Raw genomic sequence first — 57,671 nt, forward strand, 5'->3', positions numbered from 1 at the left:
AACACCCAGGTGTACCTCCTCGACAGGCACCTGCAGCCGGTGCCCGCGGGCGTCCCTGGCGAGCTCTTCATCTCCGGTGACGGTCTGGCCCGCGGCTACCTGGGCAGCTCCTCCCTCACCGCTGAGCGCTTCCTTCCCAATCCCTTCAGCGCCGCCCCCGGTGCGCGCATGTACCGCACCGGCGACCTCGCCCGTCACCGCCACGACGGCGTGCTCGAGTTCCTCGGCCGCATCGACAACCAGGTGAAGGTGCGTGGCTTCCGCATTGAACTGGCCGAGGTGGAGTCCGCCCTCCTCAGCCACGCTTCCGTGCGCGAGGCCGTGGTGGTGGCCCGTGAGGACTCCCCGGGCCTCAAGCGGCTGGTGGCCTACGTCACCGGTGACGCGCAGGCCCTGGGCACCGAGGCCCTGCGCGCCTTCCTCAAGCAGCGCCTGCCCGAGTACATGGTGCCCTCGGCCTTCGTGCACCTGGAGGCCCTGCCCCTCACCAGCCACGGCAAGGTGGACCGCAAGGCCCTGCCCGTCCCGGACTCCCGTCCCGAGCTGGCCCAGGCCTTCGTCGCGCCTCGCAATGACGTCGAGCAGAAGCTCGCCGCCGTCTGGGCCCGGGTGCTCCGCCTCGAGCGCGTGGGCGTCCACGACAACTTCTTCGAGCTAGGCGGCGACTCCATCTCCAGCCTGCAGGTCATCTCGCGCGCTCGTCAGGAGGGCCTGCACCTCTCGCCCCGGCAGCTCTTCCAGCACCAGACCATCGCCGAGCTGGCGCCCCGCCTCACCTCCTCCCAGGCCTCCCTCGCGGAGCAGGGGCTGGTCACCGGCCCCGTGCCGCTGACGCCCATCCAGCGTGCCTTCTTCGAGGAGAACCTGCCCCGGGCGCACCACTTCAACCAGTCGGTGCTGCTCGAGACGCGCGAGCCGCTCGACGCCGCGCTGCTCGAGCGCGCCCTCCAGAAGCTGGTGGAGCACCACGACGCGCTCCGCATGCACTTCGTCCAGGGGAACGGCGCCTGGCAGCAGCTCAACTCCGGGCTGGAACAGTCCGTCTCCCTGCTCCGGGTGGATCTCTCCTCCGTGCCGGAATCCGAGCAGGCCGCCGCGCTCGAGGCCGAGGCCTCCAAGCTCCAGGCTGGCTTCGAGCTCTCCAGCGGGCTCCTGTTGCGCGCGGCCCTCTTCCACCGCGGTCCCCAGCGCACCGGGCGGTTGTTCCTCGCCCTCCACCACCTCGTCGTGGACGCCGTCTCCTGGCGCACGCTGCTGGAGGACCTGGAGTCGTCCTACCTCGCGCTGCGCAAGGGCTCGGAGCCCGCGCTGCCTCCGAAGACGACGTCCTTCAAGGCCTGGGCGGAGCGGCTCGAGGCGCACGCGAGGTCCGGAGCCTTCCAACCGGAGCTGCCCTTCTGGCTCGCCGAGGGCCGCCCCGCGCCCGCGCCGCTACCCGTGGATGCCCGGGGTGAGAACACCCTCGCCTCGGCGCGCACCCTCCCGGTGTCGCTCGACGCCGAGGAGACGCGCCTGCTCCTGCAGGAAGTCCCCGCCGCATACCGCGCGCGCATCGACGACGTGCTGCTGGCCGCGCTGGCCGACAGCCTCTCTCGTTGGACGCACACGCCCCGCCTCCGTGTCGAGCTGGAGGGCCACGGGCGCGAGGACCTCTTCGACGACGTGGACCTGTCCCGCACCGTGGGCTGGTTCACCTCGGCCTATCCCGTGGACCTCGAGGTGCCCGCGAAGGCGAGCCCCGGCGACCTGCTGCGGGCCGTGCGCGATGGACTGCGCCAGCTTCCGGGCCACGGACTCGGCTACGGACTGCTGCGCCACCTCGGCGGTGACGCGGCCGAAGCCCTGCGCGCCCTCCCCGCCCCGCAGGTGTCCTTCAACTACCTGGGCCAGTTCGACTCCCTCGCGGCCGGCTCGACCCTCTTCGCCCTCGCCCACGAGCCGAGCGGCGCCACGCGCGCACAGGAGGCCCACCGCCGCCACGTCCTGGAGGTGAGCGGGCTCGTCATCGGCGGGCGCCTGGAGCTGAGCTTCACGTACAGCGAGAACCTCCACCACCGGGCCACCATCGAGGCGCTCGCGCGGGACTACGTCTCGGCGCTGCGCACGCTGATCTCCCGGAGGAGCTCCGAGGACGCGGCGCGCCGCACCCCGGCCGACTTCCCGCTCGCCAAGCTGGAGCAGACGGCGCTCGACAAGCTGCTGCGGCTCGTCCCGGCCGCCGAGGACATGTACCCGCTGTCCCCGATGCAGCAGGGCATGCTCTTCCACGTGCTGCTCACGCCCAGGTCGGGCGAGTACTTCGAGCAGATCACCTGGGCCATCCACTCGCGGCTCGACGTCCCGGCCTTCCGGCGTGCCTGGGAAGCGATGGTGGCGCGCCACCCCGCGCTGAGGACGTCCTTCCACTGGGAGGGGCTCGCCGAGCCGCTCCAGGTGGTGCACCCCCGGACGGAGCTGCCGTGGCGGGAGCTGGACTGGCGGGGGCTCTCGTCCGCCGAGCAGGAGGCGAAGCTGGAGGCCCTGCTGCGCGAGGATCGCGACACGGGTTTCGAGCTGACGCGCGCTCCGTTGATGCGCTTCTCCGTCATGCGGCTGGACGGGGGCGTGCACCGGATCGCCTGGAGCTTCCACCACCTCCTGCTCGACGGCTGGAGCCTGGGCGTGCTGCTCGAGGAGCTGTTCACCGCCTACGCGTCGCTCACCCGGGGCCAGACGCCCCGCCTGGACGCGGGCCCGGCCTACCGCGAGTACATCGCGTGGCTGCGGCGGCAGGATCTCTCGCGCGCCGAGGCGCACTGGCGGGAGGCGCTCGCGGGCATCTCCGCGCCGACGCCGCTGCCCGGTGAGCGGAAGTCCGGACAGCCGGGAGGCGTGCAGGACAAGGTCGAGCGGACGTGGGTCTTCCCGGCCTCGCTCACGGCGCGGCTGCAGGAGTTCGCACGGCGGCACCAGCTCACGCCCAACACGCTCATCCAGGCCGCCTGGGCCCTGCTGCTGAGCCGCTACAGTGGCGAGCGGGACGTCGTCTTCGGCACCACCGTGGCCGGCCGCCCGACGGAGCTGCCCGGCGCCGAGTCCACCATCGGCCTGTTCATCAACACGTTGCCCATCCGCGTGCGGCTCGCGCCCGAGGCGCTCGTGGTGCCCTGGCTCCAGGAGTTGCAGGCGCGGCAGGCCGAGCTGCGCCAGTACGAGCACAGCCCGCTGGTGCGCATCCAGGGCTGGAGCGACGTGCCCCGGGGCTCGCCGCTCTTCGAGAGCCTGCTCGTCTTCGAGAACTGGCTGGATGCCGCCGTGCGCGAGCGCACCGCGGGCCTGGACATCCGCGACCCCCGCGGCCTGGAGCAGACCACCTACCCGCTCAACGTGAACGTGCTGCCCGGGGAGGAGCTGGCCCTGCGGCTCTCGTACGACGCGCGGCGCTTCGACGGAGCCACCCTGGAGCGGGTGCTCGCGCAGTGGCAGACGGTGCTGACGTCCTTCGTGGAGCGGCCCGGCGCGCGGCTCTCCGAGGTCTCACTGCTCTCCTCCGAGGAGCAGCGCCAGCTCCTTACCGAGTGGAACGACACGAAGGCCGAGTTCCCGCGCGAGGCGTGCGCCCAGGAGCTCTTCGAGGCCCGGGCGGCGCGGACTCCCGACGCGCTCGCGGTCGCCTCCGGTGGCGAGCGGCTGACGTTCGGAGAGCTGAATGCACGGGCCAACCGGCTCGCCTGGCACCTGCGCGCGCGAGGAGTGGGGCCCGACGTGCGCGTGGGCTTGTGCCTGGAGCGCTCGCCGGAGCTCGTCGTGGGCCTGCTGGGCATCCTCAAGGCCGGCGGCGCCTACGTGCCGTTGGATCCCGAGTACCCGCACGAGCGGCTCACCTTCATGCTCGCGGACTCGCAGGTGCCGGTGCTCGTCACCCGCGAGGAGCTGGCGGATCGGCTCCCGGCCACGGGCACGCAGGTGCTCTGCCTGGACTCGGACGCGGCGGCGGTGGCCGCGGAGAGCGCGGAGAATCCCCCGCGCGTGACGTTGGCCGACAACCTCGCCTACGTCCTCTACACCTCCGGCTCCACGGGCAGGCCCAAGGGCGTGATGCTCGAGCACCGGGGGCTGGTGAACTACCTCGCGTGGTGCGCCAGGGCCTACGGGATGGCGGAGGGCGCGGGCGCGCCGGTGCACTCGCCGCTCGCCTTCGACCTCACCGTCACCAGTCTGCTGCTGCCACTCACCACGGGCCGTCCGGTCACGCTCGTTCCCGAGAGCGACGGTGTGGAGGGCCTGGGCGCGGCGCTGCGCTCGGGCTCGGACTTCAGCCTCGTCAAGCTGACGCCCACCCACCTCTCGCTCCTCTCCCAGCAGCTCTCCTCCGAGCAGGCCGCCGGCAGGACGCGCGCCTTCGTCATCGGTGGCGAGGCCCTCTCCTACGAGGCCCTCTCCTTCTGGCGCACCCACGCTCCGGCCACGCGCCTGCTCAACGAGTACGGCCCCACCGAGACCGTGGTCGGCTGCTGCGTCCACGAGGTGAGCGTGGCGGAGGCCTCCTCGGGCGCCGTGCCCATTGGCCGGCCCATCGCCAACGTCGAGCTGCACGTGCTCGACTCCGCGTTGCGGCTCGTCCCGGTGGGCGTCTCCGGCGAGCTCTACATCGGCGGCGTTCCCCTGGCGCGTGGCTACCTCGGCCGCCCGGACCTCACGGCCGAGAAGTTCGTTCCCCACCCCTTCAGCTCCACTCCTGGCGCCCGGCTCTACCGCACTGGCGACCTCGCCCGGCGCCGTGCCGATGGCGTGCTGGAGTTCCTCGGCCGAGCCGACGAGCAGGTGAAGGTCCGCGGCTTCCGCATCGAGCTGGGTGAAATCGAATCCGTGCTCGCCAGCCACCCCGCCGTGCGCGAAGCCGCCGTCGTGGTGCGCGAGGACGTCCCCGGCGACAAGCGCCTGGTGGCCTACGTGACGGGTGAAGCGAAGGACCTCGGCACACCGGAGCTGCGCCGCGTCCTCGAGTCCAAGCTGCCCGCGTACATGGTGCCCTCGGCCTTCGTCGTGCTCGAGGCCCTGCCCCTCACTCCCAACGGCAAGGTGGACCGCAAGGCCCTTCCCGCTCCGGATGGCCTGCCCTCGGAGACGCGGGACTTCGTCGCGCCCCGAGACGTCCTGGAGCTCCAGCTCGCCCAGGTCTTCGAGGAGGTGCTGGGAGCGGGCCCCGTCGGCGCGAAGAGCGACTTCTTCGAGCTGGGCGGGCACTCGCTGCTCGCGGTGCAGTTGCTGCGGCGCATCGAGCAGGCCACCGGCCAGTCCCTGCCCATGTCGGCGCTATTCGAGGGCGCCACGGTGGAGCACCTCGCGCACCTGCTGCGGCAGGAGCCGAGGCCCTGGACGCCACTGGTGCCCATGGGCCGCGAGGAAGGGGGACGTCCCTTCTTCTGCGTGCACCCGGTGGGCGGCAACATCCTGTGCTACGCGGAGCTGGCTCGCGCCCTGGGGCCGGAGCTGCGCTTCTACGGACTACAGGCACCGGGGCTCGAGGGAGAGCAGGCGCCGCTCGAGACATTCGAGGCCCTGGCGGCAACCTATGTGGCGGCGGTGCGCACCGTGCAGCCCCACGGGCCGTACCTGCTGGGAGGCTGGTCCATGGGAGGCGGGCTCGCCCTCGAAATGGCGCAGCAGCTCCAGCGGCAGGGCGAGCAGGTGGAGTTGCTCGCGGTCATCGACGGCTACGCCGGTGCTCCCGAGGGGCTGCTTCCGCCCGAGGACGCCGCCGCCGTCATGACGGCGCTCTTCGCCCAGCACCTCGCGGCCGTCACGGGCGAGGGCACGATGATGCCGGACGAGGCGCTCGCCGGAATGGAGCCGGAACAGATGCTCCAGCACCTGCTCGAGGAGGGGCGCAAGAGCGCGGCCGTGACGCCGGACACGGAGCTGCCCAGGCTGCGTGCCCTGCGTCAGGTCTTCGCGAGCAACCAGCGCGCGAGCGCGGCCTGGCGCCCGGGGCCCTACGCGGGCTCCATCGAGCTGTTCCGCACCACGGATCCGGGCAAGGACGTGGCGGACCAGGAGCGGAGCTGGAAGCAGCTGGCGCGGGACGGGGTGGTGGTCCATGACCTCCCGGGCGATCACTACTCGGTGCTGCGCGCGCCGCACGTCCAGCTGCTGGCCCGGCTGCTGAAGGAGAGCCTGGCGCGGATCCGGACTGGGGAAGAGGAGCAGGCGAAGCAGCGCGCGTAGCCGCGGCCGCATCGCTCGAAGGAACACGGGTATGGCAGACTTCCAGGTGTATCAATGACAGAGCCACGCGAAACGACCTCGGGCCCGAGCGACGACCAGGAGCTCGACCTCATCCTCGAACGAGACCCCCTCGGGGCGTACACCGCGATGGACGCGGCCACGCGAGAGCTGTACCGGCGGGCCTGCCACGAGCTGGCGTCCTGGTCGCGGAAGGACGCACTCACGGTCGCGCGCGAGGCGCTCCGCCTGAGCGAGGAGCGCGAGGCCAGTGATGAGCGCGGGCGTCACGTGGGAACGCAGCTCCTGGCCGAGGGACGGGCCGGGCTCGAGCTCCGCCTGGGCTGTCACGTCCCGCGAGCGGAGCGCACCACGCGGCTCCTGCGCCGGCACGCCCAGCGGGCCTATGTCGGCACACTGCTCGGGCTCCTGGCGCTGGCGCTGCTCGGGGTGGAGCGGGTCCTCGCGGCGCGGGGAATCGATGCGCCGCACCGCCTCCTCATGGTGGCCCTGCTCTCGGTCTCGTTCATCGACCTCATCCAGGACAGGGTCAACGCGGTGCTCTCGCGCCTGGTGGCTCCCCTGAAGACGTTGCCGAGGCTGGAGCCCCAGCGGGTGTTCACGCGAGACACCCGGACCATGGTCGTGACGCCGCTGCTCGTCACGAACGCGGAGGACCTCGAGACGCAGTTGCGGATGCTCGAGGTCAACTACCTGGGCAATGTCGAGCCCGAGCTGTACTTCGCGCTGCTGACCGACTTCCGCGATGCACCGGTGAAGGAGCAACCCGGTGAGAGGGAGCTGCTCGAGCGGCTGGAGCGAGGCATCCGGGAGCTCAACGAGCGGCATGGATACCGCGAGCAGCCGCGCTTCTTCTTCCTTCACCGCGAGAGGCGGTGGAACCCCGTCGCGGGCCGTTGGATGGGCTGGGAGCGCAAGCGTGGGAAGCTGGACGAGTTCAACCGGCTGGTGCTGGGAGCCCGGGACACGAGCTACACGGGCCCCGTGCCCGAGGTCGTCCACGGCGTGCGCTATGTCATCACGCTGGACGCGGACACGCACCTGCTGCCCGGGAGCGCGGCCCGGATGGTCGCGACGCTCCACCACCCGTTGAACCGGGCGCGGTTCGAGGCGACGGGCCAGCGGGTCGTCGCTGGCTATTCACTGCTCCAGCCGAGCTCCGAGGGCGAACCGACCCGGGAGCAGTGGCTGGCGTCGGGGGGCTGGCCCTTGTCGCTGATGCGGGAGAAGAAGGGGCCCCAGCCCGACATGCCGTGGGTCTTGCAGCAGCGCATGTTCGGGGTCGGTGACTTCCTCGGCAAGGGGCTCTACGACGTGGCCGCCTTCGCGCGCAGCCTCGAGGGGCGCTTCCCCGAGAACATCATCCTGAGTCACGACAAGATCGAGGGGATGTTCGCGCGCGTCGCGTTCGTCAACGACATCAAGCTGTTCGAGAGCACGCCGAGGAGCTACGCGGTCTTCGCGCGCATCTGGCACCGCTGGGTACGCGGCGACTGGCAGTTGCTGCCGTGGCTGTTTCCGCGAGTGCCGGCCCAGGAGGGCCGCCGCGTCGCGAACACCCTCCCCCTCATTGGCATCTGGAGGCTGCTGACGGATCTCCTGCGGAGCCTGCACTATCCCTGCTCGCTCCTGGTGCTCATGTATGGCTGGCTGTGGCTGCCCAACGGCGGCGGATGGGCGTGGACGCTCGGGGCCACGCTGTGGATGTGCCGCCATTCGTTCATCTTCGCCGTGGGACACATGCTGCGCACGCTCTGGAGCGCCCCGTCCTTCATGGCCCGCGTGCGCGCGGTGGTCGCGGTGGTTCCGGGCATCGTCATCAGCACCGTCATCAACATGGCGGCCGCCCTTCCCTCCGCGGGTCTCGTGCTCGACGCCATCCTCCGAGCCCTGTACCGGCTCGCGTTCGACCGGAGCCGGATGCTGGATTGGACGACGCACGCGCAGACGAACCGCGGGGCACGAGGCCTCTCCCTGCTCAAGCTTCCCGAAGTGTGGGGAGGCGCGTTCCTGGCGCTCGGCCTGGCGGGAGCCCTCGCGGCGTTCAACCCGTCGGCGCTGCCCTGGGCCTGTCCGCAGCTCCTCGCGTGGATTCCCTTCGTGGTGCTCAGCCTGAGGGAGCGCCCCACCCCCGTGGCGGTCCCCGTGCCTCCGCCCGCCCTGGACCGGCTGCGCGCCCTCGCGCGGGACTCCTGGGAGCGCTACGAGCAAGGAGCGCCCACCGGCGAGGCGCTCTCCCGGGGCGCGCCTGCCGCCGACGGTGCGAGCGGCGGCGAGTGGGAGGTTTCACCGACGGACCTGGCCCTGGGGCTCGTGGCCCCGGTGAGCGCGTACCACCTGGACTGCCTGAAGCTCGAGGAGCTCGTCTTCCGGCTCGAGGCCTCCCTGGCCGTCATCGAGGGCCTCGAGCGCCATCGTGGGCAGCTCCTGGATCGCTATGACCTGCGCGAGCGGCGGCCGGTGGGCCCGCGGCACCTCTCCACGTCGGAGGGTGGCGTGCTATCGGCGGCGCTCGTGATCGTCGAGAGTGGACTGAGGGCCGCGCGCGGGGCCGCCTCGGGCGAGGAGCAGAGGGCACGGCTCGAGCGAGTGGAAGCCCGGGCACGGACGCTGCGTGAGGAGATGGACTTCGCGTTCCTCTACGACGGCACGGCCCAACTGCTCCACGTCGGTTACGACGTCGAGTCAGGAAGGCTCGATGAAGCGCACCATGGGCTGCTCACCTCGGGGGCGATGCTGGCCGGCTTCATGGCGATCGCGCGCAAGCAGGTTCCGCTCCAACACTGGCTGGCCCTGGCCACGTCGGACCAGCGGCTGCGCGCGGCGGGAGCCCTCGCGACCGGGCGGAACGCGCTCGCCGAGCATCTGCTGCCGACCCTGTTCCTCTGGTGTCCCCCGAAGACGCTGCTCGCGCAGGCGGCGCGCGCCACGGTCGACGCCGGCCCCGTCCCACCGAACCACTCCGTGCTGGCACTGCGATTCCAGCCTCCTCCGGCGCTCGCGGCGAACCTCCAACGCGTGGCGGAGCTGGGTGTCCCGGCAGCCACCGGCGAGGCGGCCGCGCCGCGTGCACTCTCGAGCCGGGACCAGGCCATGACGCTCGCGGCCGTGACCAACCTGGTGTGTGACGACATCCTGATCCAGCACTTCCACCAGCACTGGCAGAACGCCTGGGTGGAAGCGCTGGTCTACGAAACGAAGGACGCATCATGACGAAGCCAGGCGCGACACCCGGAGCCGGCAACGAGTCCCTGCCTCGAGGCCGGTTGGCTTCGCTCAAGAACATCCTGCCCGTGCTGCACAGGGTCTGGGAGTCGGGTCCCGGAACGGTGATGGCCAACCTCGTGCTACGAGCGCTCGCGGCGTTGGTGCCCGTGGCGGTGCTGGTGGTGGCCCGGTGGATCATCGACGACGTGGTGAGCACGGTGGCGGCCCGGCAGGGGATGTCCAACCACCTCTGGGGGCTGCTCGCGCTGGAGCTCGCCCTCGCCGCGGCGGGCGCGATCCTCGGCCGCGCCATCATGTACTTCAACGTCATCCTCTCCGAGCGCTACACGCGGCACGTGAGCCTCCAGGTGATGGAGCATGCGTCGCGGCTGGATCTGGCGACCTACGAGGACCCCACCTTCCATGACCGGCTGGAGCGGGCGCGCGTCCAGGCCACCGACCGGATCGTCATGGTCGAGGCGATAGCCCGCTTCCTGCAGCAGACCCTCACCACGGTGAGCCTCTGCGTCGGCATCCTGGTGTTCTCTCCCTGGCTGCTGGTGCTCATCGTCGTCTGCCTGGTGCCGGCGGCCCTGGCGGAGGGCCGCTTCGGGTCGCAGTTCTACGCGCTGAGGTTCCGGCATACGCCGAAGCGGCGTGAGCTCGACTACCTGCGCCAGCTCGGTGCGAGCCGGGAGAGCGCGAAGGAGCTCAAGATCTTCGGGCTGAGCCCGTACCTGATGGACCGCTACTCACAGCTCTCGGGCGAGATCCTCGACGACATGGTGGCGCACTTCGGGCGCGCGTTCCGGAGCATGTCGCTGCTGTCGATCATCGGCACCCTGGGCTACTACGGCGCATATGCGCTCGCCGTGTACAAGGCGGCGCGAGGCGAGCTGAGCGTGGGCGAGCTGACGTTCCTGGCGGGCGCGATCGCGAACGCGAACCGGACCCTCCAGGAGATGTTCTCGACGGCGGTGGGGATCGCCGATCAGTCGCTGTACATCCACGACATGCTCGCGTTCTTCGCGGTGCAGCCCAGCCTGCGCTCGGGCCCGAGGGCGCTCAAGGTCCCCCGTCCCATCCGCCAGGGCTTCGAGTTCCGCGACGTCACCTTCACCTACCCGGGCCGGACGGAGCCGGTCCTCCAGAAGGCCACCTTCCGGCTGATCCCGGGCGAGCGGATCGCGCTCATCGGGGAGAACGGTCAGGGCAAGACGACGATCGTGAAGCTCCTGATGCGGCTCTACGATCCGACCGAGGGGCAGATCCTGCTCGATGGGGTGGATCTGCGCGAGTACGACCTCGAGGATCTCTGGCACGAGGTCGGGGTCATCTTCCAGGACTTCGCCCGCTACGAGATGACGGCGGCCCAGAACATCGCCGTGGGGCGCATCGAGCGGCGCGACAACCGGGCCATCATCGAGGAGGCCTCGCACAAGAGCCTGGCCAACACGGTGATTGATCGGCTGCCGGAGAGATACGAGCAGATGCTGGGCCGCCGCTTCGATGGAGGCGTCGATCTGTCGGGCGGGGAATGGCAGAAGATCGCGCTCGCGCGCGCGTACATGCGTGACGCGCAACTCCTCGTCCTGGACGAGCCCACGGCCGCGCTCGATGCCCGCGCCGAGCTCGACGTGTTCAACCGCTTCGGCGAGCTGGCGAGCGGCAAGATGGCGGTGCTCATCTCGCATCGCTTCTCGACCGTGCGCATGGCCGATCGCATCCTCGTCCTCAAGGGCGGGAAGATCATCGAGGAAGGACACCACGAGCAGCTCGTCGCGCTCGGTGGGAGCTACGCGACGATGTACGAGTTGCAGGCGTCGAGGTACCGCTGAGCCGCGCTCAGGCCGCCTTCCTGCGCTCGGCGGTCTCGCGCGCCAGCCGCTCGAGGGCCTCGAGGTCCAGGGCCTGGGAGCACAGCTGCTGGAGCTCCGCGGACACCTGCTTCACCATCCGTCTGGAAGAACTCGGCATGCCGGGCCTGGCGCGGAGGCAGGCCGAGCGCCGCTCGTGCCCGTTTCAGCGGCAGCAGCACGTCCATCACGCGGTGCACCAGCCCTGGCATGGACCCGCTCCCGGCGCAGGATGGGCTCCAGCTCCTCGGTGAAGTCCATGGCGCTCTCGACCACGTCGCGCCGGAAGAACCAGCCCACGTAGAGCATCTGGGGAATGCGGAGCAGCCGGGAGCGCCTGAGCCACCGCGGCATGGACTCGAAGGAGGCGTGCATCCGCGCCCCCAGCTCACGGTAGCGCTGGTGGGGCACCATCTCCGCTCCGGAGGCCTCCACGTCGGCTCTCGCCGAAGCCTCCGTGTACACCAGCACCCGGTGCCCCCGGGCCACGAGCCAGATCGAGCACACTCAGCAGGTGGCTCTTGGTCATGCCCTGCTCGTACGGCGAGATCATCAGAAAGGTCGACTGCATGCAGCACGGCTCCTGGGTGCCCCGGGCAGAGAAATCCTACCCGCAGCCCCACCACGAACCACGGCCGAGCAGTGACAGGGCCACGGTGCGGCCGGAAGCTGGGGAGAAACCCCGAAGGGCTCAGGAACCGGTACGACGCAGCTCCCGGCTGGACTCCTGCGTCTTGCGCATCAGCTCCTGCTCCACGGACTCGTAGAGCGCGCGCACGTTGGCCGCGCCGAAGCCCGACGCTTCCTTGCGCTGGATGACCTCGAAGAAGAGCGTGCGCCGGTCGTGCTGCGAGCGGGTGAAGACCTGGAGCAGGTAGCCATCGCCCTCGCGGTCCACGAGCACATTGCCCGCGCGGAGCACCTCCACGTCCTCGGCCAGCGTACCCACGCGGCCCGGCAGCGCCTCGTAGTAGCCGGGGGGGGTGTCCAGGAAGGGCACCTGGTGCTGGCTCATCGCGCGGATGGACTCGAGGATGTCGTCGCACAGGAAGGCGAGGTGCTGCGCGCCCGGGCCTCGGTGGTTGCCCAGGAACTTGTCGATCTGCCCCGGGAGCTTGCCGGCCATCGGCTCCATCATGGGGAAGCAGACGCGGCCGGAGGCGTCCTGCACCACCTTGGAGTTCATGCCGCCATGGGCCGTCTCCACGTTCTCCTCGTGGGTCTCGCGGAGGCCGAAAATCTGGGAGTAGGCGCGCACCGTGTCATCGAGCGAGCCCGGCAGCAGGCACAGGGCCACGTGGTCGAGCGTCGCCAGGATCTCGCGCTCGGGGGCCGCGGACACCACCGGCTGGAAGCGGCCCGGCCAGAAGTCCGTCTCGGGCGCGTCGCGCTGGATGAAGGAGTGCACCACGTCGCCCACCGGCGAGGCCACCGTCGCCTGGATCAGGCGTCCGTGGGGGCCCTCGAACACTCGGGGCTGACGCACCGGCTGAGCGCCCCGCCGCACGGCCTCCTGGAAGGCGGCCGCCGCATCCGGGACGGCCAGCGCGATGTCCTTCACCCCGTCGCCGTGCACCGCGACGTAGTCGGCGACCTCGTCCCCCTCCACCAGCGTCTGGGTGAGCACCAGACGGATGCGGCCCTGCTGGAGCAGGAGGCTGCGGCGGCCCGGCCGCCCGGTCTCTGGCCCGGCCCGGCCCGTCACCCGGAAACCGAAACCGGAGCAGAAGGGTCTGGCCGCTTCCTCCAGGTTGCCCACGTACAGCTCGAGATGATCGATTCCTTTGAAGTCCAAGGGCCGCTCTCTTCCGCAGCGTCACCAGGCTACGAACCAGACCGTCTGGCGGGTGCACTGCGCGTGCGCAACTTGGACTGTACTTTTACACACCCAGAGACAAATGGGAATACCGATAAGCCAAGTAAATCATGGAGGAGCGGTTCTCCCCCTAGTAGCAGGAGGTCCCACCAAGGCCCCCTGAGCTCTCGGCCCCTTCGGGTGCCCATCGCCCGGAGGCCTCGCCAGGAGACGTTCCACCTCCAGGAGGGGGTGCTCGAGCGTGCTTCGTGCGTGGGTTTCCACCTCTCGCGTCGGGAGCTGGAGCCGGTCTCTCGACTGCTGGACGACGTCGACGCACATGGGCATCCCGTCAAGGCCGCCGCTGTTATATAGCGACCGCCATGCTTGAAACCGTCGCCAAGGGCTTCAGAGCCGCCAAGAACCGCCTCGCGGGCAAGAGTGAAATCACCCCGGAGATGGTGGACGAGTCACTCCGCGACATCCGCGTCTCCCTGCTCGAGGCGGATGTCGCCTTCGATGTGGTGAAGAAGTTCGTCGCGCGGGTGCGCGAGAAGGCCGTGGGCGAGGTCGTGCAGACGACCCTCACCGACAAGGCCGGCCGCAAGCACCGCGTCTCGGCGGGCGACCACTTCGTGAAGATCTGCCACGACGAGCTCGAGGCCTTGATGGGGCCGGTGGACACGAGCCTCCAGCTCAAGCCCAAGGACCAGGTCAGCGGCATCATGATGGTGGGCCTGCAGGGCTCGGGTAAGACGACGACCACGGGCAAGCTCGCCAGCAAGCTGCTCAAGGAGGGCCGCAAGCCCCTGCTGGTGGCGGCGGACATCTACCGCCCGGCGGCCGTGGATCAGCTGAAGGTGTTGGGCGAGCGGCTGAAGGTGCCGGTGTACTTCGAGCCCAACGTGCCGCCGCCGGAGCTGGCCAAGCGCGGGTATGCCGCGGCGCGCGAGCAGAAGTGCGACGTGGTGCTCATCGACACCGCGGGCCGTCTGGCCATCGACGAGGCGTTGATGACCGAGCTGGAGGCCATCAAGGGCACCGTCCGGCCGGACAACATCCTGCTGGTGTGCGACGCGATGATCGGCCAGGACGCGGTGCGCACGGCGGCCGAGTTCGATCGGCGGCTGAGCCTGGACGGCTTCATCCTCACCAAGCTGGACGGTGACGCGCGTGGTGGCGCGGCGTTGTCCATCAAGGAGGTGACGGGCAAGCCCATCAAGTTCCTGGGCATGGGCGAGTCGATGGACAAGCTCGAGGAGTTCCGCCCGGACGGACTGGCGAGCCGGATTCTGGGCTTCGGCGACATCGTCGGCCTGATGAAGGACTTCGAGGGCGTCGTCGACGAGAAGAAGGCGGCCGAGGACGCGCAGAAGCTCCTGTCGGGCAACTTCTCGATGAAGGACTTCGTCGAGCAGATCCGCATGGTGCGGAAGATGGGTCCGCTGAAGGACCTGCTCGACAAGTTCCCGCTCTTCGGCGAGATGACCGAGCAGCTCAATCCGGACGAGACGGAGCTGACGAAGATCGAGGCGATGTACGACTCGATGACGGAGCAGGAGCGCCTGCGTCCGCAGCTCATCAACGAGAACCGGGTGAAGCGCATCGCGAAGGGGAGCGGGCGCAAGACGGAGGACGTGCGCGAGCTGCTGCAGAAGTTCGGGATGATGCAGCAGGTGATGGGGACGATTGGCCAGAACCCGGGCCTGCTGGGCCGCATCCCGGGCTTCAAGCAGATGGGTCAGCTGGCACAGATGAAGAACATGGACCTGTCGAGCGTCTTCGGGAAGGACCCGAAGATGATGGAGAAGGCCATGGCGGGGATGGGGATGGGCGGGATGCCGATGCAGCTGCCGCAGATCGCCCCGGGCTACACGCCGCCGATGGGCCAGGCGGCCATGGCGAAGGCGCGCATGATGGGCTACGCGCCGCCGTCGGCCGCGGGCAAGGCGGAGAACAAGGACGCCATCCGCGAGCGCCGCAAGCGCGAGAAGGAAAACAAGAAGAAGAACCGGAAGAAGAAGTAGCCGCCGCTCCGAAGAGGAGCGACACGAACGCGCCGCTCAGGAGCCCTCCGTGGGGTCTCCTGGAGCGGCGCGGGTGTTTCGAGGACCTACTTCTGCGCGGTCGGAGCGGTGGCCTGGGTATCGGCGGCCTTGGGATTGGCCGCCTTCGAGGTCTTGGCGCGCTTCTCGGCCATCTTGCGCGCGGCCGTGGCCTCGGCCTGCTCGTGCGTCTGCCCCTTGGCGAGGGCGTCGAGCTTCGCCTTCACGTGCTCCGAGCAGGCCAGCGCCGCGGAAGGAGCGGTCAGGGAGAGGGCCAGGGAAACAAGGAGCGCGCGCGTCATGGAGCACCTTTCTGTGCGAGTAGGTTGCTGACTCTGACGGCGGGCGCTCGGGTTTATTCAGCCCTGGCGCTTGGGCACTACGAGCCCCCGGGAGAGCCGGCGCAGCACGCGCCGCTTCTGCCGGCGCTTGTAGAGCTTGTGCGCGTTCTCCCCTTCCTCGTTCTGCCGGGAGGTCTCCTCGTCCATGATCTGGAACTCCACGAGGGTGAAGACCGTCCGGTTCTTGCGCTCGCGAAGGTCCTCCTCTGGGGGCGGCAGGAAGGCATCCATCCGCAGCGGCACATCCACGACGAAGTTCAGTGCCCGATAGGTGCTGCCCGAGAACAGGTTGCGAGCGCGATCCTCACGGTCCTCGTAATCGAGGTCCAGGTGCAGCTGCTGGGTGTGCTGCTGCAGGTGGGGGTTCTCCTCGAGCACGGACTTGAACGAGATGAGGGTGTTCTCCGTCTGCCCGGGAACGACGAAGTTGAATGGGAACAGGTGCTGGGTGAGGAAGTGCACGATCGGAAGAATCTCCGGGCGTGTCTTCGTGATGATGCGGAAGCGGGTCCGGTCGTAGATTTGTGCAGCGACCGTCTCCTTCTTGGCCAGCAGCTTGGTGATGAGGGACTCTCGCGTCTTGATCGAGTGGGCGAACTCGACGACGGGGATCCCCTTGTCGCGAAGCAACTGCGCCACGCCCAGCACCTTGGTCGTCGCCAGCTCGGACAGGTCCGCCTCCGAGACCGGCAGGCGGTGGAGGAGATCCCGGCCCTCGATGTGCTGGATGACGTGCATCACCTTGAGCACGATGCAGGCGATGCGGCGGTGCCTGGGCAATCCCTTGACGCCCGAGGAGAAGAGGAAGAGGTCGTGGATCTCCTCCGGGTTCGCCACCGCATCCGCGACCCGGTAGTCGAACGTACGCCGCAGGTACTCGACCGCGTCGCCCAGCACCGTGCGAGCCCAGGCCTCATCGTGAGGCCGGCTGGTGTCGATCTGGCAGAGCCGAAGGAAACGGTCGACCTCGTCGCGGGTCTGGAAGTGCATCCGCCGCCAGTCGATGACCGACCCCCCCCGGAGAATGAGCCTGATGCGCTCAAGTTCACGGAGGCCCATGTCCGCTACCGTGCAAACGGGGAGATCAGGGAGTTCGGATTGCGGGGGCTTGGACGTCACGACCGACTTCATACCGAAAGCGAACACCTTCGGCTTGGGGAAAAAGAGTTTACGACGCGGTGCACCAAGTCCCTGTGACTGCTCGCTCCGTCCGGCACCACTCGGGCACCCGGACGAATACTCCAGCCCAAAAAGGGAAGCTCCCTCCCGGGAAAACCCGGGAAGGAGCTTCTTTGCAACGGCAGCAGGTTGCTTGCGGAGACTACCAGCTCACGCAGACGACGTTGCTGGTCGCACCCGTCTCATCGGCGATGTAGATGGCGCCCGTGGCCGTGGCGGGGCCACAGAAGCCAATCACCATCGAGCCCTGAGTCGCGTTCGCGGGAGGATCACGATCCGAGAAGCTCGGGCCAATGAAAGAGGCGCTCGCATTGAGCTTGCCCTTCACGTGGTTCTGCAGGTCCGTGAAAGCCGTGTGGCTCGTGAGCTTGTTCGGAGCATAGAAGGTGATCGTGATACGCCCGGCGGGCCCGCCATCACCACACTGGGTCGTCTTGCTGGTGGTGGTCAGCTTCTCAGCGACCGCCGAAACGATGACCGGGGCCTTCGCCGTCGTCTTGTCCCAAGTCGGCGCGCCAGTGGCCTGGGAGCAGGTCCCCACAGCAGCCGCCTCGCACTTGTTGGTGGAGGACGAGCAGACATTCCCGTAGCTGCAGGTGTCCGGCTGATTGGCCGGGTTGCAACTGGTCTCCACCGGCGTGGTGCCCTTCGGCACGCAGATCTTCGCGGTGGGCGAGCACTCCAGGTTCGATGCATCCGACACGCGCTCGTCGCTCGCGCAGAACGTCGTGTCCGGGGTGCACTTGCAGATCTTCGTGGTGTTGGTGGCGCTCACCGCCTCGCAGGTCTTCGCCGAGCTGGGGCAGTCCGAGCCATTGCCGCTCGGACAGGTCTGCGCGCACACCTTGGCATCCGGGTGACAGATCTCGTTCTCGAGGCAGTCCGCGTCGGTGGAGCACGTCAGGCTCTCACGACCATCACCACCGCACGCCGTCAGCATCATGCCCATCGCGCCCAGCGCAGCGAGCATCAACGTCATCTTCCGAAGCTGCATGTTTCGACTTCCTCCTGAATGGATTACGTCGCACGAGGCGGGCCGCCGACCACTCACTCAGGCCCCCTCTGTCCTGCAGCGCGCGGCTTAGTCCCGGCACTCCAGGGGTGTCAACGAATGTCGACACGTCCTGCGACGCATCCTGTCAGGAGGGAATTCTGCAGCCGTGAAGCGGACAGTCGTACGAGTCAATTGACACAAACGTGACTGTCCACTTCCCGGATGATTAGAACGTGAACGGGAAATCGATGGGGTCGCCCTGCACCCGGTGCTTCGGGAAGTTCCAGCCCTTGATCAACCCGGAGATGCAGCTCGCCATGTAGGTCGAGCGGAACTCCGACGTCTGGCACGACACGTTCTTCGTCTTGCCGTTCGTCTGGATCGTCCAGCGCATCACCAGCTTCCCGCTCAGGCCCGGATCCTTCTTCTTCTGCTCGTTCACGCACTTGATGATCGCCGGCTTGTTCGCCAGCACCACCTGCATGATGTCCGACTGCCCGAGCTTCTCGAGCGCCGCCCCACCACCGCCAGGCTCCGGCGGAATGTAGGCCGTACGGCCGTTCGCCGAGGCCGTGTCGGGCTTGGTGCCACCGCTCGGCTTCTTCGCCCCGAAGAGCTCGTCGAACTCGTCATCCGCGCTCCCACCACTCTTGCCCGAGGGCGGCGGCTTGCTGGTGGGACGCGGCGCCGGCTCCTCGTCGTCCTTGCTCGCCGTGCTGTGCGACACCGGACGGGTGGTCGTGGTGGGGGTCCGCTTGGTGCTCGGCACCTCGGCGCGAGCGACCTGCTGCGGCTCCGTCTTGGCCGACTCGGCGGGCTTCACCGGCTCGGAGGGCGGAGGCGTCGGATTCGCCGCGGGTGCGGTCCCCGGGGTGCCCGCGGCCGCAACCGCCGGAGCGGTCGTGGGCGCGGTCGCCGGCGCCGTGGCCGGCTGGGCCGTGGTGCCCGCCGCGGGCGGGGTGTTCTGCGCCGTGGCCGCGGGAGGCGGCGGCATAGGCGGTAGCTCCGCCGGCTTCGACGGAGCCTGAGCCACCTGCTGCGGCTGCGTCACCACGGGCTGCACGGGCTGCGCGGCGGGACGGGTCGCGAAGAAAATGCCCACGCCACCCACGAGCAACACCACGCCCACCGCGATGCCGATGATCATCCCCATCTTGCCGCCCTGCTTGGGCGCGGGAGCCGCCGGCGGATAACCGGGGTACGCCTGTGGATGCGGCTGCGCATACTGCTGGGGAGGCGGATACGGCTGGGCCATGGGCTGCGCGTACGCCTGCGGATGCGGCTGCGCATACGCGGGCGCCGGCTGCATGTACGGCGCGGGCGGCTCGGCCATCAACGGGCTCTGCGCCGCCACGGGCGCGGGCTCCGGCGGAGGCACGTCGAGCAGCCCCGAGGCCGCGGGCTTCGCCCTCTCCTCCACCACCGGCGAGGCCTTGGGCGCCGGCTTCGACAGCGCCTCGTTCTCCTCCTTCACCAGCGAGGCCAGCACGCTCGCGGCCGAGGGCTTCCAGCCCGAATCCTGCGCGGACGGGGCCACGGGCGCCGGAGTGTCGGCCTTGGGCGACTTCGAGAAGCCACCGCCCGCGCTGAAGGCGGACTCCACCGGACCGGACGCCACCGGCGAGGACGACACCACCGGCGCCGGCTCCACGATGACGGGCCGGGTCGGGCGCGGCGCCAGCACCGACGCCAGCTCGCTGGCCTCCGACAGGGGAATCCAGTCGCTGAAGCCCGCGCGCCAGCACAGGCTGTCCGGACCGACCTCGCCCCGCTCCCAGTAGTCCTTCACCTTCTCGAGCGAGAGCGGACCCACCTGCTTCTCGTCGATGGCGACGAACCACTCGTGCGCGGCCGCGGGCTTGATGCTGCCCGTCTCGGCCTCGGCCAGCTTGCGCACCGTCTCGCCCGCGTCCGACAGGGCGGAGGCGTCCAGCGGGGCGGGGCCGTCACCGACCTTCTCGCCCGCGGGAATCCGGTGGGAGCCCGAGTTGAGCACCTGGTCGAACACAGCCCCGAGCTCGTCATCCTCGACGCCACTGAAGATGCCGCCCTCGGGAGGCGTGCCCAGGGACGCGGGCAGCCCGAAGCCGTCGCTGTTCGATTGGCCCTGGGACGCAGCCGCACCGCCAGCGGCCTCACCGCTCGTCCCCTCCTCCTTCGCCGGCGCGGAGCCGGCGGGGCGGACCACGATGTTGTAGCCGCACTTCTTGCAACGAACCTTGACGCCCTTCGCGCCGACCTTGTCGTCGCTAATCATGTACTGCGCGCGGCAGCTATCGCAGACGAAACGCATCGTTCCCCGCAACTGTCAGAAATGACGGGAGAAAACCCGCCGGAATCGTAGAGGTGGTACCCGGGGGGGTCAAGGATGCCATCCAGGCCCGCCCGGTTGCCGGTTCAACGTGTGAGCACCCGCTTCGGGTCTCACGCTCTTTCGAGCCGCTCATTCTACTTCCTTACCTGTACCTCCACGTCCGTACCCACCGCGACACGCAGCTCGCGGTGCTCCTCGGACGTGGCGAACAGCAGCAGCTCCTTCAACTTCACCTTCGGGGAGACGCGGAAGGACGAACCGGTCTCCTCCTGCACCATGCGCTTGACGGGCTCGCACTCGCCCGCGGCGAAGAGGCCCGCGCGTGCCGCCGTCAGCTCCACGCCCTCGAGGTACTGGCGGACATCCGCGGGCGTGGCCGTGGGCAGGTAGACGCGCGCCACCTTGGCCAGCGCCGCACGGGCCTGATCACTGACGCTCTTCTCCAGCACCCGGCGCTCGGCGTCCACCAGCCGCGGATCCACCGTGAAGCGCAGGTTGGGCACCACCAGGCTGAGCGCGGCCTGCACCACGGCCTCGAGCCGCTCCGGGGCCAGGCGCTGGCTGAAGGCCAGCTCCGGGCGCACCAGCGCGAACGTGCGGCCCAGCATGTAGTACGCCTCCTTCTGCCCCTGCTCGGCGAAGAAGCGCCCACCCGCACGCACGCAGACCGGATGCGTTTGCAGCACCTCCACGTTGAGGCGCGGATCCGGCGTCGACTCGTTGGAGCGCTTGGCCAGGTTGTCGCGGCGGACCACCAGGTGCGGCGAGTACAGCTCCACCGCGTCCATGCCGAAGAGGCGCGCCACGTAGCGGTAGTGCTGCACGTGGTACTCCTGGGCGCTCGGCAGGTCGATGCGGTGCTTCTTCGGGACGATCTGGTAGTTCTGGAAGGGCACCGCGTACAGGTGACCCACCTGCTCGAAGAGCAGCCCCATCAGCTCGGTGAAGGGCCCGCGCAGCTTCGGGTGCAGCAGGTGCGTCTGCCACATCCGGTCCGGCAGCGACCGCTGGGCCACTTCCTTGCGCTTCGCGTAGGGCCCCAGCTTGGTGAGGATCTCCTTCTCGTCGTCCCCCGCCTCGCCGAGCAGCCCCGACACGGCCTGCGCGGCCATCCACGCGCCATCGTAGTCCTTGCGCATCGCGGACAGGCGCACCAACTGCGAGACGACCTTGCGCGGATCGCCCGTGTTCGGCAGGGCGCGGCGGAGCGCGGCGAGGGCCTCGTCCTCCTTGCCCGGAGAGGCCGCGGCCAGCTCGGCGTAGGTCTCCTGCACCTGCGCGTCGTCCGGTAGGCCCTTGGCGACGACGCCGTAGGCCGCCAAAGCGCCTTCCTGGCTCTTGAGCACCTGGCGGTAGAGGTCACCCAGCGCGCGCCACAGGGCCATGCGCGCCCCGTGCGTGTCGGGCGTCTTCGGCATGCGCCCGATCATCTTCGCGTAGTTCTCCTCCAGCGCCTTCCACTGGCCCGCGCCACCGAGCATCGCCTCGAGCGCACTGAAGGCCTCGACGAAGCGGTGGTCCAGATCCAGCGCCGTGTTGAAGGCCACGGCCGCGCCGTCCACATCGCGCAGCTCGTCCCGGCGCAGCTCGCCGAGCGCGAACCACACCCGCTTCGCCTTGTTCGGCTCCGAGGTCAGCGCGGGCAGCCGGAGCATGCGATCCAGCATGTCCGCGGCCTTCTGGCCCTGGCGCGTCTCACGCAGCAGCACGTAGAGCGCGTCCAGCACCTCGAGCGACTCCGGCAGCAGCTTGAGCGCGCCGGTATAAGCGTCGATCGCCTGGTACGGATCCTTCAGCTTCTCGCGAGCGAGCTGGCCCAGCTCCAGGAAGATGTGCGCCTTGGCCTCGCCCTCCAGCACATTGGCGAGCTGCTGGCGGAGCTCGCCGGCCCGCTCCCACCTGGCTGACTGGTCCATCAGCGCCACCAGGGCCCTCAGGGACGCCTCGTGACTCGGGTCGACGGCCAGCGCCTTCTCGAAGTGGTTCTGCGCCCGGTCCAGCTGGTTCAGCTTCGCGTGGATGTCGCCGAGCTGCCAGTAGACCTCCACCACCTCCATGTCCGTGAGCTCTTCACGGTGGTGGATGAGAATCGTCTGGAAGATGCGCAGCGCGTCCTCGTAACGCTTCGCGTGCTGCACGAGCAGGTGGCCGTAGCCCTCGAGCACCGGCAGGTACGTGGCATCGAGATCGTAGGCCTTCTTGTACGAGTCGAGTGCCTTGTCGCGCTTGCCCAGCTTGTCCGCCACGTAGCCCAGCCGGTACAGCTGCCGGCAGAGGTCCGCGGCCACCGCCGAGTCCTTCTCCGCGATGGCCTTCTCCGCCATCTTGCGCACGACGATGTCGAGCATGCGCTCGGCGGACACCCAGTCCTCACGGGCACTGTAGACGTCCGAGAGCGGACGCGCCGCCTCCAGGCTGTCCGGGGCGTACTTGAGGGTCTCCTCGTACCAGGCCGTGGCTGTCTCGGAATCGCCCTTGGTCTCGGCGTTGTAGCGCGCCACCTCGAGCAGCGCGCGCGCCTTGGCCTCGGGACTCTCGGTCTGCTGCGCCTCCTGGAGCAGCGTCTGCTCGTAGCCGTCCCAGTCCTTCTCCTGCTCTTGAATCCCCTTGAGGGCGCGGATGCTGGGCAGGTGGCCCGGGTCGATGACGAGGGCCTGCTGGTAGGCGGACCGGGCGCTGCCCATGTCCATCAGCATGTCCTCGTTCATCTTGCCCATGCGGTAGTACAGCTCCACCGCGTCGGGAGCATGGCCCGCGATCTGGGCCTCCTGCTGCAACATCTCCAGGGCGTAGGGCCAGTTGCCGCTGCGCTCGTACAGCTTGCCGAGCGCGTGCAGCGCGGGCCGGCTCGCCGGATCCACCGCCTGCGCCTGGTGGTACGTGGTCACCGCCCGGTCCACCTGCTTGAGTTGCTGGTGGTAGACGTTGCCGATCTCCACGTACAGGTCCGCCTGCTCCTGCGGCGACGTGGCCAGCTGCAGCTGCCGCTCGTAGGCTACGATCAGATCCTCCCAACGGCCCTGCGTGCGCCGCAGGCGGATGAGCGCCTTGATGGCCTGCAGGTTCTGCGGATCGATGGCGAGCACACCCTCGATGAAGGCGTCCGCGTTGGCCGGGTTCTGGTACTTGTCCTCCCAGATGCTCGCGCAGCGGAACATCACCCGCACCCGCTCGCGGTAGTCGGAGACGACCTCGAGCATGCGCTCGTAGATGGCGAGCAGGTCCGCCGGCTGGTCCAGCTTCGTGTGCAGCCGCTCCAGCGACTCCAGCGATGGGAGGTTGTACGGCTCGAACTCGAGCGCCTGACGGAACGCGGCCACCGCGGCCTCGTCGTCGCCGATGTCGCGCTCGTAGACGTTCGCCACCTCCACCTGGATGCGGGCCCGCTCCTCCACCGTGGACGCCAGGTCACGCGTCCGCAGCAGCGTGGAGGCCACGTCCTTCCAGGCCTTCTGGCGGCGGTAGAGCTCGGTGAGCACGCCCAGCGTCTCGGCGTCCGGCTCCAGGTCCAACGCCCGCAGCAGCGCGCTCGCGGCCTCGTCCGGGTCACCCTGCTCGTCCCAGACGCGGGAGATCTCCCGGAGGATGCCCTTGCGCGCCTCGATGGAGCCGGCGGCCTCGAGCTTCTGCTCCAGGGCCACCACGTACTCGCGCTCGCGGCCGCGGCGCTGGAACATCCCCGCCAGCCCGTCGAGCGCCGTGCCGTTCGTCGGGTCGAACTCGAGGATCTTCCGCAGCGCCCCTTCCGCCGCCTGCGCGTCGTCCAGCTTCAGGTCGTGGACGCGCGCCAGCGTGGCGTACATGCGCTCGGCGAGAGGACCGCGCGGCAGTGCGTCCGCCACCTCCTCGTAGACGGCGGCGAGCTCCTCGTGAGAGCCCGTCTCATCGGCGAGCCGCTCGACTTCCTCGCGCAGGTGGTCATCGGATGCGTCGAGCTGCAGCGCGCGGCAGAGCGCCAGGAAGGCCACGTCCTTCTGGCCGAGCCGCTCCTCCTGCACCCGCGCCAGCTCCTTGAGCGTGGCCAGCTTCTCCTCGTCGGTAACGAGGTGCGGCAGGTAGCGATCCACCACCTGCGCGTAGGCCCGCCAGTCGTTATGGCCGCGGTACAGCTCGCAGGCGCGCTCGTAAGCCGTGTGGTTGGCCGGATCGAGCTCCAGCACCTTCTCCAGCGCACCGGCGGCCAGCTCGGGCTTGCCACCCTCGCCGGTCCACAGGTCCGCCACCGCGAACCACGTGGCCACCGCCTGGTCCCGCTCCTCGGCCTGCTGGTGCACGTGCACCTTCAGCTCGAGCGCGCGCACCGCGTCGTTGTAGGCCCGCAGCGAGACGAAGAGCGCGTAGACGCGATCCAGGTCCGCCACCGTGTGGGGCTCCACCTCCAGCGCACGGCGGGCCGCGTCCAGCGCCTCCTCGCGCCGGCCCATGCCCGCGAGCACCTCGGCCAGCCGCAGGCGCAGCGCCTTCACGCCCTCGGCCGCCTCCTGCAGCGGAACGAGCCGCCGCAGGATGCCCACCAGCTCCTCCGCCGGGCCCGTCTCCTCGTACAGCTCGCGCAGCGTGTCCAGCACGCCCCGGTGACGCGCGTCGCGCTCCAGCGCGGCCTTGAGGTAGCTCACCGCCGCCGCGGGCTGCTTCAGCAGCCGGTACAGCACCCGGCCCAGCCGCTCGTTGAGCCGCACCACCTCGCGTGGATCCAACGTCTGCGCCAGCCGGTCCGCCAGCAACGTGCGCAGCTCCTCGTGCCGGCCCGCCCGCTCATAGAGGCCCTCCAACGCCGTGAAGGCCTGCTCGTTGCGCGCGTTCTTCGCCAGCAACTCGCGGTACAGCTCGATGGAGCGGTCCAGGTCGTCCAGGCCCTCGGCGGACACCTGCGCCATACGCGTGAGGACGCGCTCGCGCTCGGGACCGGTGACGCGCTCGGACTGCAGCTCGAGGATGTTGTACAGCTTGTCGTGCGCGCCGGCCGAGTCGTAGATGCCCTCCAGCAACCGCGCCGAGGCGAGGTGGCCGGGCTCCAGCGCCAGCACCTGCTCGAACGCGGAGGCCGCGCGGTCCATGCCGTCCAGCTTCTCCTGGACGAGCTGCCCCAGGCGGAAGAGGAAGCCCACCTTGTCGGCCGTCTCCTCCGCCGACGAGGCGAGCGCCTCGAGCACGTTGGCCAGCTCCGGCCACGCCTCCAGCGAGACGTACAGCCTGTCGAGCGCGACCAGCGACTTCTGCTGCTCGGACGGGTTCAGCGTGCGCGCGCGCTCGAAGTAGACGACGGCGCGCTCGGGCTCCTGCAGCCGCGACTCGAAGAGCTGGCCCAGCTTGAGGCACATCTCCGCCGCGTCACGGGCCTCGGCCACGCGCGGCAGGGCCTCCTCGTAGGCGACCACCAGCTCGTCGTACGAGCCCGCGGAGTCCGTGGCGTTCTCCAACCGCCGGCGCAGCTCGCCGTCGTTCGGGTCCTCCTTGAAGGCGCGGAAGAGCGCCAGGAACGTGAGCTCCGGCTCGCCCTGGGCCTCGCGCAGCGTGGCCAGCTCGCCCAGCAGCGTCTTGCGCTCGCGCGCGTCCGGGGACACGCCCACGCGCGTCTCGATGGCCGCCGCGAGCCGCGCCACGTCTCCGCTCGCGCGGAAGGCGTTGAGCAACGTCTCCACCGCGAGCAGGTTCTGCGGCTCGCGGCCCACCAGCGCCTCCAGCCGGCCCACCGCTCCGGCATGGTTGGTCTGCAGCGAGAGCACGTCGCCGTAGAGCGCCAGCGCGCCCGCCTTGTCCAGCAGCTTCGTCTCGCGCACCACCGCGAGGCGGAACTTCTGCTCCAGCCCCTCCTCGGGCGTGACGAGCGCGATGCGGCGGGCCAGCACGTCCGCCAGCTCCGGCCAGCGCTCCAGCTTCTGGCACAGGCCGTCCATGCGCGTGAGCGCGGAGGTGTCGTCCGGCTTCACGTCCAGCAGGCGCCGCAGGGTGGCCAGTGCGCCCAGCCCGTCCTGCAACTTCTCCTCCTGGAGCACGGCGATCTGCAGCAGCACCGAGGCCCGGCGCGCCGGCTCCTCCGCGCTCGCGAGCTGGCGGCGCAGCACCTCCAGCAGCTCCTGCGGCGTTCCCGTGTCGGCCACCAGCCGCACCACGCTGTCGAGCGCGTCCGTGTCCGTGGGCCGCAGCGTCAGCACCTTGCGCCACGAGGCCAGCGCCTCGTCGTCCTCGCCCAGGCGCGCCTGCAGCCGGGCCAGCGCCCGGTACAGCTCGGCGCGCGAGGCATCTCCCGCCCTCGGAGCGATCTCCGAGAGGACGGCCGCGAACTCCTCGAGGGCTCCCGCCTTCTCCACCAGCGAGAGGCACAGCTCGAGCGTGCGCGCGTCGTCCGGCAGGTCGCGCAGCGCGCGCATGGCGGACAGGAAGGCCATCTCCACGTTGTCCAGCGAGCCCGCGTACGTCTCCGCGATGCGGCGCAGCAGCGCGGCGCGCTCCTGGGGCACCGGCTCGGCGGAGACGCGCGACTCCAGCATCTGCACCTGCTTGAGGTGGTCACCCACCGCCGTGAACACCGGCTCGAGCGCCAGCGCGGCCTGCCCACGCAGCGGGCTATCCGAGCGCGCCATCTCCTCCAGCGCCCCCACCGCACCGGCGTGTCCGGCCCGGCGGCGCAGCACCTCCTGGTACAGCTCCAGCGACCCGCGCGGATCATCCAGGCGGCTGAACTTCAGGCGGCCCAGGCGCACGCGCAGCTCACTGCCCTCCTCCAGCGCATTGCGCGAGTCGGCGAGCTGAATCTCCCGCTGGATGTGCTGCGCCAGCTCCGGCCAGCGCTCCATCTGCGTCAGCACGCGGCCCAGCAGCTTGAGCGCGTTGGCGTCCTCGGGCCGGCGCTCGAGAATGTCGCGGTACGTCTGCGCCGCGAGCGCCTTGTCGGACAACGTCTCCTCGGCGAGGTGGGCCAGCTCGAAGAGCACGTTCACCTGCGCGGGCACGGACTCCTCGGCGCTCACCTGCCGGCGCATCACGAGTCCCAGCTCGCGGTGCGCACCGGTACGGCGGTGCACGCGGGCGATGGACTCCAGCACCTGCTTGTTGCGCGGGTCGCGCCGGCTGACCTCCTCCAGCGCGCGCACGGCGAGGTCGTAGCGCTTGAGGCGCCCGTCGTAGATGCCCGCGAGCCGCCGCCACAGGTCGCCCGCCAGGGGCTCGGTGGCGCCGCGCTCGAGCTGATCCTCGTACGCCGCCGCCACTTCCTCGAAGGAGCCCGAGTCAGCCGCGAGCCGCTCCACGTCATCGCGCACACCGTCGTCCTGCGGGGCCTCGTTGAAGGCGCGCAGACGCGCGGCGAAGGCGAGCGACGTCTGGCCGAGCGCCTCGCGCAGGGTGGCGATCTCCTGGATGCGCTCCAGCCGCTGCGCGGGCTGCGTGCCCGGCAGGAGGATCTCCAGCACCTCCACCAGCTTCCGGGTGTCGTTGAGGCCGCGGTAGACGGGCTCCAGCAGCCGCGCCGCCTCCGCCCGCTGCGCCTCGAGCTGGAGCATGCGCTCCAGGCCCGCGACGGCCTGCGGATCCGCCGGGGCCAGCGCCATCAGGTCGCGATACGCGCTCAGCGCCTCGGCGTGGCTGCCCTCCTTCTCCAGCAGCTGCGCCCGGCGCAGGATGAAGCCGCGGCGGGACTCGTTGTCCGTGGCCAGCTCGGCGAGCTGATCCAACACGTCCGCCTGCTCCACGAAGCGCCGCGTCTTGGCGAACAGCTTGTCCAGCGCGAGCAGGCCGTCGGCCGCCTTGCGGATGGCCAGCGCTGAGCGCCAGGTCTCGATGGCCTTCGCGTCATCACCCGCGGCGGCATGGGCCTCGCCGGCCTTCACCAGCAGGGCGCGCCGGCCCTCGGGGTCCTTGGCCAGCGCCGACTGGGCGGCATAGACCTCGGAGAGGCTCTTGGCGTTCTGCCCCCGCTCGTACAGGCGCGAGAGGGCCTCGAGCGCCTGACGATCCTGCGGCGCGTCCTCGAGGATCTTCTTCCAGACGCTGGCGGCCTCCTCCGTCTGCCCGAGCTGCTCGCGCAGCTCCGCGCAACGGCGCAGCAGCCCGAGGCCGGACGGATCGCCCGAGGGCAGATCCGAGGCGGCCTCCTCGTACAGCTCGGCCAGCATCTCGTGCGAGCCCGTCTCGCGCGCGAGCCGCTCCAGCTCCGTCTGCAGGCCCTCGCGATCCACGCCCTGCGAGAAGGCCTTCACCGCCGCCATGAAGGCGAGCGACGGCTGGTGCATGTCCTGCTCGTAGATGCGGCGGATGTCCGTGGCGAGCTGCGACTTCTCCACGCTGAGCGCCGACTCCATGCGCGTCTCGCGCAACGCCACGCGCCGGGCATGGTCTCCCAGCCGGGCGAGCACCGGATCCAACACGTCCAGCGCGCCCGCGCTCATCGGCACGGCCGCCTTCACCCACTCCTCGAGTGCCGCACGGGAACCGGGATGGCCGGGGTCCTCGGCGAGGATGCCCTGGTAGAGCTGGAGCGCGGCGTTGGCGTCATCCAGCTGCGTACGCAACAGCTCGGCGAGGCGGAAGGAGACCTCGCGGCCCTGCGGGCTCTGTCCCTCCTGGGTCCTTCGCAGACCGAGCGCCCACGCCAGATCCTTCGGGCGGTCGAGCTCGGCGTAGAGCCGGTCCAGGGCGACGGCGGCCTCGCGCTGGAGCGGATCCCGCTCGGCGATGGCACGCCACGCGTTGGCGGCGCTCTCGTTGTCGGCCAGCTTCGACTCGTGCAGCAGGGCGGCCTCGCGCAGGTACGCGAGCTGCTCGGCCAATTCAGGCGCGGCGGCGGCGAGCTTCTCCAGCACCTCGGCGAGCGCGGCCCACTCCTCGCCCGCGCGGTGCAGGCGCTGCAGGGCGCGCAGGCAGTCGAGGTTGCCCGGCTCCAGCGCCAGCAGGGACCGGAGCGACGTCACCGCGGCGTTGCGATCGTCGAGCTTCTTCTCCTGGACCTCGGCGAGCTCGCGCAGCAGCCCCGCCCGGGCGGGACCGACGCTCCCCTCCTCCGTCATCTCGATGAGGATTTCGGCGTAGGCGTCCAGCGAGTCCGCGTCCTCGGCGGCCTGGCGCGCGGCGGCACGCAGGGGCATGTCCCCCGGAGCCAGGCGCAGGGCGCGGGCGAGCGAGGCGAAGGCCAGCTCGGGCTGCCGCAGGTGCGACAGGTGCACCTGCGCGGCCTGACGGAGCGCCAGCACCCGGGCGGCGTCGTCACGCGCCACCTCGGCGAGCACGTCCAGCGCGGCCACCAGCTTGCGGTGATCCTTGGTGGACTCGTAGGCGGGAATGAGCGCCCGGGCGGCCTCCTCGCGCGCGGTGCCGGAGGAGAGCATGCCCTCGAGCGCGGCACGGGCGTCCGCGTCGGAGGGACGCTGGCGGAGGATGTCCGCGAAGCTGCGCACCACGTCGGTACGGTCCCCGGACGAGTCCTGCAGCACCTGCGAGCGCTTGAGCGTCAGGCGCGCCACACGGTCCAGGTCACCCGCGTCCTCCGCGAGCGCGATCTGCCGCGCGAGCACCTCGCCCAGCTCCGTCTTGCGGCCGGCCTTCTCGTACAGCTCGGCCAGGCGAGGCAGGTGACGCACCTCGTCCGCGCCCGCCTGGATGGCGGCCTGCAGCGCCTCGGCGGCCTGCAGCGGCCGGCCCAGCCCGGCGTTGAGCTCCACGAGCTGCATCTGCAGCTCGACCTTCTCCGCCTTCGGGGCCGTCAGGAGGCGCTTGCGCAACAGCGCGTCCGCGTCCGCCGCGCGCCCCGCCTTGCTGTACAGCTGGATGAGCTGGCCGAGCACCTCGGGCGACTCGGGCACCCGCTGCAGCGCTGTCTCCAGCGAGGCGATGGCCTCGGGGAGCGCCCCGGACTCCTCGGCCAGCTCCGCCGCGTCGGAGAGCAGCTGCACCGCGAGCTGCGGCGCCTCCGCCTCGGTGGCCAGCGCCCGAAGCACGCGCACCAGCTCGGCGTGGGCCGACAGGTCGTGCGCCAGACGCGCCGCCTCGGCCCGGTTGGCCTCGTCCGAGGGAGCCTCGCGCAGGGCCTTCACGCGCAGGTCGAAAGCGGCCCGGCCGTCGGCCAGCTGCTTCTCGTGGAGGTCGGCGATCTGCCCGTACAGGCGCTGACGCACCGCCGCGTCCTTCGTGCCCTCGAGCTGCTGCAGCATCGCGGACACCTGGCGCTGGTGGTCGCCGCTGCGGCCGTAGTGGCCGGCGAGCGCCTCGGCGATCTCCACCGTGCGCACACCGGCCGCCGCGAGCCGCTCGAGCCCGCCCAGCACCACGCCGGTGGCCACGTTCTCCGCGAGCAGCTGGAGGAAGAGGCCCACCGCCTCCTGCGGACGGTTGAGGCGCTCGGCGTACAGACGGGCCTGGCGCGCCGCCCAGTCGCTGCGCTCCACCTGCGTCTCGGCCAGCTTCGCCAGCTTCCCGGCCAGCGACGCGGCCTCCTCGAACTTCGACAGCGCCACGCACAGCGCCTGCAGGCGCCGCACGGGAGAGGGCTCCTCGGGGGCGAGCTTCACCAGCTCGCGCACCATGGGCTCCAGCTCGGCCGGGGCGGTCCCCGCCGCCTCGCGCCGGGTGATCTCCCCTTCCAGGCGCGTCTTCGGATCATCCGCGAGCCCGGCGGCCGAGCGCAGCGACTTCACCGCCTCCTGGGCAGCGCTGTCGCCCGGAGCGCGCGCGAGCACTTCCTTCCACGCCGCCTCGGCGCCCGCGGGATCCGACAGCGTCCCCTGGAGCAGCTGGGCGAGGTGACGCCAGAGCGGGAGGGCCGCCTCGGGAGGCGCGACCAGGGCCGCGCGACGCAGCGCCACGGCGAGCTCGGGCTGCGCCTGGGCCTTGTTCGCGTGCTCCACCACCGTGTCCAGCAGCATGGGCCGGCCGGGCTCCAGCGCCAGGGCGCGAGCGAGCACCTCGAAGGCGCCCTTCGCGTTGTCCGCCTCCTCGTAGAGAAGCGCGAGTCCCTCGCAGAAGGCCACGCGCTCGGAGCGCGGGCGCGGGGCGAGCAGCGCCAGGTCCAGCAACGGCTCCAGCGCCTCGAAGTCCTCCTCCTCCGCCAGGAGGCGGGCGAGCTGGAAGGCCGCGAGCGCGTTGGCCGGGTCCAGCTTGAGCGTGGCCTCGAGGTGCACCAGCGCCGCGTCTCCGTCCTTCTGCTGCAGGCAGAGGTCCACCATCCGCAGCCGCAGGGCCACCTGCGTCACGCGGTCCTTCACCGTGCCGAGGTAGCGCTCCAGCATGGCGAGCGCATCGGCCGTGCGGCCCTGCTCCAGCAGCAGCTCGGCGCCGAGGCTCGCCACCTCCGCGCGCGACGGATCCACACTGGCGGCCTTCTCGAAGGCGGCGAGCGCCCCGGCCGCGTCGTTGAGCCGGGTGAGGCGCAGCGTGCCCAGCCGCAGCCACACGTCCACCTGGGTATTGCGCTCGCGCGCCTCGCCCGCCAGCACCTCGTACCAGGCCTGCGCCGGCGCGAAGTCACCATTGCGCTCGGCGACGCGCTCGATGAGGGCGAGGGCCTCGGGCATGCCGGGCCACAGCAGGAAGCAGCGCTCCAGCGCCTCCTTCACCTTGTCCGTGGCGGCCGGCTCGTACCAGGCGTGCAGCTTGGCCACCAGCAGGGACAGCCGCGCCGCGCTCTTGCGATCGCGCTCCTCCAGGGACATGCCGCGCAGCATGCGCGCGCGCTCACGCCACGACTGCTCGAAGCGCTGCAGCGTCTGCGTGGCCTTCTCCACGCGGGCATTCTGCGGCTCCAGCTCGCGCACTACGTCCAGCGCCTGCTGGGCGAGCACGTGCTCGGTCGGGTCTTCCACCAGCCGCTCGGCGAAGGCGGCGTACTCCTCCACCATGCCCTCGCCCCCGAGCGTGGCGCGCTCGCGCTCCAGCGACTCGAAGACGGGCTGGAAGCGCTCCTCGGACAGCAGCAGCTGGCGCGCGCGCTTGAAGGTGGTGCGGTCCGGCTTCACGCGCGTGGCCCGCTGCAGGCACAGCACCGCGCGATCGCGCCGGAACAGCTTCTGCTCGTAGAGGCTCGCCGCCTTCAGGTAGCACGTGGCGGCCTCCTCGCCCTGGCTCAGCGAGCCGAGCCGCTCCAGCACGTCCACCAGCGCGGCCATGTCCTGGCGCGCCTCGTAGACGGTCCGCAGTCCACGCAGCACGGGACGCGGGTCCTCGGCGATCAGCAGCGCGCGCCGCAGGAGCTCCTCGGAACGAGCCGGATTGCGCAACCGCTCGTAGGCGAGCTGGCCGGCGCGGACCAACACCCGCACCGCCTCGGCGGTGGGCGTCTCACGCGCGCGTCCCTCGTAGAGACGGATGAGGTCCTCGACGCGGCCTGCCTTCTCGAGTGCGGCCTCGACCTCGGCGAAAGGCCGGTCGGAGACGACACGCTCGGCGGGTCGACGGAGGTTCGGCTGATCCATGTAGGGCGGGCCTCGCGAAAAGAAAGGGGCGGGAGCGGCACTCTATCGCCCGCTCACCGCCCCCAGCAATCCCGCAAATCCCGCCAACTGTCGAGATTTATTGGCTTTCTTGCTCGTTTGCAGCGGGAGCGGACGAGCTCTCCTCGGAGCCCTTCGCGCCCTCGGCCCCAGTCTCTTCAGCCTCTTCCGCGGCCGCGGCGGCATCCGCGGGCCTCTTGGGCGGAGGGGTGGCAGGCAGGGACTGGGCACGCTGCACGCCCGCGTTGTCGCCAAGCTTCGTATACAGGTCAATCGCCCTGTCACGCAGCTGAAGCTCCTCGGCGAGGGCCGCGGCCTTCGGCAGGTGGCCGATCTGCTCGTAGAGGCCCATGGCCTTCTCCTTGCGGCCGATCTCCTCGTAGAGCGCCGCCGCGGTGGCGGACTCCCCGAGCAGCTCCAGCCACCGGGCGCGGCCAGCGGGCTTGCTCTCCGCCTCGGCGCGGGCGAGCTCCTTCTGCGCGAGCGTCTTGGCCTCCTCCTCCAGCTTCAGCCGCTGGAGGAAGTGGAAGGCCTTGGGCGGCGGCAGGGTGCCGAGCACGTCCACCGCCTCCTGGCGGCGGCCGGCGTTCACCAGCAGGGTGGCCGCGCCGAGCCGGTCACCGCGCTCCACCAGGGCCTTCACCTCCAGGTCCCGGATGCGGTTGGCCGCGGCGAAGTCGCGGGTGCGCTCGTACGCCTTGCGCGCCAGTGCCAGCTTCCCGGCGCGCTCGTAGGCGAGGGCCGCCTGATCGAACTGACGGGCGCGCTCGTACAGCCGGGCGACGTTCTCGAAGTCCCCCTTGCCGATGTAGTGCTCCATCAACAGCTCGTAGGCGCCGGCCTTCTCGAGCACCTGGCCGAGCTGCTCGGCGGGCACCGTCGCCATGAGGCGGCGGGCGGTGTCGTTCTCCTTGCCGGCCAGCGCCACACGCAGCGCGCTGCGGATGTCTCCACCGGCCTCGAAGAGCCGGGCGGCATCGGCGAAGGAGTTGTTGCGCTCGTGCATGCGCGCCGCGTCCCGCGTGCGGCCCATGCCCTCGAGCTGCGTCACCTGCTCCTTCCAGTCGCCCGTCAGCTCGGGCAGCGGCTGCCGGCGCTCGCGGTCACCCCGCTCACCCTGGCGCTCGCCCTCGGGGCGCTCCCGGCGCTCGCCACGCTCCCGGCGCTCGCCACGCTCACCCTCGCGGCCCTCACGACGCTCGCCGCGCTCACCACGGCCCTCGCGACGCTCACCGCGCTCGCCCTCACGACGCTCCGGACGGGCGGCGGCGGGCTCCTCGCGCTCGGGCTGCGGCTCGCGCCCGCTCAGCGCGAAGGCGGCCGAGGCACGCTCCGGGTCCCCGGCGGCGCGCCAGGCGCGGCCCACCAGGTACATGACGTCCACGTAGGCGTTGAACTTCTCCTTCACCGGATCGCCCGCCGGAGCCGCCGGAGTGGCAGCGCCCTCGGCGGGAGCGGCGGAACCCTCCGCGCCCTCGGCGGGAGCGGCGGTGGAAGCCTCGCCCGCCTCCGGGGCCGGCTGCTCCGCGGGCGGCGTGGCCGGGGCCTCGTCCGTGGCGGCCGGAGCGGCGCCCGCCTCGCCCGTGCCCTCGGGCATGGGGGGCTTCGTCTGGCGCTGCACGCGCAGCAGCGTGGTGATGAGCCGGCCACGCACGTTGAGATCCAGCTCCTCGAGCGACTTCACCCGCATGGAGCGCAGCGAGCGGACGATCGTCTCGAGCGGCGACTTCTGGGCGGCGAAGTCGGACTTACCCAGCGCCTTCTCCAGGGTGCTCAGCTCGGCGATGACGCGCTGGCCCGGACCAACAGGGCCCGCGTCGCGATCGCGGCCCCGGCCCCCACGTCCACCAGGGCCATCACCGCGGCCACGACCGCCGTCGCGACCACCAAAACCACCCGGACCGTCACGGCGCGGACCCTGACCAGGCGCACCGCCCTCCCGGCCCCGACCACCACCGCGCGGCCCACCACCGCTTCCATTCTCCTGAGGCACGTGTTTCTCCTGCTAGAACGCGTAGCGAAGGTTCGGCGTCACCGCGAACCCGAATGACTGTGACTGGATGTAGAAGCTCCCCGTCACCTCGACACCCACCGAGAAGTGTCGAAGGCGCGTGTAGTACTCCACTCCCGGTCCGGCGAACACCAGAATGTCGGAGTCCGGGAGGAGCTGCTTCGGTCTGAACACGGCGTAGCCGGCACCGCCGCGGACGTAGATCCACGTGCGCTGGACGTCCTGGGCATCCGCGAGGCCCACCAGGTGGAAGCGCGCCACGGCGCCGGGCACCAGGGTGGAGAAGTCACCGGAGGCAGCGCCCCCCGAGTTCCCCACGTACTCCGAGCCCGCGCGGTTGGAGGCGCCCATCACGAAGACGCCCAGCGACAGGCGCTCGCCGATGTCCACGCCCAGCTCCACCTCGACCGCCAACCCGGGCGAGAAGGGCCGCGGGCCCGAGGAGGCCGGTGGGTTGACGATGAATGAGGGGCCACCGAGCACGGAGAAGTAGATGCCGCGCTCGATCTCCTCGAAGGTCTCTGCGGGCCTGTCCCCGGCGGCCTGCGCATTCGCGAGCGCGGGGAGGGCCAGGGCGGCGCAAACGACGAAGGGACGGAAGGCTTTCATGCGGGGGCGGACGTTAGCCCAGGCGGGCGGAGACACCAGCGCCAAAAAAGCAAGATGGGCGGCCCCGCCACGGCGGAACCGCCCACCTGAAGCTTTTCACTCAGCGGGAGCGACTACTCGCCGGCCGCCTTGAAGATGAACGGATAGGTGACGACCACCGAGCCACCGCCCTTGGGCTTGGGGAACGCCCAGGTGCGGACGCGGCCGGCCACGCACTGCTCGAGCTCGGGGTTGCCCGCGGTGGACTGGGCCACGCTGGAGGTCACCACGTTGCCCTCGGAGGCGATGGTGAAGCGGATGGACACCTTGCCGCCCAGCTTCGGGAAGCGGTTGAGCAGGCTCTCGTAGCAGAAGCGGATCTGGTTCTTGTTGCGCTGGATGACCTGGCGGATGAGCTCCTTGTCGAGCGAGCCGGTCACCGTGGCGTCCTCGGCCGCGATGCCCACGTCCACGCTCTGCTTACCGCTCAGGCCACCCACGCCCGAGCCGTAACCACCCATGCCACCGCCACGGCCCTTGGTGCCGACGGCGCCGATGCCGATCGTCTCACCCCCGCCGCCGCCACCGCCGCCACCGCCGCGCAGACCCAGGCCGCCGAAGCCACCCGCGGCGCCGCCCTTGGCGCCGAACATGTTGCCCATGGCGCTCTTCAGGTCACCCCCGAGGCCGCCACCGCCGAAGAGGCTCGCGGCGCCGCCCTTCCCGCCGAAGATCTTCGCGGCCATGTTCTTGGCCACTTCCTTCTTGTCGGTCTTGCCGGCCGACGTGGAGTGAGCGGGCTGCTTGGGGGCTTCCTTCTGCCCCATCTTGCCCTCTTCCTTCTTCGCCTTGGCGGCCTTCTCGGCCTGCTTCTCCGCCTTCTGCTGGTTGAGCTTCTCGAGGAACTTGTTCTTCTGGTTCTCGGGCGGCTTGACGATCAACTTGGCGATGCGCGAGTCGCTGCCGGCCAGCTCGTCCGCGTACCCCTCACCCGCCGCGGCGCTGTTGGCCGCGCTGATGACGAACAGCGACGCGAGGAAGAACATCACCAGGAAGATGTTGATGACGGAGAAGTCCACCGACTCGCCCAGCGGCGCGATGGCGCGCTTGGGCACGGACTCGAAGAGGGCCTCCAGCGTCACGCCGCCCAGGTCCACCGTGAGGAGATCATCCTCCTTGAGGGTGAGCGTATAGGCGTCGCCCTCGTGGTTGGCCTTGCCGGACTCGATGATGGCCTTGAGGTCCGAGCTGTCGCCCTTGCGGGTGAGCTCGCCCTTCATCTTGCCGGTGAAGCGCACGGTGAAGGACTGGCCGTCCGTGCGCACCACCTCGAAGCTCTCGGTGCCCAGCTTCGAGTCACCCATGATGAAGTCGACGCCCTTGGCGCTGCCGACCTTGAAGGCGCGAGCCTTGCCCGGCGCGAGGAAGAACTCGCCCACGCGCTGGTCGCCCCACATGAAGTGCAGGCCCAGGCCACGCGGACCGCTGCCCTTGCGCGCCACGCGGCGCACGCGCGGAGCGGCCTCGGCGGCGGGAGCCTCCACCACGGGAGCGGCCACCGGCTGGGCGGCGGCCCTCTGCACCGGAGCGGCCACCGGCTGCTGCACCACCGCCACGGGAGCGGGGGTGGCGGCCGGAGCCGACGCCGTCTGGGCCAGGCCCGCGACCAGCGTGGTCTCCACGGGAGCCACGGGCACCGGCGTCGGCGCCGCGCTCGCGGCGGCCGAGGCGAGATTCACCGCGGCCACGGCGGCCGGGTTGTCCAGGCGGATGGTGGTGCCACCCACCTTGATCTCGTCGCCGAAGGCCAGCTGGCCCTTGTTGACCCGCTTGCCGTTGACGTAGGTGCCCTCGACGCTGCCCATGTCGATGATGGACAGGCTGCCGTCGGCGGCCACCTCGATGACGGAGTGGATGCGGCTGACCTTCTCGTCATCCAGGCACAGGTGCGCCGAGGCGAGACGGCCAATCTTGATGATGTCGCGCTCGAAGTCCTTGGCGGTGACGAGCGTCTCACCCTTGAAGACCTTGAGTGTCAGAGGGACGGGCATGGAAATTCCCCAGTTGGGTTGCGGCGATCTCTAGGACAACGCGGGCGTCGGTGGGTTCCCAAGCAATTTCAAAGCTCGCCCACCGACTGCATGACCTTGTCCTCGAAGTCCTCGCGGATGCGGATGAGGTTGGAGTGCTGGACCTTCTTGCGCGCCTCGACGTACTCGCCGTCGGGCTTGGTGAGGTCGCCCTCGATGGTGTCGTCCTCGAAGTCGATCGTCTGCGGGCCAGCCTTCCCGCCCTTCCCACCACCCCCGCCAGCCTCCTTGCGCACCGGCGGCGGGCTGTCGTCATCCTGCGCGAACGCAGGGGCCGCGACCATGACCACGCACAACATCAGGAGCTTCCGCATGACTGCCTCCGAGCGGCTCCCCCCACGGGGGTTCCGCATCACGTCCGCCGGAGCCGGATTCCGGCCCCAGCGGACGAAGGTTCGCATCAATCCCGCCACCCTCGCCACTGCCTCCAACTAGAAGATGTCGTCCGACGGCTCGTTGGCGTCCGTCTTGGCTGGATTCTTCTGCTGGGGCGCCTTGGCCGGCGGCTTCGACTGAGCGTCGGCGGGCGGCGGGGTGTTGGCGGCAGGCGGGGTGCCTCCCGCGGGCTCGGTCGGCGCCGGGGCGTTGGTGCCCGAGGCGGGGGCGACGGTGCCGCCCTGCCTGGCCTCCTCGGCCTTGAGCTGCTCCTGCTGCTGCTTCTGGAGCTCCTCGAGCTTCTTGGCCTGCTCCTCCTGGGCCGCGGCCTCCTTCTGGGCCTGGACGATGGACTCCGCCTCGCGCAGCAGCCCGAAGATGGGGTGCTCGGCGTTGAGGGCCACCTCGCCACCGGAGAGGGCGATGTACTTGCGGTACAGCTCGACGGCCCGCTCCGGAGCGCCCTTGTTGCGGTGCAGCAGCACGCCGCGGTTGAAGTAGATGGCGGCCAGCTTCGGATCCAGCTTCTCCGCCTCGTCGTACTCCTGCATGGCCTTGTCGAACTGGCCCTGGCCCTTGTAGGCGATGCCCAGGTCCAGGTGCGCGGCGGCGTTCTTGCTGTCGGACTGCAGCACGCGGCGCAGGTGCTCCTCGGCGGAGGGGTAGTTCTCCACGTCGAGCGCCAGCTGGGCCAGCATCACGTGAGAGGGCACGTAGTCGGCACGGGCCTCGATGGCGCGCTTGAACTCGGAGCGCGCATCTTCCTTCTTCTCCTCCTGCAAGAGGATGAGGCCGATGGTGTGGTGCAGCTCGGGATCGTTCTGGTCGATCTTCAGCGCGCGCAGGGCCACCAGCTTGGCCATGGCCAGCTGCTTGCGCTCCAGGTAGCTGCGCATCATCACCTTGTAGGCGGTGACGGACTGGGGCTCGCGCATGAGGGCGGCGCGCGAGAACTCCATGGCCTTCTCGTGGTCTCCCGTCTGCCGGTAGATCTCCGCCAGGCGGGCGCGGCTGCTGGCGTCGTCCGGGAAGACCTTGAGGATGCTCTGGTAGAGCGACACGGCGCCGGCGATGTCGCCCGAGTTCTGGGCGATCACCGCCAGGTTCTCCGTGGCCTGGCGCAGGGTGGGCTTCTTCTTGAGGGCGGCCTGGTAGAAGCCGATAGCCTCCTGCTGCTTGCCCTGACGCTCGGCGATGACACCGAGGTTGTACTCGGCCTCGGCGACGTCCTGGTCCGCGTCCAGCGCGGCCTTGAACTTGCGCTCGAGCGACGGGTAGTCGTAGGCGCCCGCCTTCTTCTGGGCCTCGAAGGCGCTGATGGCGTCCTCGAAGAGCAGCTTGGCGCGGTTGGAGATGGGCGGCGGCTCATTGGCCTTGGTGCCCGTGCCCGTCTTGCCACCGGTGGTGGTGGTTCCGGTGCCGGTACCGGCGGCCTTGGTGCCCGCGCAGCCCGCGGCGAACATCGCCGCGAGCGCGGCCAGGAGGAGTGAGCGCATGATGGGAGTGCGATTCATTAGAGGAAGTCCTCCGGTTCCTGCTCATTTGTCCCGGCCTTCTTGGGCGTACCCTCCTTGGTGGGAGCGGACGGGCCATCGACCTGGGTGGCCGTCTGCTGCTGCAGGCGCTTGGCGAGATCCGTCACGTCCTCGACCACTTCCTGGGTCTTGCCCTGGTCGGACGAGGCCGTCTCGACGACGGGCGGCGGCACGTCCTGGATGGCGGCGAGCACGTCCCCGCCAAGGGCCAGGTCCTTGCCCTTGGAGAGGGCCAGCTTCTCCTCGAACATCGTCGGGTACTGCTCCGGACGGTAGGTGTCGCGCAGCATCTTGAGGCTCTCGGCCGCGCAGTTGTTGAAGACGCTCAGCTCGCGGCTCTTGGCCACCGCGTTGGAGAAGGCCTCCGCGGCGCTGTCCTTGAGGGGCTGGGCCTGGTTGCTGAACTCGTCGCGCAGCGCGTTCTCCGTCTCCTCGTCGATGCCCGGGGGCATGGGCGCGTTGGAGATCTTGTCCGCGAAGTTGTCGTAGATCTGGCCGATCCGGTTGAGGGCGCAGATGGCCGGCTCGGCGGCGCCGATCTGCACCGTCTGGATGTACTTCTTCTCCACGACGGCGCGCGAGTCGTTCTTCTCCTTGATGGAGGCCTTGAGCTTGTCGGGGCTGGGCGGGCGGCCCCAGGAGAGCTTCAGGCGCGAGTAGAACTGGAAGTCCTGCTCCACGCCGCGGTACTGGGCGCGGCCCACGGCCTCGAGCGCCGGCTTCTCCAGCGACTGCTGGATACGGCGCGGCAGCTTCTCGTAGTAGTCGAGGATGCGGTTGTAGAGGCGCTCGGTGTCCTTGGGCTTGTGGACCTTGTTCTCGTAGATGTCGACGATGCGGCCCTCGGCCATGAGGAACTTGCTCGGGCTGCGCATGTACTGGCGCTCGTACTCCTCGAGCTGGGCGATGGCCTTGTAGAAGTTCCCCTGCTTCTCGTGCAGCGAGATGATGGAGAGCAGGATGTCCTCGGCGTCCTTCGCCTTGGGCCAGAGCACCAGGTAGCGCTCGCGCAGGGCCAGGGCCTGCTTGTACTGGGCGAGACCCTCGCGGTAGGTGGCCGCGTTGAAGAGCGCCACCTGGGCCTTGGACTCCTCCCACTTCTGCGGCTGGCCGGGCTTGTCGGAGACCACCGGAGCGGCGGCCGCCTTGCCCTTGGCGCCCTTGCCCTTCTTGGCGGCGGGGCGCGCTTGCACACGGGCCGCGGCCTTGCCGGTGAGGCTGGCCTCGTAGCCGCTCACGTACTGCTCGTACACGTCCGCGGACTCCTGGAAGTCACCGATGGCCTCCAGCGCCTCCGCGTTGTTGTAGATGCACTCGGGCACGAAGCGCGAGGACGGGTACTGCTCGATGATGCGCTGGCGGACCTGGATGGCCTTATCCAGCATCTTCGCCTTGTAGTAGTCCACCGAGGCGTTGAAGAGCGCCACGTCGGCGATCTCCGTCTGGGGGAAGTCCGCCACGAAGGACAGGTAGGCCTCGGCCGCCTTGCTGAACTGGTTCTTCGCCTCGAGCTGGCTCACCAGCTTGAACGCGGACTGCTCGATGACCTTGGACAGGTCGTCGCGGAACTTGCCGGTGGCGAGCTTCTCGTTGTTGTAGAAGCGCCGCGCCCACTCGTTCACCTTCTGCCAGTCCTCGAGCAGGTTGTACGAGTCGAGGATGAGGTTGGCGGCGATCTCACCCGCGCGCTCGCCGGTCTCGAACTTGTAGTCCGGGTGGCCCAGGGCGATCTCGCTGAAGCGCAGCACGGCCTCGTCGAAGTGGTTGTGGCGGTAGTAGATGTTGGCCGCCTTGAAGGCGATCTCCACCTGCTTGTCGCCCTTGGGCACGTACTTGAGGTAGCGCTCGCAGGCCTCCAGCAGGTCCTTCTTGCCCTGGGGGATGGCGGCCTTCTTGCGGATGTCCTTGGTGTCGACGTCCTTGAAGAGCCCCTTGGCCTCGGCGTCCTTCACCATCTCGTCATAGGCGAGGATGGAGTTGTAGGCGGCGTTGTTGAGCCACTTGCCCGGCTTGCCCGGCTTGGGGTTGCCCTTGTCGTCCTTGGCCTCGAGCTGCTTCACGTCCTGCAGCACCACCAGCGTGTAGTTGGCGGCGGCCTTGTCGTACTTCTGCAGGTTGTCGTTGAGCAGCTCCGCCCAGAAGAAGCGAAGATCGTACGCCTTGTTGCTGTCCGGGAAGAGCGTGAGGTAGTCCGAGTAGATCATGTCGGCGTAGCCGAACGTGGCCTCCTCGCGCGTCTTCTTCGCCTCGTTGTGCCAGGTGACGGCCAGGTTGGACAGCGTGCGCTCGGCGAGGTCCTTCGCGTCCGCGAGCGCCCTCTTGTCCTTGTCCTCCTTGATGACGCCGGAGGACTCGACCTCCTTCATGATCTTCACGAGCCGGCGCACCTGCGTGACGGTGCGCTCCTTGTTGCCCATGCGCAGGACGATGTCGACGATGCGGCCCTGGAAGCCCGGAGCCTCGGGCGACAGGGGCTTCTCCTTGATGAGGGAGTTGTAGGTGATGGCCGCCTCGCGGTCCTTGCCATCGCCGTAGTACATGTTCGCCAGCGTCCGCATCATCGCGAAGCGATCATCCGGATTGGTGGCGACCTTGGAGAAGTCCTCGCGGGCGAGCATCACGTCGCCCTCGCGCGCGTAGGCGCGGACGTAGTCGGTACGGGCCTCGCGCACCAGCGAGCTGCCCTTCTTGCCCTTCCCGCCGTCCTTCTCCACCGCCTGGGCGCCCGCCAGCTCGCCGTAGAGGACCACCGACTTCCACTTGTCCTTGGCGTTCGCGTAGTCGGCGAGGTTGAAGTAGCACCAGCCCTGCTTGTACAGGGCGAAGGCGTACACCTGGCTCTCGGGGTACTCGGCGGCCTTCTTGTAGGCGGCGAGCGCCCGCTCCAGGTCCGCGTGCTTACCCTTCGAGTTGTTGAAGTAGTACTCGCCGAAGGCCAGCCACGCGTCCGGCATGTACCTGGACTTGGGGTGCTTCTCCACCAGGCGCTTGAAGACCACCAGCGCCTTGCGGTCCTGGCCCTCCTCCATCAGGTTGGTGCCGAGGAAGAAGAGCACCTCGTCCGAGCGCTCGAAGTCCGGGTACTCCTGGACGATCTTCGTGTACTGGTCCAGCGCGAGCCGGCTGTACTGCTTCTGGCGCGTGAGGAGCTCGGCCTTGGAGGCCTTCGCGCGGCTCTGGCCCGCGGAGTCCCCGCGGTTCATCGCCTCGAGGAGCTCGTCGTCCTTGCGGTTCGCCTCGAAGAAGTAGAACTTGGACTCCTCCCAGTACAGCTCGCCCAGGCGGAAGAGCAGCGAGGGCTGCTCCTTGGGATCGGCCGACAGGGAGATGATCTTCTTGAGCGACTCGATCTGCTCGCGGCGCTTGGTGGCGACCTGCCCCTCCACACCGAGGCGGAACTGGTCGTATTGGAGCGCGGGCGCGTTGTCCTGCTTCTCCTTCTTACGGCTGATGTCGCCAGCGAGCGACTTGTCCACCACGGCAGTGGAGGCCTTCTTGCCGAGGTTGGCGTCGCGCGGCGCTTTCTTGTCCTGCGCATGAGTGGCCGAAGCCAGGAGCAGGAGGCTGAGGAGGAGCGTACGGCGCATGGGTTTCCTCTGCTGGGGTCTGCCGGCCGGACTCCTTGCCTGCTCGGCAAGTGTCCGGGACTCTTCGGGAATTTCCATCTGGAAGGCGCGCACTATGCGTGGTGCGTCAGAGCCGGTCAACAGGCCCTTGGGGGCATGGCGGCTCGCTAGGAACCTGCCGGAAAGTTTCCAGGACGGCTGTGCGAAAAGCGTCGGATGGGTTGCGCTGTCAGCCCCTGCTGGTAAGGGGGAACCTTGCGCCCGGCCCTCCGGCTGCCCACCAGGGAGATGTAGCACTTCATGAGCCTCCTGCCCGAGAGCGCCAGCTTCGAAGAGCTGGTGCAGGACTACTTCCTCGCGATGCGCGGCAGCGGATTGATGCTGTCCGCGCTGGACGCGGAGCTTTTGACGTCCTGGTCCGAGCAGGGAGTTCCCTTCGAGGTGGTGGCGCGCGGCATCGCCCGCTCGGCGGAGAAGGCCCTGTGGGACGCCCGGCCCGGAGAGCCCGTGCTGCGCAGCCTCCGGGCCTGCCGCCGGCAGGTGGAGGCGGAGATCAAGAAGTACCGCGAGCGCTCGGCGGGCAAGGGCAGCGAGGAAGGCCGGCGCACGGCCCGGACGCGCTCGTGGGAGGAGCTGCGCCACGCCCAGATCCAGGCCTCGCTGGAGCGGCTGGCCGAGCGTGAGCCGGCGCTGGCGCCTCGCATCCACCGGCTGATGGAGACGGTGCTGCAAGAGGTGCCCGGCGAGTTCGCGCGCATGGAGGCCCAGGAGAACCTGGTGGGGCTGGCGCTGCTGCGCGCCCTCCCCTTCCCCGAGCGGCGCGAGCTGTGGCGGACGGTACGGGGGGAGGACTCGGACCAGCAGTACATGTCCTTCCGCGCGCGGCGTCTGGCCCGGCGCTTCCGGCTGCTCGCGGCGGTGCGGCGGCGGCTGGGACTGATGGATTCCTAGAGGGTGGGCGGCTGAACGTGCGTGTAGCAGGCTGACGAGCGTCAGGGCGCTCTGCTATGGCCTGCCGACATGGTCACCAAGGCGATCGGCGAGGTGTGTGGCGAGTGCGGGGGGCGGACGTACGTCATCGAGCGGCGCGGAGACAGGGCGCACGCGCGCGTGTGCAAGTGCTCGGTCCAGTGCTCCATGTGTGAGGGGCGCGGGTTCTCGTACGAGGTGCGCGAGGAGACCTTCAGCGCCAAGGTCGGCCCCAAGCGCTACGAAGTCCTGGTGCCGTGCGTCTGCCAGCACCGGGCCAAGCGGCTCGAGCACTTCAACGAGGTGGGGCTGCCCGGGGTGATGGCGCACGCCACCTTCGAGGGCTACCGCGCCTTCAACGAGGCCCAGGACCGGGCGCGTAACCTGGCCATGCACTTCGCCCACCACTACGACAAGGTCGGGGTGAACAAGGGCTTCATCCTCAGCGGCCCGGTGGGCACGGGCAAGACGCACCTGCTGTCGGCCACGCTCAAGCACCTGGTGCTCGAGGTGGGGCTCGAGGCCCGGTACGTGGAGATCTCCCTGCTCTACGCCACCATCCGGCGCGGCTTCCAGGAGGGCAAGAGCGGCGGAGAAATCATCGGCCCGCTCTCGGACGTGCAGGTGCTGGCCATCGACGAGATGGGCAAGGGGCGCGGCAGCCAGTTCGAGATGGAGACGCTCGATGAGCTCATCGCCCGGCGCTACAACGCGGGGCGCACCACCCTCTTCGCGACGAACTATTCGTTGGATTGGGAGCGCAAGGGCGTCAGGGCCGCGGCTCCGAGCGGCTACCGCTCCACCGAGGACGCGAAGAACGCCGCGCGCGACGTGGAGCTGCTGCGCGAGCGCGTGGGCGAACGCATCTACAGCCGACTGTGCGAGATGTGCGGCTTCGTGGAGCTGCCCAAGGAGACGCCGGATCAGCGCCGCATGCGCCAGGAGCTCGACGTGCGGCCCGGCCCCAGCGGGACGCGCGGTCCGGGCCGCTGAAAAGCAATCCGGAAATTCCAGGAATCATTTAAAATCCCGAGCGCCCCCTCCCACCCCCCCCAGGAGATCGCATGCGCTCGCTTCCTCTCGTCGTGGCCTGTGCCGGCATGGGCCTGCTCGCCGCCTGTGGCGATGACGCCCCCACCTCGGTTCCGGATGACCTCGCGGCCATCGGCCAGCCCCTCGACGCGGCCGACAACTGGAACTACCCCAACGACAACTACTTCCGCTGCGTGTCGCTGAAGAACGCCTCCGCCCCGCTGCGCCACGAGGACTTCAGCCCGATCAGCGCCACGGGCGGCTACCGCGTCTACAACTCCTGGAGCTACGACGGGGCCTACAACCTCGAGACGGGCTTCTGCCAGCCCGGACAGGTGCGGCTCGACGCACACGAGTTGCTCCAGACAACCCAGGGCCGCGTCTATCTCCACAAGGGCGGCCAGGGCTACGCGCAGGGCCGCGTACCCTACGGCCACCTGTGGATCGGCGACCTCCAGGCCGGCGTGACGCCCCAGCGCCCCGAGAGCGAGCCCCCGGAGAACGGCATCCCGAGCGCCATCCCCGGAACGAGCTCGTGGGACTCGACCCGCCGCAACGGCCGGGGCTGCACCCCCACGGGCACGTACAACTACCGCATGCACATCACCGCGCAGGGTACTCCCGAGGAGCTTCCCTCGACGTGGCAGTACAAGCCGTACCAGACGAGCTCCCGCTACAACAAATACGCAGACGCTGGCGCCGAGCAGGCCGAGGGCACCGAGCACTACGCGTACCTGCTCTGGAGCTGGCTCCACAAGGGCGACGGCGTGACCACCAGCCCCGGCGGCGGCATGGTGCGCGCCCTCATCAAGGAGGGTCAGCCCTTCTACCGCTGCGGCGTGGAGAGCATCGACAGCATCGCCTACGCGCCCGACTCCAACACGGAGATCGGTCGCGTCACCGCCATCTACGGCAAGACCCGGGCCTCCGACGGAGGCCCCTGGGTCTACGGCTGGACCATCCACTCGCACCGCGCGAAGCGGGCCGATGGAACCTACGACCCGCGCGTCTTCCACCTCACCACGTGCCCGAGCACCGGCTGCTGAAATGCAAGCGCATCAGGACTGCTCGGGCCCGAGCAGTCCTTCTTGTCCAGCGTACTTCCGCGTCGTCATCAACTCTTCGATGAGCTCAGGGGCGTCCGGAAACATCTTCTCCGCCAACGCCCCCAGTTGGAGCGCCTTCTCGAGCGTCTCCTTCGTCCGCTCGGCATTCCAGTACCGGAGCAGTCCCCACCACGCGTCCTTGAGCGTTGCCGATGCCTTGGTGGCTGCTTCCTCGTAGAGCTTCGCTGCCTCGTGAGCGGAGTCGCGATAGGTATCCAGGAAGAAGCCGAGCTCGACCAATGCTGGCGCGCTCCGGTACGAGCCCAGGACCGCCTGCTCCAATAGCCGCTGGATTTCCTTGAAGGCCCCCTCGGATTCTCCACCACCGTCCCCCGCGGTCCAGAGCCGTCGCTGCATCAGCCATGCGAGAAAGAGGGCGTTCTGCGTGAACGCGGGGCAGGTCTCGAACAATTCACGGTGTAACCGGAGTTGCTCTTCGCTCGGCTTGCCGATGTCGCCTGAATGCCGGGCAGCTTGAAACCTCGCGACCAGCTCCTCGAGCCCAGGGTGCGCCATGAGTCACCTCACTGGCCCAGAATCACCAAGGCCACACCCGCGATTGTACGCCAAGCGTGGGGCAGCCCCGATCAATCCGCGGAGGAAGGGTGGGCTCAGCTCACGGCGAGATGGCACGCAGCAACGCGTTGCCCGAGTCCGCCACGTACAGCCTCCCGTCCGGCCCCAGCGCGAGCCCCGCAGGCAGCACCAGGTCCGCGTCGTCTCCCGCGCCATCGCGCGCCCCGAAGTGGCCCGTGCCCGCGAGCGTCGTCACCTCGCCGCTCGCGGAGATGCGCCGCACCCGGTAGTTGCCCGGATCCGATACCGCCAGGCTCCCATCCGGCAGCACCGCGAGCCCGAGGTACGGCAGCATCCGCGCGGCCTCGCCGTTGCCTTCCGCGAAGCCTCCCGGCGCCGAGCCCGCCACCACGCTCACCGTGCCGTTGCGCAGCGCCACCACGCGCGACATGCCCGTCTCCACCACGTACACCGTCCCGTCCGCCCCCGCCGCCACCGCCGAGGGCCGGTACAGCCACAGGTTCGACGGCAGCGTCGTCACCGGATTGCCCGGCGTGAGCAGATCAATCCGCCGGATGACGCCATTGCCCAGGTCCGCCACCAGCAGCTCGCCCTGCGGCGTCATCGCCAGCCCCGCCGGCTGGTTGAAGCGCGCCTGCGCCGCGGGCCCATCCACCATGCCCGGCTCCATCACCGCGCCGGAGAACACCGTCGTCGTCCCGTCCGGCGCGATGCGGCGGATGCAGTAGTTGTCCGAGTCCGCCACGTACACGTTGCCCTGTGCGTCCGCGGCGATCCCCATCGGGCCGTTGAGCCGCACCGGAGAGAGCGTCGAGATGGTCCCGTCCGGCGCCACCCGCTTCACCTTGTTGGCCAGCGCGTCCGCCACCGCCCAGCCTCCACCGGGCAGCACCGCCACCGCCACCGGCGCCGCCAGCAGGCCCTGCTCCGGCCCTCCATCCTGGTCGCCCCGCTTCCCCGGCTGCCCCGCCACCGTCCGCACCTCGGCGGCGAAGGGGCCTCGGGACTTCGGCAACGGCGTCGCCGGCAGCACCACCAGATCCTTCGGCACCGCCCGGTCCAGCGCCCGGTACAGCACGTTGGCCACCAGGCGCGCCGCGCGCGGATCCCCCGAGTCGCTCGTCCCCAGCGTGTGCACGAAGTCCACTCCGCCCGCCGAGAACACCCACGCATTCCCCTTGCGGAGCACCACCATCTGCCCGAACCCGAAGGCCCCCTGCAGTGACAACGCCGGAGACTCGGCCAGCACGTCCAGGTCCGCGGGCGACTGGCCGTTGGCCACCACCTGATCCTGCTCGTAGCCGTTGGCCCTCCACAGCGTGTCCCCGTTGCGCAGCCCCGTCCCCTCGAAGGCCCAGTGGTCCGCCTTCGTGATGACCGTCGGGAACGCGAACTGGTGCCACCGGCTGGAGAACATCACCCCCAACAGCGCGTTCTCCGGCCTCGGCGTCGCCAGGTCCCGGAACTTCGTCGTCCGATCCGGGCTCCTCGTCCCCGCCGGATCCTTCGCGTCTCCCTTGTAGCAGGTGACGATGCGCCTCGGCCGGCCGTCCGCCGACGCCTCCAGCCGCACCTGCCAGTAGGCCTGGTTCGCTCCGAGGTTGATGAGCGACCGGCCCTCGGCCAGCGCCTTGTCGGCCCGGTCCCGCAGCGTGCGCGTCCAGTACTCGTCGTGCCCCGAGAGCATCAGCACCCGCGCCTCGCGCAGCGCGTCCCCGCTCCGGTCCAGCTCCTCGGTGGGCACGTACGCCACGTCCAGCCCCTGCGCCTCCAGCCACATGATGAGCCCCTGCTCGTCATCCAGCAGGTGCCCCGAGCCATGGCCCCGGTAGTACGGCCGATCGAACGAAGACTGGAACGCGCGCCCCAGCCCCGTCATCCGGAACTTGTCGTCGTAGAGGCTCGTGCCGCCCCACGTGTTGTAGGCCGCCCACGTCGCCGTCGGGATGATCACCGTCACCTCCGAGCGCGGCAGCGGATCCCTCACGAAGAACGGCACGTAGCGCTGGTAGCCGTCATCGCGCACCAGCTTCACCACGTACACCCCGCGCACCCAGCTCGCGTTCGTCTCGAGCTCCAGCGTCGGCGTCCAGTTGCAGGCGATCAGCCCCGTGGGCTTCTGCGGAGGACACGGCGCCTGCGGCACCGCCTGCAGCGGGCCTCCTCGCGCCACCTCGCGCCCTCCCAGGCCCCCGTAGTAGCCCAGCCGGTACACCTCCCAGGTGAACTTGCGCGGGCTCCCCGTCACCGACACCGCGATCGGCACCCGCTCGCCCTGCGTCACCGTGGAGACGAGCGCGTAGCCTTCAATCTCGTTGTTGTTCGCTCCCCGGGTGATGCGCCACGCCTTCGTCCCCTGGCGCGCGTTCTCCTTGCGGATGGCCTGGGTGTCATGAGGAGGCGGGGCCGGGTCCGTCCCGCCATCCTCTGGCGTCTGGGCCGGACCTCCATCCGGAAGGTCTGGCTGCCCACCGTCCGGACCCTGGAGCGGCGGGTTGTCGCGTCCCCCGCCCCCGGAAGCCCCCGTCGCCATGCCTGTTTCCTCGCAACCGCCCGCGAGGCCCACGAGGCACAGTACGGCAGCCAACAGCCCGATGATCCGACCACCCTTTCCCATGCCCGCCTCCACTCCCCCTGGGGCTGCCAGGGTAAGCACGAGACACAGCATGGGAAGTGTCATGCCACGGCCAGGGCGGCATCGCGGACAGACTCAGGTGCCCAGGAACTCGCGGTGCAGTCTCGCCGTCAGCGGTTTCAGGTACTGCTTGTCCACCAGCAACGTCAGTTGCAGCGGCGATGTGTGCACCGCATGCACCTTCGCGCCCAGCTCCTCCGCCACACCGAGCGCCCGGCGCAGGTAGCTCCAGTCCGCGTTCACCCCCGCGCCCACCGCCGTCACCGTCCCCACCTCCTCCCGCAGCGTCACCGCCTCGCCGAAGCGCGCGCCCACGTCCCGCTTCAGCGCCTCCAGCCCGTGCACGTCCTGCAACGGCACCGCGATGAACGCCCTCCCCTCGCGCCCCAACAACCCGTCGAAGGCCAACGCCCGGCCTCGCACCCCTCGTGCGTCCAGGAACTCCAGCAGCTCCGGCACCCGCACCGTCTCCAGCGCCGCCGACAACACCGCCAGCTCCACCTCCGACGTCACCCCCCTCACCCGCGTGTCCGTCGGCGCCACCAACTCCTGCACCGCCGTCCCACTCCCCTGCCCGTGCGCCGTGCGCGCCAGGATGACGATTCCCTTCGCCTTCGCGAACTCCACCGCCTGCGCGTTCAGCACCTTCGCCCCCGCGCTCGCCAGCTCCTGCATCTCGTCGTACGAGAGCGTCTCCAGCTTGCGCGCGTCCGGTACCACCCGCGGGTCCGCGCTGAACACCCCATCCACGTCCGAGTAGATTTCACACGACTCCGCGCTCAACGCCGCCGCCAGCGCCACCGCCGTCGTGTCCGAGCCCCCCCGCCCCAGCGTCGTCACCTCCCGCTTGTACGAGACGCCCTGGTAGCCCGCGACGATGACCACCTTGCCCTGCGCCAGCTCGTCCTGAATCCGGTAGGGCCTCACCTCCACGATGCGCGCCTGCGAGTGCACGTCGTTCGTGATGATGCCGCTCTGGCTGCCCGTGAAGCTGATGGCCGGCACCCCCTGCTCCTGCAGCGCCATGGACAGCAGCGCCATGGAGATGCGCTCCCCGCACGTGAGCAGCATGTCCAGCTCGCGCCGCGGCGGATCCGGCGACACCTGCTTGGCCAGCGCCAGCAGTTCGTCCGTCGTGTCCCCCATCGCCGACACCACCACCACCACCTGGTAGCCCCGCTCGCGCGTCTCCTTCACCCTGCGTGCGACCTTGCGGAGCTTCTCCACATCGGCGACCGATGAGCCGCCATACTTCTGCACCACGATCGGCATAAAGCACCCGCTGCGTTGTTCCTAGGGGCCGGCGAAGGTCACAGGTAACCTGCCGGGCGTGTCCGCCAAGACACACTGGAAGCACCTCATGCACAAGGCTCGCCAGCCCTCCCCGCCGTCTTTCCGACGCCCGCCTGCCTGCCTTGACAGGTCGTCCCCGGCTTTTATATCGGCCGCCGCTCGAGCGCTTCTGAACGGAGCCTGCCCATGTCGTCCATGATCGAGGTGCGCAACCTCACCAAGCGGTACCGGGAACGGGTCGCGGTGGATGCTCTGAACTTCTCGGTCGCCGAGGGACAGATTCTCGGGTTCCTCGGGCCCAACGGCGCGGGCAAGTCCACGACGATGAAGATCCTCACCGGCTTCCTGCCCCCCTCCGAGGGCAGCGCCCGGGTGGCCGGCTTCGACGTCTTCGAGCAGCCCTTGGAAGTCAAACGGCGGATCGGCTACCTGCCGGAGATGCCGCCGCTCTACCCGGAGATGACGGTGGCCGGGTACCTGAAGTTCGTGGCCGAGCTCAAGCGCCTGCCCGGCCGCGGCCTGCGCGCCGAGGTGGAGCGGGTGGCCGGCCTCACCGGCGTCTCGGACGTGATGGGCCGCGTCATCCAGAACCTGTCCAAGGGCTACAAGCAGCGCGTGGGGATTGCCCAGGCCCTGCTCGGCTCCCCGCCGGTGCTCATCCTCGACGAGCCCACCGAGGGCCTCGACCCGGCCCAGCGCGCCGAGGTGCGCGGGCTGATCAAAGGCCTGGCGGGCAAGCACACCGTCATCCTCTCCACGCACATCCTCCCCGAGGTGACGATGACCTGCGAGAAGGTCCTCATCCTCAACCAGGGCCGGGTGGTGGCGTACGACGATCTCCGCAAGCTGACGCGAGTGCACGGCGGCAAAGCGGAGAACGCGTCGCTCGAGGAGATCTTCATCAAGCTGACGGCGGCCTGAGGCTCGCGCGTCCCCCCCCCCGCACACGGTTTTCCGGAGGAGCCCATGCGCACCGCGCTGGCGATCGCCCGCAAGGAACTGTCCATCTACTTCACCACGCCGTGGGCCTACGCGGTCTTCACCGCGATGCTCGGCCTCGCGGCGTTCTTCTTCGTCGGCGGCCTGTACGAGTTCCAGCACGCCCAGGAGATGGCGCGCCAGTACGGCTGGGAGCGCGTGCCCCCCGAGTTCCGCAACCTCACCGACGGGGTCATGGTGCCCTTCTTCTCCTCGGTGATGATGATCACGCTCTTCGTGGTGCCCTTCCTCTCGATGCGGCTGTTCGCCGAGGAGAAGCGCAACAAGACGTTCGAGCTGCTGATGACGGCGCCGGTGCGGCCGGTGGAGATCGTCGTGGGCAAGTACCTGGGCGGGCTGGGCATCATCACCGCCACCCTGGGGCTCACCCTCTTCTTCCCGGTGCTGCTGTCCTTCCTCGGCAGGAGCGAGGCGGGCGCGGTGCTGGAGTGGGGCACGGTGCTGCTGGCCTATGGCGGGCTGCTGCTGTGGGGCGCCACCTGCATGGCCATTGGGATGTTCATCTCCACGCTCACCGAGAGCCAGATGCTGGCCGCCCTGGGGACATTCGCGGTGCTCCTGACGTGGATGAGGCTGCGCGGCCTGGCCCAGGCCACCGAGGAGCCAATGCGCTCCTTCATCAGCCACCTGTCCTTCGACGCGCAGCTGCAGGGACTGCTGCGTGGCGTGCTGGACGTGGAGACGCTCGTCTTCTTCGCTTCCGTCATCTTCTTCTCGCTGCTGCTCAGCCACCGCTCGGTGGAAGCGCAGCGCTGGGCGTGACGTGCCCCCCTCGAGGACGCCAATGAAAGCGGCCAACATCGGCAAGATTCTGGGCGGGTTCGGGCTGCTGCTGCTCTTCTCCAGCCCCTTCACCCTCTTCTTCACCTCGGGCTCCCTCGCCATCGCCGGCACGAAGGTCGTCGCCGGGCTGGTGCTGGTGGGGCTCTACTTCGCCACCAACTTCAAGCAGTTCGGCCAGTTCGCCTCGCGCCGCTCCAGCTTCTTCTTCGCCAGCACCGCGGGGCTCGTCCTGGTGACGCTCGGCGCGCTGGTGGCCGTCAACTACATCGCCCACAAGAAGAACACGCGCTGGGACCTCACCGAGCAGAAGGTCTTCACGCTCTCGCCCCAGACGGTGGCCGTGCTGCACGGCCTCGCGCAGCCGGTGCACGCCATCGGCCTCATCCCCACCGACCATCCCGCCTACGAGGCCCTCCAGAGCACCTTCGAGCGCTACCACCAGGAGGCGCCGGAGAGGTTCGACTACTCCTTCAAGGATCCGCACCGCCACCCGGACCTGGCCTCGAAATACGAGCTGCGCGAGGGCCAGACGACGGTGGTGCTCACCCGCGGCGAGGGCGCCAATGAGGCCCATACCTCGCTCAAGCTCATCAGCGAGCAGGACATCACCAACGCCCTGCTCAAGCTCACCCGCGTGAGCGAGCAGAAGGTGTACTTCGTCGTCGGCCATGGGGAGTGGCCGCTCGAGGGCCAGGTCCCCATGCCCGGCCAGCGCGGTCAGATGACGGGCCTCACGGAGATGAAGCAGCAGCTCGTCCAGGAGGGCTACACCACCCGGCCCATCAACCTCGGGGGCGGCACCACGGTGCCCCAGGACGCGGCGCTGGTGATCATCGCGGGCCCCAAGGCGCCCTTCAGCCCGCCCGAGGTGGAGTCGCTGCGCGAGTACCTCGCCACGGGCGGCCGGCTCGTCTACTTCACCGAGGCCTACAACGAGCCGGGTGAGGCGCTGGCGAAGCTGCTCGGCGAGTACGGCCTGGAGCTCGACAAGGGCGTGGTCGCCGATGCGCAGTTCAACAGCGGCAGCCCCTACGTCGTGCTCTCGCTCTTCTTCGGCAACCATGAAATCGCCCGGCCCCTGCGCCAGCGGCAGCTCAACATCGAGCTGCCCACCGCGCGCAGCATCAGCGTGCGCACCACGGGACTCGCCGAGGGCCTGAAGGTGGAGCCGGTGCTCCTCACCTCGCCCTTCGCCTGGGTGGAGACGACGCTCGACGACAAGCCCGCCCCCTCCGCGGGCGAAAAGGCCGGCCAGCTCGCCCTGGCGGCCGCCAGCTCGCGCCCCATCACGGGCGCACCGGACAAGCGCTCCGACGAGGCGCGGCTGGTGCTCGTGGGCGACTCGGAGCTCCTCCTGGACTCCAACTGGGGCCACGAGGGCAACCGCAACCTGGTGATGAACACGCTCGGCTGGGCCACCAATCAGGTGGACAAGATCACCATCCGCCCGCCAGACCGGGCCGCTTCCACCCTCCAACTGGATGCGGAGCTGCTCAACCGCATCCGCTTCGTCTCCACCGACGTGCTGCCCCTGTCGCTGCTCGGCGTGGGGCTGGCCATCTGGCTCTCGAGGCGCAACAAGTGAACACCCAACAGAAGAACCTCGTCATGTTGCTGGCCGGCACCGTGGTGGCCGGCGGACTCGGCCTCTACGCGTACTTCGGCGTGATGAAGCCGGAGGAGGCGCAGACCCAGCGCGAGGAAGCGGAGACGACGCTCTTCGTCGTCAACCCGCCTCCCGGGGAGCGCGCCCAGGACGGTGGCACCGCCGCCGGCCCCCACTTCACCTGGCTCTCCGTGGAGATGCCCCTGGGCAAGACGGTGATGGAGCTCCGGGACAACACCTGGCGCATCACCTCGCCCGTGAGCGCGCCCGCGGAAAAGGCGCCGGTGGACGCCATCGTCCGGGAGATCGCCGCCGCGAAGTTCCGCCTCACCGTCGAGGAGAACCCCACCGACGCGGACCTGGAGCGCTACGGCCTGAAGCAGCCTCGCGCCACCGTCATCGCCCGCGCCTTCGTGCCGGACGCGCAGGGCGGCGGGAAGGACGACCCGGCGCGCCAGCACTCGGTGACCTTCTACATGGGCATCGAGAACACCTTCGACGGCGGCGTGTACGTGCGCCGCGAGGGAGACCCGCGCGTGTACCTCGCCGACGGCATGCTCCGCGTCGCGGTGCTGAAAACGACCGCGGAGTGGCGCGACTACCACGTGTTCCCCGTGGACGAGCCCTCGCTGCTGCGCATCGACGTGAAGGCGCGCAAGAACTCGCTCACCCTGGAGCGCACCACCACCGACAAGCCGTGGCAGTTGGTGCGGCCGGTGGCCCTGCGCGCCGACCCCGAGCGCGTGCAGCGGATGCTCTCGGAATTCCGGGGCCGCGCCGCCTTCTCCTTCCCCAAGCCGGAGCAGGAGGCGTTGGTGCGCAAGGCCCTGGAGAAGCCCCTGGTGGAGGCGACCTTCACGCCCAAGCTCGGTACGCCCATGCACGTGCTCATGGCCCAGCTTCAGCTGGACGGGGAGAAGCAGACCGTCGCGCTGACCGAGACGGGCTCGGACTCGCAGCTGAGCATCGTGGACCCCCTCATGCTCGACCTGCTGGACCTCGAGCCGCGGGAGTTCAAGGACAAGCGCGTGCTCGCGCTCGAGCTCGCGGCGGTGAACCGCATCGTCTTCCAGCCGGCCGCTGGCGCCGAGAAGCTGGAGCTGGCGAAGAGCCCGGACTCCGGCAAGTGGGAAGTGGTGGCCCCCATCGTCGGCGTGGCCAAGGAGTTCAAGGTGGCCTCGCTGCTGGGCTCGCTGGACAAGCTCAAGGCCGCGGCCTGGGGCGAGCCCACCCCGAAGAGCTGGAGCAAGTACGGCATCAGCGACACCTCGCGGGGCGTGTCGCTGTACGACGGCACGGGCCAGTTGATGGCCCGGCTCTGGCTGGGCAACGAAGTGAAGGGCAACCCCGAGCGCGTGTGGGCCCGCGGCTCGTCCGAGGACGTGTTCGAGCTGGAGAAGTCGGCCTTCGACTCGCTGCCCCTCAAGCTCGAGGAGCTCCTGGACACCGGGCGGACCGCGGCCGGCTCGCCCTGAGTCACACCTCGAGCAGCATGAAGCGCTGGTCGGGGTGCATCTTCGTCATGAGCGGCATCGCCACGTTGTAGACGGGGATGCCGCTCTTCGTCTTTCCAGCGGGCGCCCCGTGGTGCGCGTGCCCATGGAAGACGGCCTCCGCTCCGTAGTGGTCCACCGGCATCGCCAGGCGGCTCGTCCCGAGGAAGGGGCGGATTTCGATGTTCTCGCCCTCGAGCGTCTCCGGCACCGGGGCGTAGTGCATGATGACCACCTTCTTCGGCGTGTCGAGGTGGCTCAGCGCCGCTTCCAGCTTGAGCGACTCGTGCACCGCCTCCTGCACGAAGGCCTTCGTCTGGCCCTCTCCGAAGGCCTGCAGCGTGGCGTTTCCAAAGCCGCCGCCGAAGCCCTTCACCCCGGCCACGCCCAGCACCTTCTCGAAGATGAAGTGGTCCCCGTCGAGGATGTGCACCCCTACCCGCGACAGCTCGCCGCAGATCTCCTTGGCCTGGTTGTGCTCGTAGTCGTGGTTGCCGAGCACCGCCGCCACCGGCACCCGCAGCGCCGAGAGCTCCTCGGCGAGCACCTTGCCCTCCTCGATCATCCCCCGGTCCGTCAAATCCCCGCACAACACCAGCACGTCCGCTTCCGCGTTGATCTGCTTCACGAGCTGGCGGAACCGTCCATGCTGATCCTCCCGGCAATGGAGGTCACCGACCGCCGCCAGCCGTATTTTCGAGTTCGCGTCCCGCGCCACGTGCCGCCCCCTTCTCCCGATCTCGCTCGTCCCAGGACCGGCCGTCGCCGTATCCCCAATGATGGATGTCCACGGAGTAGTTCACCCTCGAGATGAGATTGCCGCGGCACAGCCGCTCGTCCCAGTTGCCTTCCTTGAGGGAGTCCAGCGTGCGCGACATGAGCTCCGTCATGAGCCACACCGGAATCAGGTCGCGCTCACAGGGATAGGCGAAGCGGAACATCATCAGGTGGCTGAGCAGCACCTCCCAGTACCGGTCGAAGCGCCTCAGCAGGCGCTCCCAGTCCATGCTCCGCCCCATCTTCAGGATGAGGTGGTTGATGTCCGCGCCGTCGTACCGCTCGCGCTCGTTGACGAAGGCCTTGGACCAGATCATCTCCTCGGCGGGCGCCACCAGGCAGCGGTGGCCAAAGACGCTGGCCGCCTTCGCGTGGACGAACCACTCGTCATCCACCGTGGCCACGCCGTTGCCCGAGGAGAAGATGAAGTCCACGAAGTACTCGCCCTTGTAGGCCTTGTAGATCCACACCTCGTCGGCGCGCTCGGTGCGCCAGCCGTCCTTCTCCAGCGCCACGAGCGCCAGCTCCGCATCGCGCTTGCGCGGAAAGAGATCCAGATCCTTCGTGTCCCGGTAGATGCCCGTATACGTGGAGTAGGCATAGGCCCCGCCCACGAGGAAGGGCACACCGGCATCGAGCAACACCTCGATCGCCCGGCCACGGGCGTTGATCTCGTCCGATGTCCGGCACCGCTCGGCGAGCGAGGCGTCGATTCCCATCTCCCCGGGGTGATTCGGGTGTCGCTTTTCCATGGGAAGAACCTAGGAACGGGTCCTTTTTCCCGTCGGAGCCCCCGTCCGGTATGCCTGGAGGGCAACCGGGGAGACGCCAAACGCTCGTGATTCCAGGGGGTTTGGACGTTGCGAAGATCGCCTTTTCTGTTTTTGGACCCTGCTGTGTCCCTATGGGCGAACGACCCGCGACGGCCTGGAAGGGGCCGGGCGGACACCCGAGAGGACCGACACATGACGTTGCGCAAGAGCCTGATGTTCGCCGCCCTGATGCTCGTGGGCTGTGGCCGCATGAGCCGCGAGGAGGAGTTCCGCTCCGTGCTGCCCACTCAGGAGATGGTGGAGGTAAAGACGCCCGCCAAGAGCGGCCAGGCGCTGAGCGTGGAGGGGACGGGCGCTCAGTCCGAGAAGGGCCAGACGAGCGACCTCTACGCGCTCACCCGGGGCACCACCGTGCTCGTCAACGGCGGCACGCTGGCGGTGCTCGGCCTGGTGGACGCGGTGACGAAGTACAACCCCACCACCGTCACCGCGGACACCGCCGTGTGGGGCCCGCACACCGAGGCGCTCGCCCGCAACACCTGGAAGCTCACCGTGAAGAAGACGGGCGACCACACCTATGGCTACACCGTGTCGGCCAAGGCGAAGGAGGCGGCGGACTCGGCCTTCGTGGACATCATCACCGGCACCCATACCGCCTCGCTCAACGAGGCCGGCGAGCCGGTGAAGGGCTTCGGCCAGGGTGAGTTCACGCTCGACTGGACCAAGGCCGCGACGCTGCCCGAGCACGACGCCAACGTGGGCAGCTTCACCGTGAAGTACTCGCGCCTGGATGAGCGGAGCACCGTCAGCGTGGACGCGGGCTTCCGCCAGGTGCGCGACGAGAACGACGCCAGCAAGCGCGTGGACGCGGACTACCGCTACGCCGCCTCCCCGGGCCAGGGCGGCCAGTTCGACTTCAAGCTGAGCCAGGACTGGTACAAGCCGAGCGGCTCCACCTCCACCGCGAAGGAGACGCTCACCATCAAGAGCCGCTGGATGGAGACGGGCGCGGGCCGCTCGGACGTCCGGATGTCGGGCGGGGACCTGGGCACGGAGGAGGCCACCGCCAGCGAGTGCTGGGACACCACCTTCGCCAGCCAGTACCTGCGCGCCAGCTACGCCGTCCCC

30 protein-coding genes (1 of these 30 running past the window's edge) are annotated in these 57,671 nt (G+C 69.6%); 12 read left to right on the plus strand and 18 right to left on the minus strand.

What is annotated here, in order from left to right; all coding sequences use genetic code 11:
* The 3 genes from ACJ8AN_RS27870 to ACJ8AN_RS27880 all read left to right on the plus strand — a co-directional run.
* Nucleotides 1-6,207: amino acid adenylation domain-containing protein (locus tag ACJ8AN_RS27870; protein WP_407758530.1), on the plus strand; the 6,207-nt coding region annotated here is incomplete at its 5' end.
* A gap of 54 nt (nucleotides 6,208-6,261) precedes the next feature.
* A complete protein-coding gene (locus ACJ8AN_RS27875) occupies nucleotides 6,262-9,438 on the plus strand; it encodes a hypothetical protein (protein ID WP_407758531.1) in 3,177 nt (1,058 codons plus the stop codon).
* Complete coding sequence (locus tag ACJ8AN_RS27880; RefSeq protein WP_407758532.1) at nucleotides 9,435-11,270, plus strand: ABC transporter ATP-binding protein; 1,836 nt, start codon at nucleotides 9,435-9,437, stop codon at nucleotides 11,268-11,270. Before ACJ8AN_RS27875 ends, ACJ8AN_RS27880 begins: the two co-directional genes overlap by 4 nt.
* A gap of 111 nt (nucleotides 11,271-11,381) precedes the next feature.
* Here ACJ8AN_RS27880 and ACJ8AN_RS27885 read toward each other — a convergent pair whose 3' ends face one another.
* On the minus strand, nucleotides 11,382-11,795 hold the full coding sequence (locus ACJ8AN_RS27885; RefSeq protein ID WP_407758533.1) for a hypothetical protein: 414 nt from the start codon (nucleotides 11,793-11,795) through the stop codon (nucleotides 11,382-11,384).
* A gap of 184 nt (nucleotides 11,796-11,979) precedes the next feature.
* On the minus strand, nucleotides 11,980-13,083 hold the full coding sequence (gene hppD / locus ACJ8AN_RS27890) for a 4-hydroxyphenylpyruvate dioxygenase (protein ID WP_407758534.1): 1,104 nt from the start codon (nucleotides 13,081-13,083) through the stop codon (nucleotides 11,980-11,982).
* 383 nt (nucleotides 13,084-13,466) lie between these two features.
* On the opposite strand from hppD, the gene ffh reads away from it, so the two are divergent.
* Nucleotides 13,467-15,110, plus strand: coding sequence for a signal recognition particle protein (gene ffh, locus ACJ8AN_RS27895; protein WP_407758535.1), 1,644 nt, complete (start codon nucleotides 13,467-13,469; stop codon nucleotides 15,108-15,110).
* 86 nt (nucleotides 15,111-15,196) lie between these two features.
* On the opposite strand, the gene ACJ8AN_RS27900 is transcribed toward ffh, so the two are convergent.
* The 11 genes from ACJ8AN_RS27900 to ACJ8AN_RS27950 all read right to left on the minus strand — a co-directional run bounded on the left by ACJ8AN_RS27900 (nucleotide 15,197) and on the right by ACJ8AN_RS27950 (nucleotide 42,561).
* Nucleotides 15,197-15,430, minus strand: a complete 234-nt coding sequence (locus ACJ8AN_RS27900) for a hypothetical protein (protein WP_407758536.1) — start codon at nucleotides 15,428-15,430, stop codon at nucleotides 15,197-15,199.
* Nucleotides 15,431-15,487: 57 nt separating this feature from the next.
* Nucleotides 15,488-16,528, minus strand: coding sequence for a TIGR04552 family protein (locus ACJ8AN_RS27905; protein WP_407758537.1), 1,041 nt, complete (start codon nucleotides 16,526-16,528; stop codon nucleotides 15,488-15,490).
* A 262-nt stretch (nucleotides 16,529-16,790) separates the two neighbouring features.
* A complete protein-coding gene (locus tag ACJ8AN_RS27910; RefSeq protein ID WP_407758538.1) occupies nucleotides 16,791-17,642 on the minus strand; it encodes a hypothetical protein in 852 nt (283 codons plus the stop codon).
* Between the two features lie 226 nt (nucleotides 17,643-17,868).
* Nucleotides 17,869-19,935 carry an adventurous gliding motility protein GltJ gene (gene gltJ, locus ACJ8AN_RS27915; protein WP_407758539.1) on the minus strand — a complete coding sequence of 689 codons (2,067 nt, stop codon included), beginning with the start codon at nucleotides 19,933-19,935 and terminating at the stop codon, nucleotides 17,869-17,871.
* 155 nt (nucleotides 19,936-20,090) lie between these two features.
* A complete protein-coding gene (locus ACJ8AN_RS27920) occupies nucleotides 20,091-32,357 on the minus strand; it encodes a tetratricopeptide repeat protein (RefSeq protein ID WP_407758540.1) in 12,267 nt (4,088 codons plus the stop codon).
* A gap of 97 nt (nucleotides 32,358-32,454) precedes the next feature.
* Complete coding sequence (locus ACJ8AN_RS27925) at nucleotides 32,455-34,368, minus strand: DEAD/DEAH box helicase (protein WP_407758541.1); 1,914 nt, start codon at nucleotides 34,366-34,368, stop codon at nucleotides 32,455-32,457.
* 12 nt (nucleotides 34,369-34,380) lie between these two features.
* Nucleotides 34,381-34,995 carry an adventurous gliding motility protein CglE gene (gene cglE / locus ACJ8AN_RS27930; protein ID WP_407758542.1) on the minus strand — a complete coding sequence of 205 codons (615 nt, stop codon included), beginning with the start codon at nucleotides 34,993-34,995 and terminating at the stop codon, nucleotides 34,381-34,383.
* Nucleotides 34,996-35,108: 113 nt separating this feature from the next.
* Nucleotides 35,109-37,025, minus strand: coding sequence for an adventurous gliding motility protein GltG (gltG, locus tag ACJ8AN_RS27935; protein WP_407758543.1), 1,917 nt, complete (start codon nucleotides 37,023-37,025; stop codon nucleotides 35,109-35,111).
* A gap of 68 nt (nucleotides 37,026-37,093) precedes the next feature.
* Nucleotides 37,094-37,378, minus strand: a complete 285-nt coding sequence (gene cglF / locus ACJ8AN_RS27940; protein WP_407758544.1) for an adventurous gliding motility protein CglF — start codon at nucleotides 37,376-37,378, stop codon at nucleotides 37,094-37,096.
* A 117-nt stretch (nucleotides 37,379-37,495) separates the two neighbouring features.
* A complete protein-coding gene (gene gltE, locus ACJ8AN_RS27945; protein ID WP_407758545.1) occupies nucleotides 37,496-38,953 on the minus strand; it encodes an adventurous gliding motility TPR repeat lipoprotein GltE in 1,458 nt (485 codons plus the stop codon).
* Nucleotides 38,953-42,561 carry a tetratricopeptide repeat protein gene (locus ACJ8AN_RS27950; protein ID WP_407758546.1) on the minus strand — a complete coding sequence of 1,203 codons (3,609 nt, stop codon included), beginning with the start codon at nucleotides 42,559-42,561 and terminating at the stop codon, nucleotides 38,953-38,955. The genes gltE and ACJ8AN_RS27950 overlap by 1 nt, the downstream gene beginning before the upstream one ends.
* Nucleotides 42,562-42,840: 279 nt before the next feature.
* Between ACJ8AN_RS27950 and ACJ8AN_RS27955 the strand changes: the two genes are divergently transcribed.
* The 3 genes from ACJ8AN_RS27955 to ACJ8AN_RS27965 all read left to right on the plus strand — a co-directional run bounded on the left by ACJ8AN_RS27955 (nucleotide 42,841) and on the right by ACJ8AN_RS27965 (nucleotide 45,587).
* Nucleotides 42,841-43,491 (plus strand): hypothetical protein, encoded by a 651-nt coding sequence (locus ACJ8AN_RS27955; protein WP_407758547.1) that lies wholly within the window; start codon nucleotides 42,841-42,843, stop codon nucleotides 43,489-43,491.
* A gap of 69 nt (nucleotides 43,492-43,560) precedes the next feature.
* On the plus strand, nucleotides 43,561-44,502 hold the full coding sequence (locus tag ACJ8AN_RS27960) for an ATP-binding protein (protein ID WP_407758548.1): 942 nt from the start codon (nucleotides 43,561-43,563) through the stop codon (nucleotides 44,500-44,502).
* Nucleotides 44,503-44,573: 71 nt separating this feature from the next.
* Nucleotides 44,574-45,587 (plus strand): hypothetical protein, encoded by a 1,014-nt coding sequence (locus tag ACJ8AN_RS27965; protein WP_407758549.1) that lies wholly within the window; start codon nucleotides 44,574-44,576, stop codon nucleotides 45,585-45,587.
* Between the two features lie 12 nt (nucleotides 45,588-45,599).
* Here ACJ8AN_RS27965 and ACJ8AN_RS27970 read toward each other — a convergent pair whose 3' ends face one another.
* The 3 genes from ACJ8AN_RS27970 to ACJ8AN_RS27980 form a co-directional block, all read right to left on the minus strand.
* Nucleotides 45,600-46,163: a hypothetical protein gene (locus ACJ8AN_RS27970; protein ID WP_407758550.1), complete on the minus strand. Its 564-nt coding sequence runs from the start codon at nucleotides 46,161-46,163 to the stop codon at nucleotides 45,600-45,602.
* A gap of 100 nt (nucleotides 46,164-46,263) precedes the next feature.
* A complete protein-coding gene (locus ACJ8AN_RS27975; RefSeq protein ID WP_407758551.1) occupies nucleotides 46,264-48,717 on the minus strand; it encodes a N,N-dimethylformamidase beta subunit family domain-containing protein in 2,454 nt (817 codons plus the stop codon).
* Between the two features lie 177 nt (nucleotides 48,718-48,894).
* The gene (locus ACJ8AN_RS27980; RefSeq protein ID WP_407758552.1) at nucleotides 48,895-50,091 is read right to left on the minus strand and encodes an aspartate kinase; all 1,197 of its coding nucleotides are present in this window, start codon (nucleotides 50,089-50,091) and stop codon (nucleotides 48,895-48,897) included.
* Nucleotides 50,092-50,307: 216 nt separating this feature from the next.
* On the opposite strand from ACJ8AN_RS27980, the gene ACJ8AN_RS27985 reads away from it, so the two are divergent.
* The 4 genes from ACJ8AN_RS27985 to ACJ8AN_RS28000 are packed head-to-tail and all read left to right on the plus strand — an operon-like array spanning nucleotide 50,308 to nucleotide 54,975.
* The gene (locus ACJ8AN_RS27985; RefSeq protein WP_407758570.1) at nucleotides 50,308-51,033 is read left to right on the plus strand and encodes an ABC transporter ATP-binding protein; all 726 of its coding nucleotides are present in this window, start codon (nucleotides 50,308-50,310) and stop codon (nucleotides 51,031-51,033) included.
* Nucleotides 51,034-51,078: 45 nt separating this feature from the next.
* Nucleotides 51,079-51,873, plus strand: a complete 795-nt coding sequence (locus tag ACJ8AN_RS27990; protein WP_407758553.1) for an ABC transporter permease — start codon at nucleotides 51,079-51,081, stop codon at nucleotides 51,871-51,873.
* Nucleotides 51,874-51,895: 22 nt separating this feature from the next.
* On the plus strand, nucleotides 51,896-53,479 hold the full coding sequence (locus tag ACJ8AN_RS27995) for a GldG family protein (RefSeq protein WP_407758554.1): 1,584 nt from the start codon (nucleotides 51,896-51,898) through the stop codon (nucleotides 53,477-53,479).
* On the plus strand, nucleotides 53,476-54,975 hold the full coding sequence (locus ACJ8AN_RS28000; RefSeq protein ID WP_407758555.1) for a DUF4340 domain-containing protein: 1,500 nt from the start codon (nucleotides 53,476-53,478) through the stop codon (nucleotides 54,973-54,975). Before ACJ8AN_RS27995 ends, ACJ8AN_RS28000 begins: the two co-directional genes overlap by 4 nt.
* 1 nt (nucleotide 54,976) lies before the next feature.
* Here ACJ8AN_RS28000 and ACJ8AN_RS28005 read toward each other — a convergent pair whose 3' ends face one another.
* Nucleotides 54,977-55,681 (minus strand): metallophosphoesterase, encoded by a 705-nt coding sequence (locus tag ACJ8AN_RS28005; RefSeq protein ID WP_407758571.1) that lies wholly within the window; start codon nucleotides 55,679-55,681, stop codon nucleotides 54,977-54,979.
* Nucleotides 55,665-56,522 (minus strand): nucleotidyltransferase, encoded by an 858-nt coding sequence (locus ACJ8AN_RS28010; RefSeq protein WP_407758556.1) that lies wholly within the window; start codon nucleotides 56,520-56,522, stop codon nucleotides 55,665-55,667. The genes ACJ8AN_RS28005 and ACJ8AN_RS28010 overlap by 17 nt, the downstream gene beginning before the upstream one ends.
* A 213-nt stretch (nucleotides 56,523-56,735) precedes the next feature.
* Between ACJ8AN_RS28010 and ACJ8AN_RS28015 the strand changes: the two genes are divergently transcribed.
* Nucleotides 56,736-57,671 carry the 5' portion of a hypothetical protein gene (locus ACJ8AN_RS28015; protein WP_407758557.1) on the plus strand. It continues 66 nt past the right edge of the window, so 936 of the gene's 1,002 nt are visible here — the first part of the coding sequence; it begins with the start codon at nucleotides 56,736-56,738; its stop codon lies beyond the right edge, outside the window.

This window comes from Archangium sp. (genome assembly GCF_045802675.1).
Taxonomy (GTDB): Bacteria; Myxococcota; Myxococcia; order Myxococcales; family Myxococcaceae; genus Archangium.

Coding starts and splice junctions, on each gene's coding strand:
- ACJ8AN_RS27960 (WP_407758548.1), top strand. CDS start 43,561: ATGGTCACCAAGGCGATCGGCGAGGTGTGTGGCGAGTGCGGGGGGCGG.
- ACJ8AN_RS27900 (WP_407758536.1), bottom strand. CDS start 15,430: ATGACGCGCGCGCTCCTTGTTTCCCTGGCCCTCTCCCTGACCGCTCCT.
- ACJ8AN_RS27995 (WP_407758554.1), top strand. CDS start 51,896: ATGAAAGCGGCCAACATCGGCAAGATTCTGGGCGGGTTCGGGCTGCTG.
- ACJ8AN_RS27985 (WP_407758570.1), top strand. CDS start 50,308: ATGATCGAGGTGCGCAACCTCACCAAGCGGTACCGGGAACGGGTCGCG.
- ACJ8AN_RS28010 (WP_407758556.1), bottom strand. CDS start 56,522: ATGGAAAAGCGACACCCGAATCACCCCGGGGAGATGGGAATCGACGCC.
- ACJ8AN_RS27965 (WP_407758549.1), top strand. CDS start 44,574: ATGCGCTCGCTTCCTCTCGTCGTGGCCTGTGCCGGCATGGGCCTGCTC.
- ACJ8AN_RS27975 (WP_407758551.1), bottom strand. CDS start 48,717: ATGGCGACGGGGGCTTCCGGGGGCGGGGGACGCGACAACCCGCCGCTC.
- ACJ8AN_RS27980 (WP_407758552.1), bottom strand. CDS start 50,091: ATGCCGATCGTGGTGCAGAAGTATGGCGGCTCATCGGTCGCCGATGTG.
- ACJ8AN_RS27905 (WP_407758537.1), bottom strand. CDS start 16,528: ATGGGCCTCCGTGAACTTGAGCGCATCAGGCTCATTCTCCGGGGGGGG.
- ACJ8AN_RS27910 (WP_407758538.1), bottom strand. CDS start 17,642: ATGCAGCTTCGGAAGATGACGTTGATGCTCGCTGCGCTGGGCGCGATG.
- ACJ8AN_RS27990 (WP_407758553.1), top strand. CDS start 51,079: ATGCGCACCGCGCTGGCGATCGCCCGCAAGGAACTGTCCATCTACTTC.
- ACJ8AN_RS27970 (WP_407758550.1), bottom strand. CDS start 46,163: ATGGCGCACCCTGGGCTCGAGGAGCTGGTCGCGAGGTTTCAAGCTGCC.
- gltG (WP_407758543.1), bottom strand. CDS start 37,025: ATGCCCGTCCCTCTGACACTCAAGGTCTTCAAGGGTGAGACGCTCGTC.
- ACJ8AN_RS27920 (WP_407758540.1), bottom strand. CDS start 32,357: ATGGATCAGCCGAACCTCCGTCGACCCGCCGAGCGTGTCGTCTCCGAC.
- gltJ (WP_407758539.1), bottom strand. CDS start 19,935: ATGCGTTTCGTCTGCGATAGCTGCCGCGCGCAGTACATGATTAGCGAC.
- ACJ8AN_RS27950 (WP_407758546.1), bottom strand. CDS start 42,561: ATGCGCCGTACGCTCCTCCTCAGCCTCCTGCTCCTGGCTTCGGCCACT.
- ffh (WP_407758535.1), top strand. CDS start 13,467: ATGCTTGAAACCGTCGCCAAGGGCTTCAGAGCCGCCAAGAACCGCCTC.
- ACJ8AN_RS27875 (WP_407758531.1), top strand. CDS start 6,262: ATGACAGAGCCACGCGAAACGACCTCGGGCCCGAGCGACGACCAGGAG.
- ACJ8AN_RS27880 (WP_407758532.1), top strand. CDS start 9,435: ATGACGAAGCCAGGCGCGACACCCGGAGCCGGCAACGAGTCCCTGCCT.
- gltE (WP_407758545.1), bottom strand. CDS start 38,953: ATGAATCGCACTCCCATCATGCGCTCACTCCTCCTGGCCGCGCTCGCG.
- cglE (WP_407758542.1), bottom strand. CDS start 34,995: ATGAAAGCCTTCCGTCCCTTCGTCGTTTGCGCCGCCCTGGCCCTCCCC.
- cglF (WP_407758544.1), bottom strand. CDS start 37,378: ATGCGGAAGCTCCTGATGTTGTGCGTGGTCATGGTCGCGGCCCCTGCG.
- ACJ8AN_RS27955 (WP_407758547.1), top strand. CDS start 42,841: ATGAGCCTCCTGCCCGAGAGCGCCAGCTTCGAAGAGCTGGTGCAGGAC.